We start from the raw sequence: 57,671 nt of genomic DNA on the forward strand, positions 1-57,671 counted from the left end.
CTGTGATGATGCATATCCTGAGTTTGGTAGCGAAGATGATTATTATCGTCATGAGTATTATGCTGATTTTGAAGGGTATTATGACGATGATAATGACAGCGAATATGAAAGTGATGCTGCGTAAATGACACGCGCGGGCGCGGCGGGGGCGCCCTCCTTTAAACATCTCATTTAAAAATTTAAATCTCTATAAAGGAATTGTGCTCATGCAAAAGAAGTTTGCACTCACAAATGAAACGCGTGTAATTAATAATCATACCCTTTATCGCATTAAAGCATTAAAAGACTTTGCTGATGTTAAAGCAGGTACTTTAGGGGGCTTTATTGAAAAGGAAGATAACCTTTCTCATGATGGCAATTGCTGGGTTTATGATAATGCTTGTGTTGTAAAATCTGGTCGTGTTTATGAAAATGCAAGGATATATGGCAATGCTGCCATTGGTGGTTTTGTTTATGGCAATGCGCATGTATATGATAAAACCCGCGTGTATTTTGGAGCTCATGTTTATGATAATGCGCATCTTTCTGATAAGGTGTGGGTTTATCAATATGCAAGGGTTTATGGGAATGCAAAATTAACAGGAAGTGCACGCATTTATAGCAAGGCTGAGGTTTATGATCATGCTGTTGTAAGTAGCTCTTCAAAAATTTATGGCAAGGTTTATGGCAATGCTAGCGTGGGTGGGTATGTTAAGGTCTATGGTTCTGTTTATGGGAATGCAAAAGTGACTGGTTATCACACCATTAGAGGTTTGGTACATGGCAATGCAAGGTTAAAAAGAGATGGTTATTCATATGTCAAACAAAACTTTTATTATGCATATGGAATTCCTGAAGATTGTGAATTTATGAAAACGATACCGTTGTAAAGATTATTGAAAATAACGCTGCGTAAAGACGCGCGGGCGCGGCGGGGGCGCCCTTCTTTAAACATCTCATTTCAAATTTTATCAAATGTTTATCACATTAAATTGTGAGGGTATCTCTATGTGCAAAAAATACGAATTAACCAGTGAAATCAAAAAAATCAAACATGCTCTTACTCGAAATATTATAAGCCTTTATCGCATTAAAGCTTTAAAAGATTTTGATGATGTAAAGGCGGGGTCTTTAGGCGGCTTTATTGAAAAGGAAGTTAACCTATCCCATGATGGTAATTGCTGGGTGTATGATGAGGCTTGTGTCTATGGTCATGCAAGAGTGTATGAAAATGCAAAAATACGCCATTTTTCTCAAGTCTGTGGTCAAGTTTATGGCAATGCTGAGGTCTATGGAAAAGCTTTTATCTCTCAATATGCAAAAATTTATGACCATGCTTTTGTCTATAGCAATGCTCATGTTTATGGCAATGTTTATGGGTATGCTCATGTGAATGGTAGTGCCCGCATTCTTGCTGATGCTCATATTTATGACCATGCGCATGTTTCTTATGATGCTACGGTTTTTAGTTATGCACGCGTCTATGGTCATGCCAAGGTTTCTGGCTCTGCTTGCATTTATAGCCATGCAAAAGTTTATAATTATGCTGTTATTAATGGTCGTGCTAAAATTTATGGCAAGGTTTATGGAAATGCTTGTGTGAGTGGCTCTTGTGAGATTTATGGCTCTGTTTATGGCAATGCTAAAATCTCATATTGTGCAACGATCTGGGGGCGTGCTTATGGCAATGCAAAAATCAATAAAAAAAGCAAAGTAAGGTTGGTTCCAAAAAATTGTGAGGTTTGTGAAAGGGATAAGCTTGTCAAGATAACTGATAAAACAGAATAAAAACAGGTATGGGGGGCGTGCATTCTTTATGGTTATAAACGCATATAAAATGCATTGCTATAAACATATCATAAAAGAGAGAGTAAAATAAAAAAAAGCCGTGCCAAATGATATGACGCGGCTTTCAAATAGCGTTTTTTATTGATTAAAATGAATCATCCACAATGGAGTAATGAATGCATATATACAAAATGTATCATATTGCAAGCGCTCTATGAGAGATATGAAAACTTATCAAAAGGAATGTAAATGATGCGTATGATCTTTAATCACTCATTTGAATGAGAGAGCCTATAAAACGCTTGTTATGGCTATCAAACGTATCAAACAAATCAAAACGCTCGGTAGCTTTAACAATCCAATCAAAAGCAAATTCATATTAAGTGAATGTCTTGTAAAAACGTTCTTTTTACATTTACGAGCGTTAGGTTTCAAAAGCAGCTTTTCATAAGATAAATAAACAAACGCTTTTATAAAGTGTAAGGTTTTTAAGATTTTGCTCTGCTGTGAAATCTAGATCTTCATTTTTCATAAATGAAACGTTCTTAAGAGCAAATGATAACTAAGTTATAACTGTTATAAAAAAAAGTTTTAACGTTTCTTATAAAGATCTCATTTTATGTTTCAAACGTTTAAACGTGCATTTAAAGAGGTTCTCATAAGCGTATTTGTACTTTTCATTAAAACCTAATTTCTTTAAATATTAGCCGGTCCATTTTTGGGGGCGTTATCTTAGAATAGAGCATTCTTTAAACATTACAGCTTTTGACTCAAAATTAAGTAAAAACCGATACCTTATGATGTTACAACGATTTTAAATTTTACTTGCTTATCTTGTCTAAATAGCTGCCCCAAATTTGGGGTGACTAAATTCACTCAGCCCATATTTGGGCTCTGTGCTTTAAATGTAACTTTTAAACGTTTTTTTGATAGCTTGCTTTTATTCATTAAAAAGGCTTTTGATTTCATAAGATATAACTTTTTGAATTTCATATCTGTTGTGATGATAGGATCTGTATAATGCCTGCCTATCGTTTTCTAAATTTTTAGAAAGCGTTTTAAATATGATTTTGTCTTTAAATCTTTTTATGCAATTTTATAAATTAAACTTATAAGCTTATAATAGTTTCGCTAAAAATTTAGCGAAATTAAAAAAGTCTATATTACTAACTTCAATGCGATTTTTAAGTGATAAAAACGTATCATAAAATTTATAAACTGTTATGAATGATAACAGCTTTTCATTTCATTTGAATACACACATGCGTTATAATCTTTACATCATGATTTGCTTTTTATGCTCTATTCATACATGGCAATCTTATATCAAAAATGGTCAAATGAATCATGCATAAAAGAATGGATTCTTAAGTGGATTCATATAAAATAATTGCAAACAACATATTGACTTTATTGCGTTTTTTGATATGATATCTTTTAAAGCCTCTAAACGCAAACCTTCCCATTGTTTGATAAGCTCTAATCCTTCTTTCGATATCTTTCTCATCTAACGCTCCATAAAAAAAGCCCCACAAAAGTGAGGCGGCATAAAAATGTTTTCTTATGATCTCTATTGGCTATGCTCTTTGATCTGCTGCTCGACTTCTTCAACACGAAAGCCAAGTTGAAAGAGCGGCGCATATTCGCTTTCCTGTAATTCATACTGACAACGCTTTTCTACAAAATCACCATTTGAATCAAACGGCATGCTTGTTGTTAGACAAACCTTATGCGTGTCATCTTCAATCTCCTCTTCTCCCTCTCCAAGCTCTTTAACAAAAACCCAATAAAAACGTGTTGCTAAAAGATTCCCTAGCCTCCTTACGGTTTCAGCCTTATCAAAGGAAAGCATATTCATATAATCTTCTTTGCTATTTAAATGCTCTGGATAATCTATCATCTACCCCTCCTAAACAAAATGCCGTGGATAACTACAGCCACGGGCGCCAGCCGATTCATAAATGGCATTCCGTATAATAACTGCACGCAGATGTGGATTGATATTCGTAGTATCACACCAGTCTCCACCAGCTAACAATGCATACATATCTTTTTTAAACTGTACATTTGGTGAGGTTCCAGTTACCGTTTGCATGAAACAAACATCTCTCACAAATTGCCAAATATAACCGCAACCATCTTCACAACCGATATGCGAAATCATCCGTATATTGTTTGTATCAACATGTCCTCCAGACGTCTTAAGAGAAGGCGCTTGATTGCCGACAATACTGATAGCTTGATTACTTCCATACATGCTTAGCGAGAACTCATCACTCGTCAAAAATCTCTTATTAACAGACAAAAAATCAAAAGAATGATCTGCATAACTACGATTGGTCGTAATCGGAACACCATATGCCGACTTTGCATTTATACCTGCCCCTGATTGAAGATAAATATCAACTCAAACATGATGCTACGGATTGTAAACCATCCCTTCTGGACTACTACGCGGTCGGTGATTGAGACACCAAACAGAATTGGGCAAGATATCCCCCGCTTGATAACCCGATAAGAGATGGCCTTCAATCTCACCAACATCCGCACAAAGCGTATGAAATCCGCCAATCTTTTCAGAATTATCCTCTGTATAGCCATTAGGAGCTGTCGGATTTTGCGAAATTTCAAAGGATATCTCATTCGTCTGATCTTTTAGAGTGATATATATATAATAATCCTTTCCTGCTTCAAGATCTTCGTCAAAAGTCATCCTTCCACGCCTTGGAATGCGGTAAAAGATGGACCTATCCCCATTCTCACCACCACGATAAAAGCGAAAACACGCCCCTTCATTGATCACAAGACCTTTTCTATTGTGTGAATCCGCTTCCAAAATTCTGTCAGGTTGATTAAAACGCACATCCTCTAAAAAATTAGTGGAAAGAGCACTTACCTTACTTTGAAGCTCAGAAAAACTGTCACTGTTCCTCTGTGCCTTCTCTTGAACTTCTGTCAATGCACTCTTCGCTTCTTCCGCTAACACTTTTGCCTCAGAGGCGGCTGTATTCGCAGAATTTGTCGTTGCTGTCACCGTGTCTAATGGACTCTTGACCTCTCCAAGCCCTTGCTTCGTCGTATCAGCTTCTTCCTTTGCTTGCTCCGCAACACTCTTCGCTTCTTCCGCTGTTGTCTTCGCAGTCTCAGCTACTTCCTTGGCTTCTACAACCAAAGGTTCTACCTTACTGCCTTAGCCTGTGCTGCTTCACAAATGATCAGATCAAATTCTGGTAAACGGTATTTCTTTTGCGCATTTTCAATCACTTGGATTGATTGGTAAGGAGCAAACACCTCAGTCATTGCATTTGCTAAGACTTTATTTTTTTTCAAAGCTTTTAAGCATCAGTTGGTAGCTGATAGAGCCAAGATCTGAGACATCGAGTTCGACAACAGCATCTTTGTTTTACGACGCTTGCCAACTTATGTATCAGAACACACCGCAAAGAAACGCAATGACACTTCTGTATAGAGTGTCCATTCTCTTATCGTTTGTGACATCAAAGCCAGAGAAGGCACGAAAAACAAAACACGCTTGCCAGTTCCGGCTATTTGTTCTGCTATCTTAAAGCTGGTAAAAATCTTCCCCACTCCACATACCACAATAAGTTTGCCGCGATCTGCTTCTTTTAAACCCTCACAGACTTTCTCATACTTTTGGATTTGTTAAAAAGTTATCCCTAATTGGTGCTCTAATTGCTTTTGCAACATTCCCAGCATTGTTTTTTGAAAGCGAATTTATTGCCTATAGAAATGTCGTTAAAATGTAGCTTTTTGGTTTTCACTTTTAAGCTCCCCCCGCGGAGTACGGTGCGAACACCCTCGCATTAATATTCCGAAAGTCTGAAAGTACTTAGTTTGAATCCGCTTTTTTGCTTTTAGTGCTCATCGCACCTAGACATAGAAAAAAATTCCATAATTCCGAGACACCAACAGAGTAGGCTCATTTTTATGATCAAACTTTAGGGCTTTCAGACCCTACTGATCGCTGCATAGACGACCAAAACTACCCCTTAAATAATAAAGTAATTTCAGGAAACTGGCAATTAAAATTAAAGTAATCTCAAAGACTATAAGATTGGATACTCTTCAAAAGAGAGCCAATGCGAAGAACTGTCATCATGGTTAGTCATCACCCCACACAATGCTTCTTTTTCAGAAACCGCACAACGAGATATAAGAAAAAATGTTGTTTGCAAAGTTCTCTCTTGCCTATACAAAGAGAAAATGAAAAATTTGGAGGGCGCCCTATGATAAATGACATTTACTGTGTTGGACGCAATTATGTTGAACATATTCATGAACTAGGCAATGTTGTTGAAGATGAACCTGTTATCTTTAGCAAGCCAAAAAGTTCACTCGTTTTAGGCAATGAAATTTATCTCCCTGATTTTTCAAAAGAAATACATTTTGAAACTGAAATTGTGCTCAAAATCTCAAAGGACGCTTTCATGATCATGGAGGAAGAAGCAGAAGAATGCTATGATGCCGTAGCAATAGGTCTTGATCTCACCGCGCGGGATTTGCAAACAAAACTGAAAGAAAAAAAGCTTCCTTGGCTTTTATCGAAAGGATTTAAAGGCGCTGCATACGTCTCTGACTTCATAAACAAAGAAAAAATAAACACACCAATCACCTTTGCAATGAAGTTGAATGGCGAAACAAGGCAAGTTGGCAATACGAAAAATATGATCTTTAGCTTTGAGAAGATAATCTCATTTTTAAGTCACTACATTCAGCTAAGACGTGGTGATCTCATATACACAGGCACTCCACAGGGTGTCGGAAAACTTTCTCAGTTTGACAGAATAGAATTGTATCTCGAAAATCAATTAATTTCAGAGCTAAAAGTAAAATGAATCATCAAATACTGACCTTTTTCATTGTTTCATTTTTTTTAGTCATCTCACTGGGACCGAATATGGCCCTTATCATAGATAATGCAACGCGACTTGAAAAAAAACGCATTTACGAATGTTTTAGGATTGTATACCGCAACATATGTGCATGGGACATTTTCCATATTGGGTGTATCAACGCTCATTCTCAATAACAAAACGCTGTTTTTTTAGTAAAACTCATGGGAAGCTGCTATTTATTATATATGGGCTTTAAATCGATTAAATCTGGAATACACAGCTTAAATTTAAAAGAAAGAAGTTCAACGAATGAAAAGCATGCTACGAGTGAAACAAAGCTTTTAACCAGCTATATGGACGTTTTTTTGACACAAATACTAAACCCCAAAGTATCTATATTTTACATAGCAGCTTTTCCAAAATTCTTAGCTTCTGGAGGTAGCATTAAAAAAGGTTTTGAACTTGTCACAATACATTCTTTCAACATCTTTGCATGGTTTACTTTAATGACCATTTTTATATCATTTGCCAGTACCACCTTAAAAAAGCAGCGGGTAAAAGGCTCGATTAACATTGCGACAGGAACAGTTTTATCTCTGTTTTCTTTTTTCATTTTCTTTGGATAGTTTTATCTTTTGATAACAAATTCTAAAGTTAATAGAGCAATCTTTTCCTGATTCTGTCTCTCACTATGAATAGCTCAATCTCTAACAGAACTTATAGAACTACCAGTTCTTTCCCATTTTCTCCGAAGAATTGAATTACGCTGCATTTCAGTATTATAGCATAAAGACGTTTTGTATAAAGAATTCGAATTTCTCTCAACATTTTATCAAGTGTTATCAATATCTAAAGGGACATCTTATTCACCACTTTAAAAGAAAGAACTATGGTAGCTCTCTTTTCCTCTGTAAAACAAAAATAATCCCTTCTCACTTATGATAGCACCATACAAACAAAAAAATGATTTTAAAAATCATTTTAATTTTCCATTAAAAATTATTTCTTAAACTAAGATGAGAACTCTCGAGTGCTATTTGAGCAAAAAGTAAAACTCTCACCATTATGAATAATAATAAATAATGCACTGATTACAAATAATAAGTTTCAAAAAATTATAAAAACTCCTGACAACTTTCTGAAATAATTTTAAAAGCCCCACGTCTTTTAATGAACAATCTATTTGTTATTAATAACAATAAAAAGCTCCCTATTCAAATATCTGTTACGTTATTTAAGAGGACAACATTCTCTTTTTTCAAAAGCATATTCTTTTCTTTATCCACACAAAATCATAAAAAACGTTTTTTTCCTTTACACCTCATTTATATCATGCTTCGATACGAAATAATGCTTTTTTAGTGTAATTTAATCTCAAAATAATTAAAGGGAACCCCCAAAAAATGAGCTACAAACAAAATTTAAAAGATAATTCTCAGAATAAGTTGCAGCGTGGACTACACAACCGACATGTACAACTTATAGCCATTGGTGGTGCTATTGGAACAGGTCTCTTCATGGGGGCAGGAAAAACAATTAGTGTAGCAGGTCCTTCCATCATACTCGTTTATGCTATTATCGGTTTTGCTCTATACTTTGTCATGCGTGCTATGGGAGAATTGTTGCTTTCTAATTCACAATACCGATCTCTTATTGATTTTTCAACCGATATGCTAGGACCGGGAATCGCTTTCTTTGTTGGCTGGAGCTATTGGTTGAGCTGGGTTGTAACTGGAGCTGCTGACATTATTGCCATCATCACTTATATGAACTTTTGGTGGCCAACACTCAATCCATGGTTTACCGTTTTTACCTGCATTAGTGTCTTTTTAATCTTTAACCTCTTTGCCGTGAAACTATTCGGTGAACTTGAATTCTGGTTTGGTCTTATCAAAGTCGTCGCAATTTTAGCATTAATTGTTGTGGGATTTTATATGATCGTTACGGGCTTTACCTCTCCCAATGGTACAGTTGCTTCTCTCAATCACGTATGGAACGATGGCAATATCTTTCCGCGAGGAATGACAGGTTTTTTTGCTGGATTTCAAATTGCCATTTTTTCTTTTGTTGGTATAGAAATTGCTGGAACAACCGCTGCTGAAGTAAAAGAACCTAAAAAAGTTCTCCCCAAAGCAATTAATGCAATACCGGTCCGTATTGTACTCTTTTACATTTTTTCTCTCGCTGTAATTATGTCTGTCACACCTTGGGATCAAATTGTTCCAGATAAAAGCCCCTTTGTCTCGATGTTTTGGCTTGCAGGCATTCCGATAGCTGCTGGCTTGGTGAACTTTGTCGTTATCACCTCAGCTGCCTCTTCAGCAAATAGTGGTATTTTTTCTACCAGCCGTATGATATATGGACTTGCAACACAAAAAGGTGCTCCTCCAATTTTAGGTAAACTTTCCAAATACCATGTTCCAGCCAATGCTTTATTCTTTTCCTGCTTATGTATTTTAATAGGGTATACAATTGCCTCACTCTCTCCAAGCCTCATAAGTGCTTTTACAATTGTGACAAGCATTTCAGCTATTGCATTTTTATTCGTATGGTCTGTAATTTTGATTAGCTATATTGTGTATCGTCGCAATCGCCCTCATCTACACACTGAATCCATTTATAAAATGCCAGGAGGTGTTATCATGTGTGGGATAATTTTAGTTTTCTTTGTTTTCATGCTCTATTTGTTGACATTAGAAGCTGATACTCTACTAGCCTTAAAATATAGTATATTCTGGTTTGTTTTCTTAGGTATAATGTATTTTATGTTTGTAAAGAAAAAAATAACTCAAGGTAACAAATAAAGTCTATACATAAAAACATCTCCAAAAAGGGTAATTTTAGTTACCCTTTTTCTACTTAACCTCCTCCCCAAACATCAAAAAACGACGATTCCTACCGGCACCGGTTTGTAAACAATCCGGCTTATTAAGGGGGAATGCTGCTGATCATTTATATGGTTCACCTACATAAGGCTCTATGGGCTAGCCCTGCCCTGAACACTCACCACCCATTCTAAAAATACTTAATGCATAAAATGTTATATGCTTTATATCACTACTCTACACAACAGTATTTTACTGTATAATAGGATGAGAATAAGCTATTCTGTAAAGAATTCTCTATAAAATTCACTGACATTGTTTACTAATAAAACATGAGATTTATCTAAAACTTTTCCCCCTCCAAAAGTTTATATTCAATTTTTTATCAAAATTAAAAATATAGCTTTAAACAGAATATATCTTAATAGCTATCTGCAATAAAAAAAGATTCTATGAAAATATTTTTCTATTTGTAAATAAATTTTAAAGATAACTATTTAAAGATAAACTTTAAATATATTTTTAATATTTTTAATAAAATTTCAGCTATTAAAAAAAATATTTTCTTTATATAAAAAATTTATATATAATAAATTTATAATTTTATTTATATTTTTCTATAATTAGAAATAATATATTAATAAATAATTTAAAATATAAAGATTTTTATATAATATTTTAGTATATAAAAATATATATTAATATAAATTATTATATATAATATATAATAATACTATATATTATAAATTGTATTATATATTATATATAATTTATGTATAAATCATAAAAAATTAAAAAAATATATTATAATTTGCATTATGTTTTATATATATAAAATAATTACTCCATCATTTAATAATGTTTTTGCTTTATTCACATAAAGTCATAGAAAAAAATTCCTTTACTCCTTAACCATAGCGTGTTCCGATAGAAGGAATTACCTTTTTTAGGGTAATTTTTATTTAAAAATAACTAAGGAGAACTCCCCAAAAATGAACAAACAAAATTTAGAAAAAAAACCTAAGAAGAAATTGCAACGTGGACTACATAACCGACACATACAACTTATAGCCCTTGGTGGAGCGATTGGAACAGGTCTCTTCATGGGATCAGGAAAAACAATCAGTGTAGCAGGACCTTCGATTCTACTCGTTTATGCAATTATTGGTTGTGCTCTATACTTTGTCATGCGTGCTATGGGAGAGTTATTGCTTTCTAATACACAATATCGATCTTTTATTGACTTCTCAACCGATCTTCTAGGACCGTGTGCTGGATTCTTTATCGGCTGGACATATTGGTTGTGTTGGATTGTCACTGGAACTGCTGAAATTATTGCGATTGTCACTTATACACACTTTTGGTGGCCTGAACTCAATCCATGGATTCCTGTTATAATTGGTCTTATGTCCTTTTTAATTCTTAACCTCGTTGCCGTAAAACTATTTGGCGAACTTGAGTTTTGGTTTGGTTTTATAAAAATCGTAGCAATTCTAGTCTTAATTGTTGTAGGATTTTATATGATCTTTACCGGTTTTGTCTCTCCAAACGGTACAGTTGCTTCTCTTAGCCATATATGGAACGGTGGGAATATTTTTCCGCGAGGAATTACAGGCTTTTTTGCTGGATTTCAAATTGTTATTTTTGCTTTTGTTGGCATTGAACTCGCTGGAACAGCTGCTGCTGAAGTAAAAGAGCCTCAAAAAGCTTTACCACAGGCTGTTAATTCAATACCAATCCGCATTGTATTCTTTTATATATTCTCTCTTCTTGTGATTATGTCTGTGACGCCGTGGGATCAAATCAGTCCAGAAAAAAGCCCATTTGTAACAATGTATGCACTTATTGGTATTCCAACTGCTGCAGGTTTGATGAACTTTGTTGTCCTCACAGCTGCCGCATCTTCAGCAAATAGTGGAATTTTTTCTACCAGCCGTATGATATATGGGCTAGCAACACAAAAAGGTGCTCCTAAATTTTTAGGAAAACTTTCTCGTAACCACGTTCCAGCCAACGCATTATTCTTTTCATGTTTATGCATCTTATTTGGTTATGCCGTTGTATCGTTATCTCAAACACTCATAGCTGCTTTTACAATTGTTACGACAATTGCCGCAACTTTGTTTATATTTGTATGGTCTATCATTTTGATCAGCTATATCGTCTATCGCCGCAATCGTCCTCTCCAGCATACTGTCTCTCCTTATAAAATGCCAGGAGGTGTTGTTATGTGTTGGGCGCTTCTTGTTTTCTTTGCATTCATTATCTATTTATTATCATTAGAAGCTGATACTGCCATAGCTTTAAAATACACTCCAGCATGGTTCATATTTTTAGGAATTGTATACTTTCTTTTTGGGAAAAAGAATTATGCAAAAAATTAAAAAATAAAGCTTATGTTTCCAAAAACATATAAAAAAGGGTAACTAAAGTTACCCTTTTTTTGATATTTATCTATAAAATTATAAAAGCTATTGACAAAATATCTCTGTAGAAGCTTCAATTACGCTCTTTATCAACCAAAGCATTCGATTTTATCCAAGGCATCATAGAACGAAGTTTTTTACCAACTTCTTCAATAGGATGATTATCATTTAAACGCCGCATACTTTTAAAATGAGCAGCACCAGCTTTATATTCTTGAATCCAATTCGATGTAAATTTACCCGTTTGAATATCTTTCAATATACGTTTCATTTCTGCTCTAGTTTTATCCGTAATCACACGTGGACCAGACATATATTCACCCCATTCAGCTGTATTAGAAATCGAATAATTCATATTTGCAATGCCCCCTTCATACATGAGATCAACAATCAGTTTCACTTCATGTAAACACTCAAAATAAGCCATTTCTGGTGCATAACCTGCTTCCGTTAGCGTTTCATAACCGGCTCGAATCAATTCAACAAGACCACCACAAAGAACCGCTTGTTCACCAAAAAGATCAGTTTCGCACTCTTCTTTAAATGTTGTTTCAATCACCCCAGCACGTCCACCACCAAGTCCACATGCATAAGATAATGCTACATTATGTGCATGCCCTGAAGCATCTTGCGCCACCGCTATTAAGCAAGGAACACCACACCCCCGTTGGTATTCATGACGAACTGTATGCCCTGGACCTTTAGGAGCAATCATCACAATATCAACGTTTTTTTTAGGTTCAATCAAGCCAAAATGAATGCTCAAACCATGGGCAAAAGCAATTGCTGCCCCATCACGTAAATGGTCATGAATATGCTCTTTATAAATATCAGCTTGCAATTCATCTGGTGTTGCCATCATAATGAGATCTGCCCATTTTGCTGCTTCAGCAACACTCACCACTTCAAAACCATCGGCTGTAGCCTTTTTAACTGTTTCCGACCCTGAACGCAAAGCTATTTGTACATTTTTAACACCGGAATCTTTCAAATTTAAAGCATGCGCACGCCCTTGAGAACCATAACCAACAATGGCTACTTTTTTCCCTTTAATGAGATTAACATCCGCATCACGATCATAATAAACACGCATAAAAACACTTCCTTCTTTCTCTATTTAAACTGGATTTCAGATTACTTATTTATTCAATAAGAAACATTATCTTCAGTGCATCACACACTATAAAGACAAAAAACGCTGCTTATAAGAACAGAGCAATTGAATAAGCTTTTAAAGTTTACATATTGTATAGAAAAAACTGTGGTCCCCAAACATTCCAAAAACATATACGGATCCCCAAATACACTTCAACTGCTTCTCTAAAAGAACGATATATTACATAAAACAAGATTTCTAAAGAAAATATACCTGCTAATACTCTACTCTTCTATTGCGTATATTGCGCAACAAAACATTATATCCTAAAAATTAAAATACAACATACAATTCTTAACATGAACCAAATCAATACGGATAGCAAGAAAAATTACAAAATAACAAGTATTGTTTTAATACAACCTTCAAAAGCATATACAACAAGATCTTTAGAATAATAGAGAGGATGCTTTTACTTTTTACATTCTTTTAATATCCACGCCTCTCACACGAAGAATCCCCCCATACGGCTATTATGTTATCCATTTATGGCGCCTTATAAAAAAATTTTAATATGCTCAAGCCCTTTTCAAGAATTCCCTATAATAGTGTAAGTTTTATTGCACATCACTCTCTTTACTTCATAAAGCTACAAGTCGATATTATCATTCTATTTAACAGCTCCTATTGCATTAAGCTTATTCATAAGGAGATTTTACGTTATACTATTTACAGATAACCCAAAAATGAGCTCAAATATCAAGAAAATTTATGTATTGATCCATTAAAATCCTACGCACTCCTTTATAATGGAAATACTTTCAAAACCCTATTTCTTCTCCATTCAAAGAAATTATAATAAGAAGATTTTAAAACTTCCTCATAATGGATAGTACAAATAAAAACATCGCATACACTCAAAAACAAAAGATAGAAAGCAACCAATAAATAGAGGAACAATAGAATATTTATAATGCACGATAATAGTGCTATTTATCTCAAACATATATTATGTTCTAAGATAAATTGGCAAACCTCTATAAAAATTTCTTTTCCAATTTTTATAGAGAGAAAAAGATTACGATAATAACCGAATAAAACGCTGAACAGTCTCATGTATTCCATACTCTAATGCATCAGCAATGAGCCCATGGCCAATAGAAACTTCATAAAGCCAAGGAATATTTTTGACAAGAGCAGGAAGATTCATAAGTGTCAGATCATGCCCCGCGTTTATACCTAACTGCAATTCTTTTGCTCTTCTTGCTGCTAAAACAAGTTTATTGAGCTCTTGATCTTGTTTTGTTTTATCCTGAAATGCACCACCGTAAGGTCCCGTGTAAAATTCCACACGATCAGCGCCCATTGTTTTAGCAATATCCAGACCATCGACAGTAGGATTAGCAAAAAGGGATACACGAATCTTTCTGTTTTTTAAATTCTGAATAATAGGTGCTAAAAATTCTGCATCATGAGCAAAATTCCAACCATGATCAGACGTTGACTGATCTGGATCATCAGGAACAAGGGTAATCTGATCCGCATAGTTTTTAGCGATATCCAAAAATTGATCACTGGGATAACCTTCAATATTAAACTCAGCAGTAGGAAAAGTGTTCTTTATTAAACAGTATATATCTGGCAAATCCGCAAAACGAATATGCCTTTCATCAGGGCGTGGATGAACCGTCAAACCTGCTGCTCCAGCAGCAAGCGCTATATGCCCAATATTCGTTATACTTGGCCACGGAAGATTACGTCGATTACGCAAAACAGCAACAGCATTAAGATTAACCGAAAGTTTTACCGCCATACCCATTTCCATTTTTTATAGTGTGTAACAAGATAGAAAAAAGGCATTTTCCATCTGAAACTTAGATGATATACACATTTTTTTCTATCGAACAATCGTTAAACGCTCTGCTGCGCGGGTAATTCCCGTATAAAGCCAGCGCGCATACATATCACGAAATGCAAAACTTTCATCAAACAAAACGACATTATTCCATTGCGAACCTTGCGCCTTATGAACCGTCAATGCATACCCATAATCAAAATCATCATATCGCTTTTTTAATTGCCATGAAATTTCTTGATCAGGGTTTTCAAACGCTGCTTTTAAAAGTTTAATCTTTGCTACCCCACGCTCACTTTCTTCTGGTTTCACAAGAAGATTAATACTTGGTTTAACGGTCTCCTTCTGTGAAGTCATCACCTTCCATAAAGAGCCATTCAACAAACCTTTAATAGGATCATTTCGCAAACACACCAGTTTATCTCCCGCTTGCGGATAATCTGCTGTAAATCCCTTTAACACACGCAAACGCTGATTATAAAGGTGGCGTGTACGATTAATCCCTACCAAGACCTGATCAGCATCCAAAACCAATTGTTGATTGACCTCTTTACGTGTCACAACGCGCGCTTCTCCATAGTCACCATAAGCAATATCGCGTCCTTCACGTACATCCATAGCAAGACGTATAATCGGATTATCGCGCGCTTGCCGATGAATTTCTGAAAGAAGAAAATCTGGTTCCCCATTAGAAAAAAAGCCCCCACCTGATATAGGAGGCAATTGACCTGGATCACCAAGAACAAGAATTGGCGTTCGAAAACTCATTAAATCACGGGCCAATTGTTCATCAACCATTGAGCACTCATCAACAATAATGAGTTTAGCTTGTGTAGCAGCACTTCTTCGATTTAACGTAAATGTTGGAGCAATAGACTTTTTTCCTGTTATTTCATCGGAAACTTCCTCTTCTCCACGTGGACAATAAATTAGCGAATGAATAGTACAAGCATTGCTTGCACCTTTAGAACGCAAAACCTGCGCCGCCTTCCCTGTAAAAGCAGCAAATTGAACAGAACCATCAACTGTCTCTGCAAAATAGCGCGCAAGCGTCGTCTTACCCGTCCCCGCATAGCCAAAAAGGCGAAAAAGAGGAGAACGCCCTTCCCTCAACCACGCGGCAACAGCCTTCAATGCATTATCCTGTTCCCGTGAAAACTGCATAGCTTACCAACATAAGATTTGCATAAAAAAAGCAGTATTTTGAAAAAAACCGACTATCAAGAAAAAATTTTTTATTAAGAATTGCTGACACACGCCCATCTAACAACTTTCGTAGCACAATTATCAATTATTTACCCATTGTTTTTCCAAGATATTGTAACAATCTAAATTTTATCTATACATCGATCTTCTGGGTAACACCTTATACTTATCAAATAAAATATCATTTTTTACAACAGTAACACCAACAATGGAATATGCATATCTTAAATTTAAAATAACACCTCTATACGCTTTTTCTAACCAAAATTTAGAATGAGAAAAAGAGTATTGCAATTGCAAAAACCGCGCTAGAAAAAATGTCCTTAACAGGATAAGAATAATGTCATTTTATGAATACTATTCTACACAATCAATCAGCTTTCTTGCTCATAAAAATTAAAGTACATCCACTATTACGAAATAATCATTAAATATATCAAAAACCTTTTGGTAAAAATAGAAATAGCTCTCAACAAAACGACTTAATCCTACAATGATACACCTATAAGGTTCTTATTTCCCTCTTATCATGATTTTAATAAATTTACTCTTCATGCTACAAATATGTTATATCTCAACGAATAAAGAGAGACATCACGCTTATATGCAGCACGCTTTATCTCGCACAAATATGGAGCTTTGTCTATTTCGACAATAAAATCTGGTTCGTAAGTATGGCCTTTTTAGTAGTCTATTATAAGAAAACTGGAACATGGTTTCAGTCCAGCGTAACACTTCAGGTTCATCCTCTAAAATATGAGAAAAGCACAATTCTCCATCGACTGAGTCAAACTTTTTCTTTTTATCACAATGTTTTAAAGTTTATAAAAACTAATTAATTAATGCTATTCTTATTGCTAGAAATAACAATGAAATCAAGGGGGATAATTTGTTAATAGGCTTGGCGTTATGTCAAAATATCAGTGGTGATATTGCTTTTTGGTTGTTTTAGAAATGAAATAATGAACTCAAATATTGATGAATAAAACAGGAGGTTTAAATTGAAAATATTAATTCCAGATGACTATCAAAAAGCTACCCTAACATTACAGTCTATTACAAAATTAATGAAATCGCATGAAGTGCTGGTTATAAATAATTTAGCTCAAGAATGTGATTTAGAAGATAGGCTCAAAGAGATAGATATTCTGATCTTAATCAGAGAGCGGACTATAGTTGATAGAAATCTTCTCCTGAAACTGCCAAATTTAAAATTAATCTGCCAAACAGGCCCTATAGGTTCACATATTGATATAGAAGCTTGTAGAGACTTAGGAATTGAAATATTAGACGGTGGTGGAGATCCAACTTCTGCTGCTGAATTTGCATGGCTCTTAATTATGTCTGCGCGTAGAAAACTCTGTAAATCTGTATCTGATATGAAAAAAGGACGATGGCAAACAACATTTGGCAACCAAATGAAAGGGGCTACTCTTGGAATATTCGGGTTTGGGCGTATTGGTAAAATGGTTGCTCAATATGCTCAAGCTTTTGGCATGTCCATTTTGGTTTATGGGAGTGAGCGTTCAACGCAAGAAGCAAAAAATTTAGGTTATCATTTTACACATTCAAAAGATGAATTTTTTACACGTCCTGACGTTATATCCGTCCATTTACGTTTAAGCGATAAAACCAGAGAAATCATAAAATTAGATGATCTATTGAACATGAAACCACATGCTATTTTTGTCAACACTGCACGTTCAGCTTTGGTTGAAAAAGGGGCGATAGAAAAAATACTAAGTTTGGAAAACTCAACTTACTTTGCACTGGATGTTTATGAAAGCGAGCCAGTATATGAGAGCAAATTATTGCAATCAGATAGAGTTCTTTGCACACCGCATCTGGGCTATGTGACTGAAGAAAGCTTTGAGAATTATTTTGAAAAAGCTTGCCAAAATATAGCTTCTTTTATAAAGAGCGCTTAATGTCGGCTGAGCCAATGTTTGTAAAATTTATCTTATATCGCTAGCCTATCAAATTTGCATTACACATAACAGCTTATTTCCTTAAATTAAGCATATTTCTTAGCTTTCATATTCATACCAATCGTATTGACAGATTTTTATGTAATCAGCATAAAATACCTCATTTATTGTTGCAATCATTATTAAAAAAAGGCTACTTCATTGGAATACACTTTAATTGGAGGGGGGCTGAGTGAGCAATAATAAATTTATAGAAAAAAATTATTATAGATGGATTGTATTGCTTGTTGCCACGATCGCTCAAGCTTCAGCCTGCTTCTTTGTTCAAGGGATTGGTCCTTTAGCTGAATTTTTTAAGAAGGATTTCTCGCTTAGTGACTCTCAGATAGGTTTACTATCTTCAGCAGCGCAATTCCTACCTATTATTGGGTTACTCATAGCTGGTGAATTACTAGACAAGTTTAACGAGCGCTATATTGTTGGAGTTGGAGCGGTCGGCGTTTCTGTCGCTCTTTTGTTGGGAGCAATCACAGATAACTATATTTCCCTTTTGGTTTGTTTGCTCATTGTAGGGGGATTTTATAGTTCTGCTCAACCTGGTGGCGCTAAATCTGTTTCTGCATGGTTTCCACAATCGCAACGCGGATTTGCAATGGGAATAAGGCAAGCGGGGCTACCATTAGGTGGGGCATTAGCTGGGATGGTTCTTCCTGCGAGTGCGCTTGTCTATGGCATAAAAGATGCGTTTTTGGTCGGTGCCATCGTTTCTTTTTTAGGGGGATGTATCTTTATTATTTTTTATCACGCACCAGCAAAAGTTGTCGCTATCGTTCCAAAAAGCAAGGCAAAAGTTTCGTTCTATGCAAATGTAAAGTCTCGTCTTGCGATGTTAACTGCACCGCATATGAAGAATATTATTTTTTCAGGCGTTTCACTTGTGATCGTTCAATATGTTTTAACCATTTTTATAACGATTTATTTTTATAGAATCCATCAGCTGTCCTTAAATAAAAGTGCTTATTTGTTTTTTGTTTCACAGGCTTCTGATGCCTTAGGAAGAATTATTTTAGCAACGTGAAGTGATCATTGTAGAAAAGGACGATTTTTTCCTGACTTGTTTTGCATGATTGCAGTCGTTTTTGGATTTTTAATATTAATTTGGGGCATGAGTGGATCCATAATTTATTTAACTATTTTATCTGCAATGTATTATCTAAAAAATGCAACGAAATAGCCATTAATGTGAACATATGAATTAAAAAACAAACATCGCGTACAAACAAATTCAAACATAATTGGACACACAACTTATAAAATTTTTTAGATGAACAAATAATAATACACCCTATGTCTTTAAACAAAGAATGAAAATCATAAAATGATCTCTAAGGATAATAGGAACTCTCCACAAAGAAGAGACAGAGATGAGGACTCCAAAGACTTCATCATCACTATCCTTCACCATTTTGTTAACATATTAATTTTATACAAGAATCTTTCCCTCGGAAGAAATAGCATTTGCAATAGCTTCTTCGTTTGCCTCATCGGGTAATAACATCTCATTATGAGCACATCCCGATGGGATCATAGGAAAACAGTTTTCTAAATGATAAACACGACAATCAAAAAGAACAGGCTTATCACTGTCAATCATTTGCTGAATTTTATCATCAAGTTCATCGGGTTTTGAACAATGAATTCCTACGGCTCCATAAGCTTGAGCCAATTTCACAAAGTCAGGCATAGATTCCGTATAAGAATGAGAAAGACGATTACCATGCAGCAATTGCTGCCACTGGCGAACCATCCCCATATACTGATTATTTAAAATAAAAATTTTCACCGGTGTGTCATGCTGAATAGCTGTTGCAAGCTCTTGAATATTCATCTGAATGGAGGCATCACCAGAAATACACACAACAAGCGCATCAGGATGTGCTATTTGAACACCTATAGCAGCAGGTAAACCATACCCCATCGTTCCAAGACCACCAGAAGTCATCCAATGTTTTGGTTCATCAAAATGATAATACTGTGCTGCCCACATCTGATGCTGTCCGACATCCGTTGTAATATAAGCATTCGCATCTTTGGTAAGAGCATAAAGTCGTTCAAGAGCATATTGCGGCATAATGACATCTTTTTTCTCCGCATATGCCAATGAATTACGAGCTTTCCAACGGTTAATTTGCGTCCACCACGCCTCACGGACTTCACTGTTAAACGCTGATTGCTGTATTTTTAAGAGTTGCGTCATATCTCCTAAAACACAAGCCACATCACCAATAATTGGAACTTCTGCTTTTACAATTTTATTGATGGAAGAAGGATCAATATCAATATGAATAATACGCGCATGAGGTGCAAATGCATCAAGGCGCCCCGTGATACGATCATCAAATCGTGCTCCAACAGCTAACATAACATCACAATCATGCATGGCCATATTAGCCTCATAGGTTCCATGCATTCCAAGCATTCCAAGCCAATTTTTACCGGAAGCAGGATAAGAACCAAGTCCCATGAGTGTTGATGTAATCGGAAAATCTCCCAATTGAACCAAATTACGTAAAAGCTGTATAGCTTTCATCCCCGATGAAATAACACCACCACCAGAATAAATAATAGGGCGTTTTGCCTCAACTAAAAGAGAAACGGCAGATTCAATAGCCTTAGTATTCTCTTTCAACGATAGAGAAGAATGCAAAGGATCCTGAACTTGAGGGGCTCTATAAAATCCTGAAGCAAATTGAACATCCTTAGGAATATCAATCAAAACCGGCCCAGGACGACCTGATTGAGCAAGAAAAAAAGCTTCATGAATAATTTCTGCAAGATCATTGACGTTTTTAACCAGCCAGTTACGCTTCGTACAGGGCTTTGTAATACCAACCGTATCAGCTTCTTGAAAGCCATTTGTTCCAATGATCGTTGTCGCTACCTGACCAGAAAAACAAACAAGAGGTATAGAATCCATAAGAGCATCTTGCAAAGGTGTCACAGCATTCGTTGCCCCTGGACCAGAAGTCACAAGCATAACCCCTACCTTTCCAGTACTGCGTGCATAGCCTTCAGCCGCATGCCCTGCAGCTTGTTCATGGCGCACCAAAATATGCTGGAGTGTATCTTGGTGATAAAGAACATCAAAAATAGGCAAAACAGCCCCACCAGGATAACCAAAAATATGTTCAACGCCTTGATCTATAAGAGCCTGAATCACTATTTCAGCACCCGACATTATTTTTCCATCTGCACTCTCTTGCTTTCTTGGATCATTTCTCATTTTTCCCACTCACCTACTTTATAGGACAATAAAAAAGCCCCTAACGGAGCCCATAAAAAAAGCCCCCAAAGGAGCCCATTACACAACACATACTGTATGATTACCCCCCATTATTCCAACGTATAAAATATATAAAAAATTCCTTGTAGACAGATTTTTAATTCCATTGATACCATTCGTCAATAAAAAATTATATTTTCTAAAAAATTTCTTTTTTACGAATTATCTTTTATCTTTCGAAAGTTTCTTTGCAAGGCTCCAGCTCTTTTATCAAAAAGTAAGCATCCATTCTTCATCAAATTGATTACGAAACCATGTCATTTGTCTTTTTGCATATCTCCTCGTTTGTATTTTCACCGCTTCAAGAGCACTCTCAAAGCTTCTATATCCATCCAAATAAGCCATAAACTCAGGTATACCAATAGCCTTCATTGCTGGTAATGAAGGGGAAAGTTTAAGTTTTTTCATAGCCATCACTTCTTCTAAAGCTCCTCTTTCAATCATAGAATCCAAGCGTTTATGAATACGTTCATAAAGCAGAGGACGTGGTGGCATGAGAAGAATTTTTTCGGTCAAATTCGGCGCAATGAGAGGTGTTGTTTTTTGTTTCTGCCACCAACTGAGCGTCTTACCGGTTGCATCATAAACTTCCAAAGCACGGACAATACGCTGTCTATCATGCGAAGAAATTTTTTCAGCAACAACAGCATCAATCTGCAACAACTGGCGATAAAGACTTTCAGGTCCCTCTTTATCAAGCAGCAAACGCCACTTCTGCCGCACAACATCTGGAACATGAGGGATTTCCGAAATCCCCTCTAAAAGAGCACGAAAATAAAGTCCTGTTCCACCAACAAAAATAACTGATCTTAAAGAAAAAGTAGCCAATAGCTTCTCGACATCACATAACCATTGCCCTACTGAATAATTCAAAGTAGGGCTCACATGACCATAAAGATAATGTGGAACAATCGCGGTATCAGCCTCCCTCGGCCGTGCCGTTAAAATATTTAAAACATCATAAACCTGCATTGAATCAGTATTAATAATGAGAGCATTCTTTTCTTGAGCCATTTGCAAGGCAAGTTCTGACTTCCCACTTGCCGTTGGCCCTGCTATCAATGTAATTGTTCTTTGTGCCATGAATAGCAATTTCTCCCAATCAATAACTTATTGCAACATACAGACACCCCCAAAGCCACTGTATTTTCTCTCCATTATCATAGAGTAAATACTTCAAACAAAAATACGAACACAAGTTCTCTTTAATACAAAGAAAATCCTATGAAACTTATAAAAAAGAACAAATGGACTTAATAACTACACCAAAAGAATTTCCAAGCATTTTTGCTATCATAGTTCAATAATAAACTACAGCCATAATCATTCTGTCCATTAGGCCATAAAAAACAAACTCTTTGTCATCCTTCATAAATATAATACTGAGCTTAACCTATATAATCGCTTTATTTTGTCCTATAAAAACAGCCTGCTACGCTGGTTTATAATAAGCGCCTCAAAAACTGTCTTCTTGACGCTCTCTTTTTTATAATTATTTTTTTATCTATCACTAAGAAAGGTACAAATATATATATAATTGATTGAATATAATATAATTTTTCTCCAAGATAACTTTTTCAAATTGAAGTGAAAAAACGTTAACTATAGCACACAAAGTATAATCACAAAGCGCTGAAAGTCCCATTGAATAAAACACTATTTATAACAGCATTTTGCAATTTGAATGAGCATCCCCAATATCATATGATTTCCTCATTTTTTCTCTTCTCATAAAACATCATAGCAATACCATTTACTTGCGCATCACAAGCAAAGATAAAAATAGACTTAAGAAAGGCGTAGCAATATCTCTTATGCAGCATTTTCAAAGTCTAGGTTGTTATAATATTGAGAACTGGAAAATACTATGAAGGCACCAATTTGTACTTTTATTTAACGCAAAAATAGAGCTGCCCAATGGATTTTATATTGCACACCCCATACTCTCTATCGTGAAATGAATTTGAGAAATATTGGACATCACATGCCTAGCTTGCAAAATATCCCATATACTAAAGCTGATAAAAACAAAAAATGAATTTTTCAAATATCAATCCATTAGGATCGTTACGAACCGTAACTCTCCATCTGGACGCGCTACAATAAATAGAGCATTTTTGCGTCCAGCTTCACGTAATTTATGAATACGTTTTTTAGCCTCATCAATTGTTGTGACAGAACTCTGATTGATATCAACAATCACTTCACCAACGCGAATACGCTTTTTATCCGCTGCGCTATTTTGTGCAACAGATGTCACCACTAGTCCTCGAAGTTTATCTGAAATTGAATAACGATGACGCAAATCCTCTGTCAATTCAGATAATGTCATTCCCATAAATTGCATTGTCACGTTTTTCGACAGATCTTGATTTTTTTTATCATCAACTTCTTCTTCTGTATCTTCATTTGGATCTGTTTCAATCAAACGTCCAAGCTTAACTTTTACTGTTTCTTCTTGCCCATTCCGTAAAACAGTAACATCCACCACCTTTCCTTCTGAACTTTCTGCAACTAAACGCGGCAAATCACGTGCATGCTTAATTTTGGAATTACCAAAAGAAAGAATGACATCTCCAGTTTGTAACTGGCTATTATCTACATTATTTTCTTCCGTCTGTTCTATTTTACCAGCCACCAATGCCCCTACAGCATTGTCCAATTTTAAACTTTTTGCAATATCCTCTGTTACGGGCTGAATACGAATCGCCAACCAACCGCGTCTTATTTCTCCAAAATCACGCAATTGATTAATAACAGAAAGAGCCATATCCGATGGAATAGCAAATCCAATACCGATAGATCCTCCCGAAGGTGAAACAATTGCTGTATTAATGCCAATGACTTCACCATTTCTATCAAATAACGGACCACCAGAATTGCCCCGATTAATTGCTGCATCTGTTTGAATAAAATTATCATAGGGACCAGCATTAAGATCACGGTTACGGGCAGAAATAATACCAACCGTCACACTTCCACCAAAACCATAAGGATTACCAATAGCCATAACCCAATCACCAATACGTGCTTTTTCTGAGTCACCAAAACGCACAGCTTTTAATTTTTTACTTCCTGCATCGACTTGAAGCAACGCCAAATCAGTTTTGCTATCCTTTCCAAGAAGCTTTGCCTTTAGTTTTGTACCATCCGTAAAATTAACTTCAATATCATCAGCATCAACAATAACATGATAATTTGTAACAATAATCCCCTTTTGCGCATCAATCACAAAACCAGACCCTAAAGAACGCACCTTTTGAAATTGACTATCTTTTTGAGCATCCTTGGGTGTAAAAAAATCACTAAAATATTCCTCCAGCAATGAATCTTTTGGGATAACGGGTACCGAGGTATTTTCATCCTGTTCTGTTCCTTCAACAGTCTGTGCCGTGGAAATATTCACAACTGTTTCCAAAAGCTCAGAAGCTAAATCAGGAATAGAAAGCAATGCCTTGCTTGTCTCTGCTCCCCAAGACAAACCTGCCCCTGATAGAAACAAAGTCACACAAAAAACAACTCTTGTGATACAAGACTTCAAAAACGTATTTTTACTCACGACACTTCTATCCATGACATGCCTTTAATCAAAGATGCAAAGAGCCCCACTAAATTTATCTACATAAAACCAGCACGGCTCGATACTCTCTACCACTTTTACCATAAAAGAAAATGGTCACAGATCATTCTTTTCATGCAAAATCTCGTATCTGCAATCCATTATTTTATCTATTCTCTTCCGATTTTGGATCAGTTTTACTAATGCCAGTATTCATTGTCGGTAAGAATGCTTTATTTGCCTGCGGCGGATTACGAAAATAGAAAAAGAAATCCTCATTTGGTGAAATCACCATCGGTGTTTTCTCTAAATTCTTGTATTGTTCCATCGCCAACCAAAAATCATAAAAGGACGGATTAGCCTCCCTCGCATTCAATAAAAGACGAATACTTTCAGCTTGACCTTCACCACGGGTAATTTCAGCATCACGCTTTGCCGCTGCTACAATTTCCTCATATTCACGATTAGCTTCTGCTACAATACGATCTCGCTCTTGTTGACCACGAGCACGGATATTTTCCGCAGCAGCTTCACGTTCAGCTGCCATTTGCCGATAGACATCTTCTGAAACAGCATCAGTCAAATCGGTTTTACGAATACGCACATCAACAATGGTAATACCCAACGAACCTGCATCTACAGAAAATTGCTTCTGTACTTCAGCCATCATCGCGCCTCGTTCATCCGATAAGGCTGCTTTAAATTCTCGCTTACCATAAACAGCACGCAAAGCATCAATAAACCGTGGTGCAAGGTTTTCACGTGCCGCAATTTGTGGACGCCCAGAAGCAATGCGCTGTAAGAACAACTTAGGATCTGTAATACGGTAAATAAAGAACGCATCCACTTCATAATACGCACCACCACGAACCTGTACAGATTGTGTAGGAACATCGTAACGCAATAACCGATTATCAACAATGATCATCTTATCGATAAAGGGCGCCTTGAAATAGATTCCAGGATTAGATTCTACCTGAACAATTTGTCCAAAACGCTTAATTGCTACTTGTTGACGAGGATAGACGATAAATACGGACATCCACAAAATCATCAAAACAAACACTATAGCACTAAAAACAAACAAAAAGCGAGATTGCTGCATAATTAATCTCCTCCAGAAATACGAGAATCTAAGAGTAACGCAGGACGCGCTGATGTTGCCTTTACTTTTTCCGACGACTTGCTACGCAACAATTCGTTCAAAGGTAAATAAGGCACGGCTGGAGAATTTGCCTGATCAAGAACCAGCTTATTGGGTGAAGAAAGAATCCGCCCCATCGTCTCCATATAGAGACGGTAGCGCGCAGCTTCTGGTGAAATCGCAGCCTCACGAGCTATGGCCTGAAACCGTTCAGCACGCCCTGTTGCCTCTTCAACCATTTGTGCCTTTTCACCTTTTGCGATTTCCCGTGTGCGTGAAGCTTCACCATTTGCTAAACCAATTTTCGTAAAACGTACACGATTCCCCTCTTCAATCATTCTTCCACGTTCCTGCTCCGCCTGCTGAACAGAATTAAACGCAGCAGCAACCTTTGTCGGAGGAGCAGCTTCACTGATAGACACACGGCTTATTTCAACACCAAGTTGATATTTATCTACAGTCAACTGGATAATCTTTCTAACGTCATTAGCAACTTCTTCTTTCTTGTCACGTAAAACATCATCAACCGGCCGCGAACCAATGACCTCACGCATTGCACTCTCAGCAACTTGGCGAACTGTTCCTTCTTGATCATTCACATTGAATAAAAATTGACTAGGATATGAAATCCGATAGTAAACGGAAAAATTAACATTCACGATATTCTGATCACTCGAAAGCATTAAACCATCACTTTGTTGCACCTGACCAGGCTTCCCACCAATCGCGATTGTTTTTTCCGTTAAAGGTACTTTCATATAGGTCTCAATTGGCCAAAAATGAAAATGCAATCCATCACCAATGATGCCTTCTTTAGGGATGCCAAAACGCAATTCCACTGCTTGCTCATTTTGTTGGACAATATAAAGTGACTGATAGAGCAAAAAACACACAGCAAACAGAAGGAACAAAACAAAAGTTCCTCCTCTACTAAATTGTTTAAACTGATCCTGTCCTTTGCGCAAAATATCATTAAGATTGGGACCATTTTCGCCACCATTACCGCCACCAGAACCAAAAAGATTCTTAGCGGGTGTTTTTTTATCACCACTGTTTTTGGTTTTATCGCCACTCCATGGGCCACCACCATTTTGATTTGTCCAGGGCATTATCACCTCTTTAACTGATTACCACTACTCGAATACCAACCATTTGCTTGATCTTATAGGGTGCCTCTTACCTCATTACAATACAACTGATAACCCCTTCCGCTTTATATTACAAAAAATTATTTCCGCTCATAAACAACAAAACGTGTCGGATGACTATCTTTATCCCCTTTTGGAATATCTTGTGTTTGCACAATAGTCCACTTTTCTTTATCAAAAACAGGAAAAAAACTATCACCTTCTATAGAAGCTAAAACTTCTGTAAGGAATATTTTATCAGCCATATGCAACCCTTGTTGAAAAATTTCACCACCACCAATAATAAAAATTTCCTCTATATTATTTTGAGAAGCAACATTTGTTGCAAAAAAACAAGCTTGCGATAAAGAGTGAGCAACAACAGCCCCTTCAGCACAAAAGGTACAATCACGCGTAATGACGATATTTGTACGCCCTGGTAAAGGCCTTCCGATAGAATCCCAAGTTTTTCGCCCCATAATAATGGGCTTACCCAATGTCAAAGCTTTAAAGCGTTGCAAATCCGTTGATAAATGCCACGGCATTGCACCTTCACGACCGATAACACCATTTTCTGCAACAGCAGCAATGAAACAAATGGAAATCGTCATATTGCTACCGGCGCTTTAATATGGGGATGTGCTTTATAATTAAGCAATTCAAAATCCTCAAATTTAAAAGAAAAAAGATCTGTTACCGCTGGATTTATGCGCATAGATGGCAAAGTATTTGGTATACGAGACAATTGATATTGTGCCTGTTCAAAATGATTAGAATAAAGATGAACATCCCCCAAAGTATGAATAAAATCCCCTACTTTAAGACCGCTTACTTGCGCAATCATCATTGTTAACAATGCGTAAGACGCAATATTGAACGGAACACCTAAGAAAATATCCGCCGAACGCTGATAAAGTTGACAGGATAATTTCCCCTCAGCAATGTAAAATTGAAAAAGACAATGACACGGAGGCAACGCCATTTCCTCTATTAATGCAGGATTCCAAGCTGATACAATCAAGCGACGAGAATCTGGCGTTTCCTTAATCATCGTTAAAAGATTGTTAATTTGATCAATATGGCGTCCATCAGGAGCAGGCCAAGAACGCCACTGATAACCATAAACAGGACCAAGATTTCCCTTTTCATCAGCCCACTCGTCCCAAATTGACACGCCATGCTCTTTCAACCAAGCAATATTTGTATCGCCTTTAAGAAACCACAAAAGTTCATAAATAATTGAACGTAAGTGTAGCTTCTTTGTTGTCAACAACGGAAATCCTGCTTGTAAATCAAAGCGCATCTGATACCCAAAGATAGATCGCGTGCCAACACCCGTTCGATCTGTCCGATCAATACCCTGATTTAAAACATGAGATAAAAGAGCAAGATATGATTTCATGAGGGTATTATGTCCGATTCTTCTTATTATAGAAAATAAAAACTGTAAAATCCGTACAAACGTAATTCAAATCTTTTTCCAAAAACATCTTACACAAGAAATTATCATGATCTAACTAAATTTTTGATGCAAAAGATAAAATACTATAGACAGCTTCTAAGAAAATAACATAAATGAACAAAGATGGATGAACATCAAATAAAGGGATCGACTATGGAAAAACAAGAAGCTTTAAAACCACATGATACAAGAAAACGTATCTGGGCTATCGTGTCCAGTGCATCAGGTAATCTAGTAGAATGGTATGACTTTTATGTTTATTCCTTTACATCTATTTATTTTGCATCACAATTCTTTCCCTCAGATGGCAATGACGTTACGCAACTTTTAAAAGCGGCGGGTGTTTTTGCTATTGGTTTTCTTATGCGCCCAATCGGCGGATGGCTTTTTGGCTTCATTGCCGATCGTTACGGACGCAAACGCTCAATGCTTATCTCTGTTTTTATGATGTGTGGTGGTTCGTTCTTAATCGCCCTACTTCCTACCTATGAAACCATTGGAATGGCAGCAGGAATTCTTTTACTTTTACTCAGAATGCTTCAGGGGCTTTCTGTCGGTGGTGAATATGGTACAACAGCAACTTATATGAGCGAAATCGCCCTCAAAAATCGCCGCGGATTTTTTAGCTCTTTCCAATATACCACACTGATTGGAGGTCAACTTCTAGCCAGTCTCGTTATATTCATTTTAGCGCTTTATCTCACCGAAGATCAGCTAAAAGCGTGGGGCTGGCGTATTCCATTTGCCATTGGTGGATGCGGCGCAATTGTTGCGATTTATCTACGCCGCACACTCCATGAGACAACAACCAAAGAAAGTCGTTCTAGTGCACAAGCTGGTAGTATTCGGGGACTTCTGAGCAACCACCGAAAAGCTTTCTTTCTGGTTATTGGCTTTACAGCTGGAGGATCGCTCACATTCTACACCTATACGACTTACATGCAGAAATATCTGATCACAACCACTGGCTTTGATAAACATACAGCCACAACAATCATGACAGCTGCACTCTTTGTTTTCATGTTACTCCAACCCCTCTTTGGTTCTCTCGCAGATAAAATTGGAACAAGAACTTCTCTCCTTATTTGGAGTGTCTTATCTATTATCTTTACTATTCCTGGACTTAATATGATTGGTAATACTGATAGTACATGGATTGCTTTATCAGTCATTACTGGAATGCTCTGCATTATGAGCTTTTATACATCTATCTCTGGCATTGTAAAATCAGAAATGTTTCCCGCTTCAGTACGAGCAATAGGAGTTGGGCTCTCTTATGCTATTGCCAACGCACTGTTTGGCGGTTCTGCTGAATATGTCGCGCTTGGATTAAAAGATCTTGGATATGAATCTGTCTTCTATTTTTATATAACCGGCATGATGATTATTGCATTCATTTCTGTTCTCTTAATGCCAGATGCTCGCAAAAAAGGGTATTTACAAGGAGACGATATTCATTAACCTTTAATGTTAACAAACAAGGATTTTAACAAAAAAGCCCAGTATTCTGGGCTTTTTTATATTCTTTCCGATAGAAGTTTAAAGCTCACAATTTTTTATCCCTTCAAACACTCTAAAGAAGCAATGTTCCCTCCTGCACACGCCGCTTATAAAAATAAATGGCTTCATATTATGATGTAATAAATACTTCTTTTTCTGAATTTAGTTCACTAAAGATAAAAAACGTTTGATTTATTTTAATATTCCCATTTCCACTCAAAGTCGAAGAAAAGTGATTATCTTTCAAGAGATTTTATCAATAATAAAGACTACACTCATGATTTTGTTTAATACGTTCTTAATGGTACCCCTCATGCAACACAAATCCTTTCATGAAAAATAGAAAATACAATTATATTATGAATTCGCACACTTTTTTGAGAAACATTTCTCAATGTACCCAACTCCATTTCACAACGGCACCCGTGAATGACATAACGTAAAAGCCCCGTAAAATATAAACATAGGCATTACTCTCTTTACACTTAATAAAAGTGCAAGCCGCTATTATTATACTATTGGCGAACTCTTAATATTGTACTCCTCCTTAACACTTAAGATCATTCCTAAAAAGTATTTTAAATGATACACCAACCTCGCATGCAATAGTCAATAACATCATTTTACGAAACAACATCAAGCATATAAACTAAAGAGTATCATATCTTCATAAATACTCTGCATATGCAAATAATTCACAATCAAACAAAAAATAATATTTCCTTAAGGATAGTAAAAAGCGTATGATTTACGCAATATAACAACACCATGAGCCCACAACATCACTGATAGCTCTAGAAAAAATCTTTATGTTTCCCTAAAAAATTATCATGCTACAATAGCGTTTTTATAATGCACATCGTAAACAACTTTAAAAAGAAGAAAAGTTATAAATCTAAAAGGGGAATACTTCATGAATAATCAAACAACGTTAGATCCACATGATACAAGGAAACGTATTTTTGCTATTATATCCAGCGCATCAGGAAATCTGGTAGAATGGTACGACTTTTATGCTTACTCCTTTGCATCGGTTTATTTTGCATCACAATTTTTTCCTGAAGATGAAGATATTGTTACACAACTGTTAAAAACGGCAGGAATCTTTTTTATTGGCTTTCTTATGCGTCCAATTGGAGCATGGCTCTTTGGATTCATTGCGGATCGTTATGGACGTAAACGCTCAATGCTTATTTCTGTTTTTATGATGTGTGGTGGCTCTTTTCTCATTGCCATACTTCCCACTTATAAAACCTTGGGAATAACAGCAGCATTCCTTCTCCTTTTTGTCCGTATGTTTCAAGGACTTTCCGTTGGAGGTGAATATGGTACAGCAGCAACTTATATGAGCGAAGTTGCACCCAAAAATCGTCGCGGGCTCTTTGCTTCTTTTCAATATGCAACAACGATCTCAGGTCAACTTCTCGCAAGCTTTATAATATTTATTTTAGCCCTTTACCTTACTGAAGATCAGTTAAAAGCGTGGGGATGGCGTATTCCTTTTGTGATTGGTGGCTTTGGAGCAATCGTTGCAATTTATCTGCGTAGTTTGCTCCATGAAACAACAACCCACAAAAGCCGCTCTGAAAAACATGCTGGTAGTCTTCGAGAACTTTTTCGCAATCATAAAAAAGCTTTCTTTTTGGTTGTTGGCTTTACAGCTGGTGGATCACTCACATTTTATACATACACCACTTATATGCAAAAATATCTGATCACAACCACCGGCTTTGATAAACAAACCGCAACAACGATAATGACTGCCGCCCTCTTTATTTTTGTGCTACTCCAACCCCTTTTTGGTTCCCTAGCCGATAAAATTGGAGCAAGAGCTTCACTCATTAGTTGGGGGGCATTATCCATTATCTGCACCATTCCTGTACTTAAAATGATCGGTAATGCCCATAATCCATGGACAGCACTCTTAATTATTATTGGAATACTCTGTGTTATGAGTTTTTATACGTCCATTGCTGGTATCATAAAAGCAGAATTGTTCCCTGCTTCAATCCGAGCAATTGGTGTTGGATTTGCTTTTGCCATTGGCAACGCACTCTTTGGCGGTTCTGCTGAATATGTAGCGCTTGGATTAAAAAATATGGGATACGAATCTGTTTTCTTTTTTTACATCGTTGGTATGATGGTCATTGCACTCATCTCTATTCTTCTTATGCCCGATATAGATAAAGGAGGATATCTCGATAAGGACGATAGACTTCATTAAACTTATTTTCTGGATAAAAAAGCCCAAGAAATTGGGCTTTTTTTGATCTCCTATCCATCCTAATAAAGAACAAAAATGCTGCCCCGCATTCGTCTTACAAACAACTCAGTTTCTCTTAAGCTGTCTATAGTTACTGCCCTCTTTATATAATTTACTTGATAAGATTCTATAGGCAAGCCCTACCCTAAATATTATCACGATATCTAAAAAACACCTCATACGGAAAACCTTATCTGAGGCTTACCTCCCCCTCCTAAATAATGATGTGTGGTGATACAACAAGATAAGCAAGGACACAAAAATCCCCTCATTATTTAAGCTTTATGAAATGTTTTCAATTTTGGGGCTTTCCATCATAAAGACCATCTCTTCTATGATCTTCCGGTATTATTCCAATAAATGCATTCTTCTCATCAAGTTTAAAGGTATCTTGATCTACTTTTCAATGTTCTCTCCCTTTAAATGCAACGTGATAACTTTTTATTCTATAACACAAGTAAAAATCTTAAAACGAATGACAACATAACTCTAATAAATCATCTTAAAGAGTTTCCCTAAGAAATTATTATAATACAATTGAATTTTTCTGGAAATCATAAACAATTATGTTTAGAAAATATAAAATATAAATCCAAAAGGGGAACAATTCATGAAAAATGAAACAACTTCAGCATCACAGGATGCAAGAAAACGTGTTTTTGCTATTATAGCAAGCGCATCAGGAAATCTCGTAGAATGGTATGATTTTTACGTTTACTCATTTGCATCAATTTATTTTGCATCACAATTCTTTCCCTCCGATGGTGATACGATTACACCACTGTTAAAAACCGCGGGTGTGTTTTTTATTGGCTTTCTTATGCGCCCTATTGGAGCTTGGTTTTTAGGATTTGTCGCCGATCGTTATGGACGTAAACGCTCGATGCTTATATCCATTTTTATGATGTGTGGTGGCTCTTTTTTCATCGCCATACTTCCCACCTATGAAACCTTAGGAATAACATCAGCAATCCTTTTACTTTTAGCTCGGATGATGCAAGGACTTTCAGCGGGTGGTGAATATGGTACAGCAGCCACTTATATGAGCGAAGTTGCTCTCAAAAAACATCGTGGGCTTTTTGCTTCTTTCCAATCAGCCACCCTTATTACAGGTCAACTTCTTGCCAGCTTCATTATATTTATTCTAGCATCTTATCTCTCTGAAGATCAGTTAAAAGCATGGGGATGGCGCATTCCTTTTGTGATTGGTGGTTTCGGGGCAGTGATTGCGATTTATCTGCGTCGTTCTCTCCACGAAACAACCACGAAAGAAAGCCGCTCTCACAAACACTCTGGCAGTCTTAAGGAACTTCTCACCAAGCATACAAGAGCCGTTGTCGTAATTGCATGCTTTGCATCAGGAGGATCACTCACGTTTTACACCTTTACGACTTATATGCAAAAATATCTGATCACAACCACCGGCTTTGATAAACATACCGCAACAACGATTATGACAGCTGTACTATTCATTTTCATCCTATTCCAACCCATAGCTGGTATCATAGCCGATAAAATTGGAACAAAAACTTTACTTATCATTTGGAGTATACTCTCTGTCATCTTTACATTTCCTGGACTCTGGATAATCGGTAATACGCATAGTATATGGATTGCCTTTTCCGTCATTATTGGCTTGCTCTTCATTATGAGCATGTATACATCCATCTCTGGTGTCGTAAAATCAGCAATGTTTCCCTCTTCAATACGCGCATTAGGCGTTAGCATCTCTCATGCCATTGGTAACGCCTTATTTGGTGGTTCTGCTGAATACGTTGCGCTTGGATTAAAAAAGTACGGTCATGAATCACTCTTTTATTTTTATATAACCGTCGTGATGATCATGGCATTCATTGCTCTTCTCTTTGTCCCGAGTATGCGTAAAGGAGGCTACCTCCAAGAAGATGAAAAACATTAACCCTTTTTATCAACGAAAAAGCCCAAGAGATTGGGCTTTTTTATCATTATCGCAAATTTAATATTGTTTAAATTTTATGAAGTGCATTAAGGTGCTTAGCAACTAGATAATAAAAAGTCAGTCGACTTTTTCTACGCTCTCCAGACATCATCTCAGCCACTTTTGAAACAGCCATTTTAGCACTCTTCTCATCGGCTTCTAAAACATCTTGAACCCATTTTTCAACACGTTCTAACTCTTTTGGATCCGATGTAGCAACAAGCGCTGCATCCTGCTTTTTCATCACTAAAGCTAAACGACGGCTAAGTCGTTCTATTGCTGCTTCATCGGGATTTGAATCATATAGTTTAATATCTGCTAAATTATTTGTCATTTTGCATCATCTCCTCTCCAAAAATGAGCGGTCTATACTTTATAGCCGCCTCGTATAGCTCCATAAATAATTAGAGGATTAAAAATATTAACAACCCCCCCTTTTCCTAAGACTGTTCTTCATCTATATTTAGAGGGCTGGTTTACCAGCTATGGTAATAAATGGACGGTGAAATAAACCTATTGGACCCGGGGGCGGTACCCGGCGCCTCCACCAAAATATAAAAAACCAAAGTTATATTTTGGTGGGGGCGAAATAGGATCGACAAGGGTGTAAAGATCGCTCTTTTACTCGGCATTGTACCACCGTTATCGGGCTAAATGAGTAGTTGCAAATGACAACTATGCGGAAGCACGTCTCGCCGCTTAAGGTGGTGTGAATGTTTCAAATTGAGTCTTAAACCGTCGCAGGTTTAAGCGGGGTTCGAAGGCACCTGGCAACAGAAGCCTTCACTTTTTTAAATGTTATTGATTGATCTTTCAGACATTATCAGACATTATTTACCATAGATTTTCGTGTTTTTTCGATTCATTGAGGTACATAGTAGACAAAATATTGCTAGTTTTAAAATACATTCTATTACACAATATCAATACAATCCATTCTGCTACGTGAAATAAAAGGAATAAACTTCGATGGTTAAAGATCAAATCCGTTACGATATTCTCGTTCAGGATGCGCTTCGTGGAGTTATCCGTAAAGTTTTATCGGAAGTTGCCAAAGCAGGTCTTCCGGGAAATCATCATTTTTTTATAACTTTTTTGACAAATGCCCCAGGCGTTAAAATTTCTCCTCGGCTAAAAAATCGCTATCCTGAACAAATGACAATCGTCTTGCAACATCAGTTTAGAGATCTCAGTGTTTCAGAAACAGCCTTCGAAGTAACCCTCTCTTTCAGGGAAATAACGGAAAAACTGGTAATTCCTTTTACTTCCGTTCAGGTCTTTTATGATCCTGTAGCAGCATTTGAAGCAGCATTTGATCTACCCTCAAGTCTGACCTCTGGAGAAAGTGAAAATTCAGAAAACACCTTATCTGCACCCATTACTCTCTCAAACAAACAAAAAAAAGAAAATACGCTCACAAAAGAACAAAATCTCAGTACCAATAAAGAACCTTCAAATAATGATACAAAACAAAGTGCTGATGTTGTCTCTTTAGATTCTTTTCGGAAAAAATAAACTTTCTCATGCCTGAATTAATTAACCTTCGCCAATTTCGAAAACAAAAAAAGCGTACAGAAAAAGCTCTTTGCGCTGAGCAAAATCGTTATCGTTTTGGTCGAACAAAAACTGAAAAACTTTTTGAGCAACAAAAATCTTTAAAAACGCAAAAATTTCTTGATCAAAATCGTTTACGAAATGACGAATAAAGGTAGAAAAATGCACGAAAATAATTCTATCGATTGGTCAAAAGTTATTCCACGAAAAATATCCGTTCGCGTTGATGGGCACGCAACAAGCGTCTCTTTAGAACCACCATTTTTAGATATTCTAAAAGATATAGCCCGCCAAAAAGGACAATCTTTAGCTTTTATTATCACTGATATTGATAGCAAAAGACCACAACAAGTAAATCTCTCGGCCTCGTTACGCGTTTATGCCCTTCAAAGTGTTCTCACCCAACGCCTTTAATGTTTGTGCTTATTTTTTTACGTTCTCTTTCTGTCTGTTCAACTGAAACTGTTGTGACTTTTTAAGAGAAGTTTTTTTAATCTAGAACTTCAATGAAAAAAAGACTACAAAAGAGAGATAATGAGTAATTTTTCTGATCACAACATACCTTTCTTTGAAGAAGATTCCCCTCCAGACCATGATAAAAAGAGCGCTGGTTTTTTCTCCCATACTCTAAAAGAACAAAAGTCATATAACACAGACTATTTAGAACAACTCAATCCAGAACAGCAACAAGCTGTTATGAATACTGAGGGACCTCTTTTAGTTCTTGCAGGTGCTGGTACAGGAAAAACGCGCGTTTTAACAACCCGTATTTCTCACATTTTACGCTCTGGACTTGCCTCTCCTCAGCAAATACTTGCTGTCACTTTCACCAACAAAGCAGCCCGTGAAATGAAAATACGGATTGGTGAACTTATTGGAGAAGTTGTTGAAGGTATGCCTTGGCTTGGAACCTTTCATTCCACTGGAGCTAAAATTTTACGCCGTCACGCAGAGCTTGTTGATTTAAAAAGAAACTTTACAATTCTTGATAGCGACGATGTTCTTCGACTTTTAAAACAGCTTATTCAAGCTGAAGGATTAGACGATAAGCGTTGGCCCGCACGAAACCTTGCCATGATGATTGATTCCTGGAAAAATCAAGGACTTTCACCAAAACATATCTCAAAAAGTGATGCTCATTCCTTTGGTAACGGCATGGGGCGCGAACTTTATCACAGTTATCAAAATCGATTAAAAGATCTTAATGCTTGTGATTTTGGTGACCTTCTACTTCATTCTATCTCTATTTTCCAACATAATCCAGATATTCTTCGCGAATATCATTCTCAATTTCGTTATATTCTTGTCGATGAATATCAAGATACAAATACAGCACAATATCTTTGGCTTCGCCTTTTAGCCCAACATCCTCAAGGTCAACATGTTAATCTTTGTTGTGTTGGCGATGATGATCAATCTATTTATGGATGGCGTGGTGCAAAAGTCGAAAACATATTACGTTTTGAAAAAGATTTTCCTTCTGCTAAAATTATTCGTCTAGAACGCAATTACCGCTCAACATCCCATATTCTCAAAACCGCCTCCCATCTCATTGCGCATAATGAAGAAAGACTGGGAAAAGTCCTTTTTTCTGCTCAAATAAAGAGTGAGGAAGAAAAGGTAAAAATTCATTCAGCATGGGATTCGGCAGAAGAAGCACGAGCAATCGGAGAAGAAATCGAACGCGCACAACAAACCGGTCATGCATTAAATCATATGGCTATATTGGTACGCGCATCATTTCAAATGCGTGAATTTGAAGATCGCTTTGTAACACTTGGCCTTAATTATCGCGTCATTGGTGGTCCTCGTTTTTATGAGCGGATGGAAATACGTGATGCCATGGCTTATTTACGCGTTGTTGTCCAACCCACTGATGATTTAGCTTTTGAGCGTGTTATTAATACACCGAAACGCGGCATAGGAGATGCAACCCTGCGCATTCTTTATGAGAGTGCACGTGCACGTGCTGTTCCTCTCTTTTCTGCTGCCGCTGACATCATTGAAACAGATGAATTAAAGCCTAAGGCGCGCAGTGCGTTACGAAGCCTCATTGAAAACTTCCGCCGCTGGCAAAATATGCTTCAAGACACTCCTCATAGAGAACTTGCCGAGATCGTCCTTGATGATTCTGGTTATACAACCATGTGGTTAGAAGATCGTTCACCAGAGGCTCCTACAAGACTAGAAAATCTTAAAGAAATGATTCGTTCCATGGAACAATTTGAAAATCTTCAAAGTTTTTTGGAACATGTTGCACTCGTTATGGAAACGGAAAATAATGAAAATATGGATGCAGTCAACATCATGACACTTCATTCAGCCAAAGGACTTGAATTTGAAACAGTTTTTCTTCCAGGTTGGGAAGAAGGACTCTTTCCCCACCAGCGCTCATTAGATGAAGGTGGACGTTCAGGATTAGAAGAAGAACGGCGTCTTGCTTACGTAGGTCTAACAAGAGCAAAAAAATATTTGCATATATGGTTTGTATCGAATCGAAGAATTCATGGACTTTGGCAACCTGCTCTTCCCTCCCGTTTTCTAGATGAATTACCAGCAGAACATATAGAAGTTGTAGAAATGGAAACATCTTATGGTGGTTATGGAAAATCTTCCTTTCAATATCACGATTCCTTTTATACTGACTATGCAACACCAAGACAAAAGCGTGCACAAAAAAACAAGAATATTGAAGGGAAAGTTATCTCTCAATCAATCTCTCATGCACCATCAGATTTTTCTGTCAATGATCGGATTTTTCACATAAAATTTGGCTATGGTTATATTACAGCAATAGACGATCATAAATTGACAATAATGTTCGAAAAAGCCGGAGAAAAGCGTGTACTAGACAATTTTGTAAACAAAGCTTAATTACAAGTAAACCACGATCAGTTTTTTCAAGAAACCACTTTGTTTTATTCTGACTATCATTTCCATTTACGAACAAAGGCTTCAATGGGCAAATTTTGCATATCAGGCAATGCGTCATGAATTTTATCAAGTGGCCAATCCCACCAAGCCATATCTAAAAGGCATTCTATCACATGATTGGGAAACCGCATCCGCAATCGCTTAGCAGGCACCCCAACGACAATCGTATAAGGCATAACATCTTTCGTTATAACAGCGTTCGCGCCAATGATAGCGCCATGACCAATTGTCACTCCAGGCATAATAACCGCACCATGTCCAATCCACACATCATGCCCAATAATAACACGTTTTGCACAACGCCTTTCACGAAAACCACTGTCTAATGCCATATAACGAAAATATTCGTTTGGACGATAGGTTATTTTATGCGTTGAAACACGCTCCATGGGATGCTCCAACGCATTCACACGGACATGAGATGCAATAGAACAAAAACGACCAATATCGCTGTAAATAGCCTCACTGTTACGTTCTAAATAAGAAAAATCTCCAACTATTACATCACGCAAAACTACCCGCTCATTAATTTCCACATAGCGCCCTAATTTACAACCATGCAGCCGTGCTGTCGTATGGATACGAGGTTTACTTTCATGAAATCGAAGATCGTTTTCAATATTCATTATTGCCTTCCATCAATTGTTTCATCAATAGATATGGAAAGACATACCAACCAAACCAATAAAATCAACCGTGAAACAAACATTGCAAAACAAACCAGCCAATGCTAGAATTTTTTGACACTTTTAAAAGAGACAAACTATGAAAAATGTACTCCGCATTTTAGGGCTAACAGTTATATTTCTTACGGGGATTTTTATTTATGATGCATTTATAAATAAGCCTTTAGGTGATAACTTTACGCTCACTGATTCAAATGGAAAAACGATTACCGAAGCTGATATTCGAAATAAGCCTTCAATAATTTTCTTCGGTTTTACAATGTGTCCTGAAAGCTGCCCTACCACACTGATGAATCTTGATCGATGGCTTACAGCCCTTGGACCACAAGCGGATAAGTTAGGAATATGGTTTGTGACTGTTGACCCCGAACGTGATACACCAGAAATACTCCATAATTATCTCAGTAATTTTAACAATAAAATCATTGGCATTAGCGGAGCTCCTGATAAAGTTCATAAAATGGTCAATTCTTTCAACATTGTTGCTGAAAAAGTCCCTGGGGAAGATGGAAACTATACTTATAACCATACGGCAGCAATTTTTTTACTCAAAAAAGGCGGAAAGTTAGCAGGTGTTATCCGTTATGATACGAAAGAAAGCGATAGCGAATTAAAAGATGAAATCGCCATTGAACGGTTAAAAAAACTCATCTTAAACTAAAAAAACCGATCAAAAGAAAGAACAGCATGTCGCAACAAATTCGCCTCTATTGTACTGCTTCTAAAAATGAAGCAGAACAATTTTATACCCTCATAGAAACAGCTTTTGACGAAGAAGGATATCCTCTTGCTCTTGTAGAGATAGACGAAAAAAATGCTATATATGAACTTTCTCTATATGTTGATCAAGACAATCAGGAGCACGCATTGAAACGTTTTGCAAGCGTTCTCTCTATAGATTTTGATAAAATTAATATAGAAGTTTTACCCAATATTGATTGGGTACAAAAAAGCCTAGAGGGACTAAAACCTATACATGCAGGTCCTTTTTTCCTTCATGGAAGTCACCACCGAAACACCATTCCAGCAAATGTTCTCCCTATTGAAATTGAAGCGAATCAAGCCTTTGGAACTGGGCATCATGGAACAACAGCCGGTTGTTTGGAAATGATTGCCAAAGTAATGAAACACGAAAATCCACAAAATGCCCTTGATCTTGGAACTGGCAGTGGAGTCTTAGCCATTGGCATAGCAATGCTCAAGCCCATTACTATTCTCGCCTCCGATATTGATCCTATTGCTATTCAAGTTGCACAACATAATATCGAGCTTAATGGCGTAAAAGAGTATATTACAGCGGTTACTGCAACAGGTTTTATGCATGAACACATTGCAACACGAGCCCCTTTTGATCTCATTGTTGCCAATATTCTTGCCAATCCTCTCATTGAACTTGCGCAAGAAATGGTAAAAGCCCTTAAAAAAGGAGGATCACTTATACTCTCTGGAATTCTTGAAGAGCAACACGCCCATGTTTTAGATATTTATATAAAACAAGGACTGAAGCATATCGAAACATACCACCGGCAAGGATGGGTAACGATACATCTAAAATAAATGAAAAGGACGTTGTTATGTATCAATCTTTTGAGGCGACAACAAATCCCACGCATGCTGCAAAACGCATTGCCTCCCTTCGTAAAGAACTTGATCGCCTTGGGATCGATGGTTTTCTTGTTCCACGGTGCGATGAACATCAAGGAGAATATGTCCCCCCTCATGCTCAACGTCTTAGCTGGCTAACCGGCTTTACTGGTTCAGCTGGGATTGCCCTCATTTTAAAAAACAAAGCCATTATATTCACAGATGGACGCTATAAACTTCAAGTCCGCCAACAAACTGATCCTCATATTTTTGATTATGAAGATCTAATAATCTTCCCTCCTTCACAATGGCTTGAAACAAATGGAAAAAAACTTTCTATTGGCTTTGACCCATGGCTTCACACCATTACTGCTATCGATATATTGAAAAACGCATTAGAAAATAAAGCCGGCGGGACACTTGTAGAAGTTCAACATAATCCCATTGATTTGCTCTGGCATGATCAACCAAAATTACCGCAATCTGCCCTATCAGTTCATCCTCTCAAATATGCAGGATGCAGTTCAGATGAAAAGTTGGCATTGATTTGCAGATATATACAAAAAGCCAATGCAGATGCCTTTATTTTTACAGACCCCTCTTCCATTGCATGGACATTTAATATACGGGGCAATGATGTTTCCAATACACCTTTTTCCCTTTGTTTTGCTCTCATTCCACTTAATGAAACACCAGTCTTATTCATTAACAGCAAAAAACTTGGTGTAGAACAGAAACAATATCTGGAACGTTATGCAAAATTATATGAACCAGAACAGCTTGTTCCCAAGATCAAAGAGTATATTCAAAAAGGGACAGTGTTTGCCTTAGATCCACAACTAACATGCGAAAAATTACGCACTATCATTAAAGAAGAAAACAGCTCTTTCATCACGCTTACCGACCCTGCTGCTCTACCACGTGCTATTAAGAATGACACAGAACTCAATGGCGCACGCAAAGCGCATCTACGCGATGGTGTTGCCCTAACCCGTTTTTTTTCTTGGTTAGATAAACAAATACCAGAGTCAATAAATGAAGTTTCTGCTGCTCAAAAATTAGAAGAATTTCGCATAAATACAGCAAAAGAAATGGGAGAAAAACTTAAAGATCTTTCTTTTGATACAATCTCAGCAACAGGAGCAAATGGTGCCATTATTCATTATCGTGTAACAACGCAAACAAATAAACAACTCAAAGCCGGTGAACTTTATCTTGTTGATTCAGGTGGACAATATCGTGATGGCACGACTGATGTCACACGCACCGTAGCAATCGGCAATATTGGAGAAGAAGAAAAACGCTGTTTTACGCTTGTCCTCAAAGGCATGATTGCGCTTTCAACTATCAGATTTCCAAAAGGCACACGTGGACAAGACATTGATGCTCTTGCACGCATTGCATTATGGAAAGCTGGTTTTGATTATGCCCATGGCACGGGTCATGGTGTTGGATCTTATCTTTCTGTCCATGAAGGACCGCAAAATATTTCCCGCAAAGGGTGCCAAGAACTCATCCCCGGTATGATTCTTTCAAACGAACCAGGCTATTACCGCGAAGGCGCTTTTGGTATCCGTCTTGAAAATTTGATGATTGTGCAGGCAGCACAAAAAATTGATGGTGGAGATATAGAAATGCTCTCGTTCGAAACACTCACACATTGCCCCATTGATCGACGGTTAATCCTTCCAGAGCTTTTGACACAAGAAGAACGACAATGGCTTAATGATTACCATGCACATGTTTATCAGGTTAATGCACCTTACTTGAACGAAGAAGATAAAAAATGGGCAAAAGAGGCAACAATGCCCCTTTAAATCAAGCAACCTATAACTTTTACCCTTTCTACAAAAACAGCACCGTCTTTTTTTAGAGAAAAATATGTACTTGCGTCAGGAAATACAAAAAATATTTCTACAAGATACTTCACGTTTTTTCTGATATGGCAAACACTGACCTAGGTGAAGCAAAGTGAGATACGCCTGCACGTGGTAATGCTTATTTTGGGTATTACCATCTAGACACTACCATATCCCTAGTTTCTTTATATGGAAACTCTCGTTATATTTTGTAATCCTTCGCATCGTATTTCTAAAACACCTATTATAACCAGCTTATTACGCTGTTTGGATTCAAAAATTCTGCATATTTATTTACAATTTTTACCTTGCTTCACAATGATAATTTATAAATTTTACTAATAATAACCTTGTATATTCTTCATCATAATAGTTTAAGTTTAATATTTAAGTTCAACGTTAATTATTTTAAATAACGTAATAAATATCAAAGTATATGGCGTTCTATGTTTGCAAAAAATAGCCCCTTTATCTCCTTTTTGATTCCATCTCCCCCAAATGTAAGAAAGATAACCACACAAACAGCATATGCATCTTCTAGAAAACATCCTCTAAACATTATGCCCCTCAATCAGCTGTAGCCAAGCCTCTTCATCGATAACCTCAACACCTAATTCTTCAGCTTTAGCTAATTTTGAGCCCGCTCCAAGTCCTGCAACAAGAAGATCTGTTTTTTTAGAAAGTGAACCAGATGTTTTAGCCCCTAATCGCTCTGCCAATGCTTTTGCTTCATCGCGTGACATATGCGCCAAAGTTCCTGTAAAAACAATGATCTTCTCCGCTATTGGTGAAGAATCTGTCATGATAGTTGCCTCATCAAGAGGTGTTACTTCTTCAAGCAAAACAGACAAAACCTCGCGGTTATGTGCTTCTTGATAAAAATCAACAATTGCACTCCCTACCTGTGGTCCAATTCCTTCAATATTGGTAAGCTCCATCCAAGCCTCATTTCCTTCTTTATTTTCCTGCTCACACGGCATAAGTGCTTCCATAGCCGCAGTTTCAAAAGCTGTATAATTTTGATAAGCACGGGCAAGACGACGTGCATTGACCTCTCCCACATGGCGAATTCCTAATGCAAATAAAAAACGGCTCAAAGGAATTTCTCGGCGCGCATTAATGGCATCATACAGTTTCCGAACTGAAACAATACCAAAACCTTCCATATTTTCTAAACGTATCAAAGACCTTTCTTGGCGCCGTTGTAACGTAAAAATATCGGCTGGTGTATGAATACAAAGCGCCTCATCTTGAACATGGAAAAAGAATTCCACTTGTTTTTTCCCAAGTCCTTCAATATCAAAGGCATTGCGTGAAACAAAATGACGAATACGTTCAATCGCTTGTGCAGGACAAATAAGCCCACCGGTGCATCGACGCACGGCTTCTCCTTCTTCGCGAACAGCATGACTCCCACACACGGGACACAGATGAGGAAACACAAAAGTAGAAGCATTTTTTGGACGCTTTGCAGCAACAATATCAACAATTTGAGGAATCACATCACCAGCGCGTTGTACAATCACGGTATCGCCTACACGGATATCACGCCCTTCACGAATGGGCTCTCCTTTATGACCAATTCCCTTAATATAATCCTCATTATGCAAACTGGCATTGGTCACCACCACCCCACCAACAGTAACAGGTGTAAGGCGTGCAACAGGCGTCAAAGCTCCCGTACGACCGACCTGAATGTCAATATCTTCCAAAAGCGCCATTGCTTTTTCTGCTGGAAATTTATGCGCTATTGCCCAACGCGGCGAACGAGCAACAAACCCCAAACGCTTTTGGAGCATCAAATCATTAACCTTATAAACAATACCATCAATATCATAGCTTAAAGAATGACGGCATTCTTCGATATCGTGATAATAGCAAATAATGTCTTCTACAGTCTTAAAGACTTTTGTTAATGGATTGATAACAAAGCCATACTCTTTTAGCTTTTTCATCATCTCCATTTGACTTTCTGCCAATATTTCACTCACCTCACCACAAGCATAAGCAAAAAATTGAAGCTTTCTGCTAGCGGTTATCCGTGAATCAAGCTGACGGAGAGAACCAGCCGCCGCATTTCGAGGGTTGGCGAAGGTTAACTTTCCCTTCTCTTGTTGGCTTATATTAAGAGCTTGGAAATCTTCCCGCCCCATATAAACCTCACCGCGAACCTCAATGATATCAGGAAAATCACCTTGCAAAACTTGTGGAATATCAGCAATTGTTCGGGCATTTGCCGTCACATTTTCACCGACAGTTCCATCCCCACGCGTTGCCGCACGCACAAGCCGCCCCTTTTCGTAGCGCAAAGACAAAGATAAACCATCAATTTTGGGCTCCGCTGTTATTTCCAACATTTGTGTTTCTGGAAATCGTAAAAAACGACGAATACGCTCAACAAATTCACTAACATCTTCAGAGCTAAACGCATTATCAAGTGAAAGCATAGGCTGTGCATGAACAGATTTTTCAAACTTTTCAGAAATTGGTGCCCCAATTTTATGTGAAGGAGAATCAATACGTATAAGCTCTGGAAAAAGAGCTTCAATTTCTGCATTACGACGACGTAAAGCATCGTATTCTGCATCAGAAATTTCAGGCTGATCATCACGATTATAAAGCACATCATGACGTGCAATTTCTTTTGCCAACCACTCTAATTCACTTTCTGCTTCAACAGCTGTGAGATTTTTAACTGCATCTTTGTTCATAAAATCTATTCCAAATTACGAGTTACTGCCATAAGGACTTCCACACGCATCCTCATCAAATGAATCTCAATAAACACAAGCTTTCCAGTATTTTTATCGCTGGCTAATTACCTTTATGCGAGAAGCTTTTGAGCCGCTGCACGTGCTTCTTCAGTAATCTGTTCTCCTGCCAACATACGAGCAATTTCTTCTGCACGTTCATGCTCTTCCATTTTATGAATCGCAGTAACAAAGCGTCCTTTATCATGACTCTCAATTTTTGAAATAAGAAAATGACCATGCGCTTTCGATGCAACCTGTGGAGCATGCGTAATAGCAAAAACTTGGACATGTTCTGATAAGCGTTGCAACCGTTGCCCAATAGCCGCTGCAACAGCCCCCCCAACGCCTGTATCAATTTCATCAAAAATCAGCGTCGGTGCTGATCCTCGATCAGATAAAACAACTTTTAATGCCAGCAAAAAACGGGATAATTCACCGCCAGAAGCCACACTAAGCATCGGCCCAGCACGTGTTCCAGGATTTGTCCGCACCCAATATTCAATACGATCACATCCCTCTGCACTCCGCTTTTCCATATCACTTTGCATTTCAACAATAAATTCAGCCCTCTCTAATTTCAATGCCGGCAACTCAGCCATCACACTTTCAGACAAGTGCTTTGCAACCTCTTGACGTTTTATTGACAACGCTTGTGCTAACATATCATAGTTTTTTTGTGCTTGTCTTGCCTCATCTTCAAAACGTGTCAATATGGTCTGAGCCTCTTCAAAATCAGCCAGTTCAGCATCCATTTTATCGCGTAACTGAACCAATTCATCCGCAGAAACTTGATATTTACGAGCAAACCCCCGAAGAGCAAAAAGACGTTCTTCTATCCGTTCCAATTCATCAGGTTCAAAGTCCAATGCTCGTATTGCCGTCTCAATACCTTCTTGTGCTGTTGCAAGTGCATGCAATGCCTCATCAATAGATTTCACCACTGGTGCAATAAGTTCTTGCGCCTCAGGAATTTTCCGCTCCAAACGCCTCACCAAATTAGAAAGCACTGGGATTGGTGATTTTTGACCCGTTAAAAGATCATCCGCTTCTTTTATATCCGTTGCTATTTTTTCTAATTTAAGCATATCAGCACGACGAAGAGAAAGAGCTTCCTCTTCACCAACTTTAAAATCAAGCTTTTCAAGCTCTTCTACACACGCACGAAGATAATCAACCTCCCGTACAGCACTCTCTACTTTAAGACGCTGCCGTTGCAAACGCTCCTCAAATTCACGCCATGTGTGATAACACTGACGCAAATTTTCCACTTCATCTTCAAGACCACCAAAGGCATCTAATAATTGGCGATGTGTAGCAACATCAACAAGCGCACGATCATCATGTTGTCCATGGATTTCAACCAGCAAACGGCCAACACTCCGCATCAATGCAACACTAGACACCTGATCATTGATAAAAACACGGCTACGTCCATCACTTGATTGCACACGTCGTAAAATAATATCACCCTCGTCATCAAGACCATTCTCACGAATAAGTTGACGTGCAGGATGTGAAACAGACACATCAAAAACAGCTGTGACCTGCCCGCGGTCAGCCCCATGACGCACAAGCGAAGCATCACCCCGCCCCCCTAGAGCAAGTGATAAAGCATCAAGGAGAATAGACTTCCCCGCACCCGTTTCTCCAGTTAAAACCGTCAACCCCGCTGTAAAATGAATATCGAGCGTTTCGATCAAAACAATATTATGAATCGAAAGCTGTACCAACATAGAGAATCAACGTACCCTCTTCTTGTCACCACCTAAAGCATTTGAGATCCAAGAAGATTTATGCTCACGTGGTGATATTTTATTCTTCTGCAAGAGATTATAAGAAAATTTATACCACTCACTTTTGGGATAATTACGTCCTAAAATAGCTGCTGCTGTTTGCGCTTCCGCCGTTAAGCCGAGAGCAAGATTAACTTCCGTTAAGCGGAAAAGTGCTTCTTCAATTTGATTTGTATCGGAATACTCTTCAACCACGGTACGAAACCGTCTACTTGCCGCAAGATAGCGCCGTCCCTCTTCATAATAACGGCCGATCTGCATTTCTTTACCAGCCAGCTGTTCGCGCCCAAAACGGATTTTATCCTTAGCATCCTTGACATATTCAGAATTTGGATAGCGCTCTATAAGAAGCTGCATAGCAGCAATAGCGCGTTTCGTATCACGTTGATCACGCGTAACATCGGGAATCCGACGGAAAGAAGAAAGACCAATAATATAGTACGCATAAGCCGAGTCAGTTGACCCTGGATAAAGCGTAATATAGCGTTGAGCCATACTAATTGAATCATCATACTTTCCGAGTCGATAATTAGTAAAAGCACCCATCACAAGAGACTTACGCCCCCAGTCTGTATAAGCGTACTGTTTTTCAATTTTCAAAAACTTCTTCGATGCATCCCCAAGCCGCCCACTTTCAAGGCTAGCAAGCGCCTGATTATAGAGAACATCTGGTGGATCTATTTTCAAAACATAAGCAGATGGATCAAGAGTATTTTTCTCTTTAAAGAGACATCCCGCTAACATACAGGTGCTTCCTAAAAGGACCACCCCCAATATCTTGCGTACAATGTTAGATTTTCTATATGTCATATTTCCAATGCACACATGAAATTTTTCCATAATTTTCCGGCCTCCAGAGAATATCACCTTGTAGCAAAAACAATTTATTAAAGTTTTTATAGCATATCACTTTAAAATCCACATAACCAATTTAGCAGTTTAGGTCAATCATCCCCTTAAAAATCAAATAAACGATAAAAAAATCTTGTCAATTTCCTTTTATTCTTTCTCTAAAAAGCTTTTTCATAATATGATTCGTTTGCCAAAACAGCCTTCACCAATTGCGCATTAATTCTATGTCCACTACAATAAGAACGAAATAATCCAATAAAAGGTGCCCCAAGCAAAGCAGTATCACCAATCGCATCAAGCATCTTGTGCCGAACACATTCATTCTCCCAATAAGGACCATCGGGATTTAAAATTTTATCATTAAGGTCGATAACAAGAGAATTTTCCAAAGAAGCACCTCTCGCCTTTCCAGAAAGCCTTAATTTTTCCACGTCTTTGATAAAACCAAAAGTGCGTGCCCGTGACAATTCATCTCGAAACCCTTGTGTGGTAAGATCAAAACTGAAATGTTGCTTACCAATAGCAAAAGAAGGAAAAGAGATCGTTATATCAAAACGACGTCCATCGAATGGCAAAAGCTCTGCAACACCATGAGCTCCTTCAACCCGCACCGGCTTTTTTATAATGAAATAAGAACGCAACGCATTTTGCTGTACAATACCAACATCTTCAAAAGCTTGGCAATATAGCCACGCTGAACCATCCAAAATAGGAATCTCATTATGTGACACTTCAATAATAAGATTATCCAAATTATAAGCAGCAATTGCTGCCATCAAATGTTCAATTGTTTCAACCCTTACATCTCCATCTCCAAGTACTGTTGATAATTCAGTTTTTCCTGTTTGCGATGCATGGGCTTGAAATATTTTCTCGGTTCCGTTTAATCCACAACGCTTAAAAACAATACCACATCCAACATCCGCTGGATAAACCTTTACCACTGACAAACAGCCACTGTGAACGCCAATCCCCTTAAATGTTACTGCTTTTTTAAGAGTAGACTGATATTTTGGTACCAAATTCATCATATCATTTTATTAAATTGCTTGTACATCTTTTAACAAAATTTATAAAATTATAAAAAATATTCATAGTAAATAATAAAAAAAACCGCTTATAATAAGCGGTTTTTTTAAAAACAAAGTATTTTATCCAAAAAACAGCAATATATTTACTGTATAATTTTTGACTGATCATTAAAGAAACAATAAAATTTCTTACTTTACCTCATTTTTCATCAATTAATTTGCTTGACGACGTAAAAATGCTGGTATCTCCAACTGATCTTCTTCACTTATAAAAGTACGCTGATCTTGTGGTACCTGCGGGTGCAGCTCACCAGAACGACGTGGAACATATACAGAAGCATCTTGAGAAAGCGCCTGAGAATTTTTATTGTAAACATGAGACTCTTTCTGCTGAGACGATCTAACAGCAGGCTCCAACCTCGCTTCTGGCTCAGCTTCTTCACGATGTGTCAAACTCTGTTTCAAACGCTGCCAAAGATTACGAGGACCTTGATCAGTCACAAATGTTCTTTGACTTTGTCCATGAGCAACAGGAGGAAAATCCTTTAACTCAGGCATACGCATTGGAGCGCGCGCTTGCATCTGTTGCATTTGTTTTGGTTGCACTGGCTTTTCTGTTTGCTTCACAACCCCTGTCATCTCATCAAGAACATGCGCTGTTGCCTCCATACTCACGGGAGCCGTCATCGCCTGTTGAGAACCGCGGCTTACTTGCATACGAGGCACATTTAATTTCTGTTCCTGAACAGCATTTGAACCATACGCAACAGCATTCGTCGCATTTCGTGTCGTCATTGCTTCTACAGGATGTGCAAAAATTTGACTTTTGGGACGGAACTGTTCTCCGGTTGTTTTACCCTTTTCTATTTCAAGTGATTCGATCACTTCTACCATTGACTCAGAACGCAGAGGCGATGACTGAACATGAAAAGAACTGTGTGACGTTCCAGGATCGCTCTTGCGTATTGAAGAAGCAGGCCTTTGAATCTGAGGATGAGAGGACTGAACCACATCACTAACTTCACGATCAATACCGGTCGCAACCACAGAAACACGAATAACACCTTCCAATGACTCGTCATCAATAGCGCCAAAAATCACATTCGCATCAGCGTCCACTTCTTCACGAATACGATTAGCAGCTTCATCAACCTCAAAGAGAGTCATATCACGACCACCTGTAATAGAAATCAGTAAACCACGTGCCCCACGCATAGAGGTATCATCCAGCAATGGGTTTGCGATAGCAGCTTCAGCAGCAGCCAAAGCACGCCCTTCACCAGATGCCTCACCCGTTCCCATCATGGCTCGCCCCATTTCGTGCATAACAGAACGAACATCAGCAAAATCAAGGTTAATCAAACCCTCTTTGATCATCAAATCCGTAATGGAAGCAACACCAGAATAAAGCACTTGGTCAGCCATAGCAAAAGCATCAGCAAATGTTGTCTTATCATTTGCAATACGGAAAAGATTTTGATTGGGAATAACAATCAATGTATCGACAGACTTTTGTAATTCTTCAATACCAGCCTCTGCCGTTTTCATGCGACGTGCGCCTTCAAACTGAAACGGCTTTGTCACAACACCAACAGTCAAAATACCTTTTTCACGCGCCGCGCGAGCAACAACGGGAGCAGCCCCTGTTCCAGTTCCCCCTCCCATACCAGCAGTAATAAAAACCATATGAGAGTCTGCAAGATGATCAATAATTTCATCAATACATTCCTCCGCCGCCGCTTGTCCAACTTCCGGTAAAGCACCAGCACCCAAACCTTCTGTCACTGCTGCCCCAAGTTGGATAACACGTTCAGCCTTTGACATAGCCAAAGCCTGTGCATCCGTATTTGCAACAACAAAGTCAACTCCCTGAAGACCAGCATTTATCATATTATTCACGGCATTCCCGCCACCACCTCCAACACCAAAAACGGTAATGCGTGGCTTCAATTCCGCGATATCTGGCCGATGCAGATTAATCGTCATTTTCTTTTCCTTCTCATAAGACACCGCAAGCCAAAGCGATGAAATTTATCCAACTAGACTTAACTAAAAACTCTCACGCAACCACTGACCAACACGCTGAAAATACCCACGCGTGCCCATCGATAAATGATTTCCTGCCGCCTGCATTGTTTTTTCTTCAAAACCCACCAATTGCGGATAAATTAACAATCCAACAGCAGATGTAAACGCCGCCCCTTTTGCAAGAGAAGGAAGCCTCGAAATACCTAAAGGCCGCCCGATACGAACATTTCTTCCTAATATAGTACGTGCCATTTCTGGCAATCCTGTTAACTGGCTTGCTCCCCCCGTCAAAATAACACGTTTACCAATGATGTGACCAAAACCAGAACGATTTAAACAATCACGAACCATCTCTAAAATTTCTTCAACACGCGCACGAATGATACGCCCAAGAACCGCGCGCGGATATTGAGTTTCACGCTGTTCACTCCCAATTTCTGCTACATTAATCATTTGCCGCTCATCAGCACTTGTTAAAAGTGCTGAACCATAAACAACTTTTAAACGTTCCGCCTCTGTTAAAGACATAGAAAATCCGCGCGCAACATCAAGAGTGACATGATGCCCCCCAACAGCAAGAGCATCCGCATGAATAAATTTTCCCTCAAAAAACACTGAAAATGTTGTTGTTCCACCACCAAAATCAATACATGCAGCCCCTAAATGCGCCTCATCATTCATCAAGACAGCAAGACCACTTGCAAAGGGAGTAGCAACCATTGCTTCAACACTCAAATGTGCACGATTAATACAAGTTTCTAAATTACGCAAAGATGCCGTTTCCGCTGTTACCACATGCACATCGACACCAAATGTTTCCCCTGCCATGCCAATAGGATCAGAAATTCCTTTATCTCCATCCAATACATAAGAAACTGGAACTGAATGCATAACATGACGTTCAGCATCAAAAGCTTTACGCGAAACATCTGAAAAGACCATACGCATATCACGCTTGGTGACTTCACGACCATTCAAATGGACCATTCCATTAATCAAAGCACTTTGTAATCGACTTGAGGAAAAATTCACAATGACTGAATCCACCACCAAACCAGCCATTTTTTCTGCCGCATCAACAGCCAAGCGTATTGATTGCTCTGCTGCAAACATATCCATCACAACACCAGATTTAATACCGCGTGAACGCTGCACTCCAAAACCTAGAATTTCCATAGAATGTGTACGACCATGTAAATAGTGCGCATGCTTCAAAGGACGCAAACAAGCAATAAGACAAACAATCTTACTTGAACCGACATCAAGAACCGTTAAAAAACGTGTTTTACGTCCCCTCAAATGATGTGATCTAAGCAGCATCATAGGCTTCCTGCCTTTCGCGCTTTTAAGATACGTTCTTCTTCTGCTACAGTAGCATGATAACGCTCCAACGTTTCATCTGATAAAGAAACAGTAATTCGATCAGCAAGACGTAAATCAACACTGAGAATATCGCGAGATAAAAGATCTTGCATTGTACCGGACAAAACAAGAGAGGAAAGCCTTTCAAGTGCACCACTTTCAGGCAACATAACGCGCACTCCGTTATCCAAAACAAGATCCCAACGCCGATCACCTACCCGCACGAAAGCACGAACACGATTATATATTTCCGGATAAACTGACAGCGCTTGAATAAACACTTTAGCAGCATTTTGTGCACCCTGCCCAACCACAAGCGGCAAATTCCGAACAATTTTCCCTTTAAAAGGTACAATGACACGACCTGTATTATCAACAATATCGACCATGCCCTCATGTTGCCAAATAGCATAAGGTTCACGTTCCACGATGGAAACGCGCATTCTATTAGGATAAATCTTCTGAACATTAGCTGATTGAATCCAAGGCTGTTTTTCCAAAAGGGCACGTGCTCTTTCAACATCAAAAGTGAATATAGAGGGGGCAACATCAAGTTCTAAAATTTTCAAAATATCTTGCTTTGCCAAGCGTTTATTACCACTTATATCGACATCCACGACCACAAAACCAATATCCGATATTATTGTTTTTACGATCACTTCCATCTGACCACTGGATGAAAATCCATAAAAAGCCGTAACAAAGAACAACCATACAACAGCAAAAGAACCAAAATGGCGTGGAATATGAATATTGACAAAAACAAACTCAAACATAAACCGAAGAAAACGACGATAAAGACGTGGCAAAGCCGGCACTGAAAGCACCTCCATCGGAATATTCGTTTTATTAATACTCAACGCATACATGATGCGTCCTCCACTATCCATTGAACAATATCGCCATAAGTACGACCGCTCACTTTTGCAATATCAGGCAGAAGAGATGTTGGTGTCATACCGGGTTGCGTATTAATTTCAAGCCAAACCAATTCTCCTGTTTTTTCATCAAAACGAAAATCAGAACGGCTAACACCTCGACACCCTATCGCCTGATGGGCTGCTAAAGACATTCTTTGCACACTTTGGTAAATATTTAGTGAAAGTTGTGCAGGACAAATATGAAGAGAACCACCCGTTTTATATTTTGAGTCATAATCGTAGAATGGAAAGTGTTTATCGGGAAGAATTTCACACACATCCAGCACTTCATTCCCCAAAACAGCACAAGTCAACTCACGACCAGGAATATATTTTTCAATCATCACTTCATCGGCATACCCCCACTCAGCTCCCCCAATATTATGCGGCGGCGCAGATTCATTTCCCTGTACAACGACAACACCAAAACTTGATCCTTCACACACAGGTTTAATCACATAAGGCGGCTCCATAGGATGTGCTTGCCCAATAGCAAAGCGGCTCATGATACGAGAAGGCGCAACACAAACACCAACACTTGCAACGATAATTTTTGCACGTCCCTTATCCATTGCCAAAGCAGATGCCATCACGCCAGAATGGGTATAAGGAATTTTTAAATATTCAAGAATCCCCTGAATCCGTCCATCTTCACCAAATGGACCATGCAATGCATTAAAGGCAATATCGGGCTGCAACTGTTCAAGAACAGAAGCAATATGAGTGTCAACATCTACGCGACTCACGCGATACCCCTGCGCCTCTAAAACATCAGCACAAGCCGCCCCTGAAGATAAACTTACAGACCGTTCAGAAGAAAAACCTCCCATTAACACAGCTATATGTTTATCTTTCATAATAAATCACCCTCTTTTGCATACTATATGTAGTCTATATAGAACACATCAGCACCACATACAGAAAAAAACAAAGTTTATTCTTGCGAATCAATAACCTAGCATTTTTCATAATGAATCAGACTCAAAAGCCTGATGCAAGAGATTCTTTGTTAATTTATTGATTCTTAATAGAAATTTTTTATTATCTCTTTGAAATGACTCAATTTTTTATTTTCACTTTTTAGTGAACAATAAATCAATGAAATGGATCAAAAGGAGAAACACTTCGACCACGTTCAAATTGACCAATACGCTCTATTTCCCATTGTAAAAGGTGGGCTGAATTTGCAAAAACACGCGCACGCACTGTTTCTCCCAATGCTTCAAGATCATATCCTGTTGCTTGCCCTGTATTAATCATAAAATTACAGTGCATTTCACTCATTTGAGCGCCACCAATCCGTAAACCACGACACCCTGCTTCATCAATCACGCGCCAAGCAGATCCATTCTCAGGGTTTCTAAAAGTTGATCCACCGGTCTTTTCACGAATAGGTTGCACTGTTTCCCTATGGAGGGCAACTTCATCCATAGCAGCACGAATATTATCTTTATTACCAGGCTCCCCTTCCAATAAAGCAGCAGTAAAAATAAAACCTTCAGGAATATCACACTGGCGATAGGAATAATGCATATCTTTCACACTCAAGATATGACGTTGCCCTTTACGATCCAACGCATAAACCTCAACAACACGTGCTGCGGTTTCAACACCATTTGCACCCGCGTTCATTTTGAGAGCTCCTCCAAGACCTCCAGGAATGCCATGATAAAAATGAAAACCTGCAATCTCAGCTTCTAAAGCGGCAGCAGCTAAATGTTTGTCCGCCGCACCAGCACCAACTAAAAAGCCTTTTGGAGAAACCTGCTTCACTTGCCCAAAACTTTTTGGCGAAAGACGAATTACAACACCAGGAACCCCCCCATCACGCACCAGAAGATTAGAACCGATACCGACAATTGTGACAGGAACAAATTCAGGCAAATTTTGAAGAAAGAGCGCCAAATCTTCTTCATCAACAGGCTGATAAAAAAGCTCTGCCAATCCGCCCGTGCGAAACCACGTTACCTTACGCATCTCAACATTAGGTGTAAGTTTTCCTCTCACACCACCCAACAATGGTTGCAATTGCGCCAATAGCGCCTCACCATCAATGTGCTGAAAATTTATCATGACCATCCAATACCGCTAACTGATGAGGCAACGCACAAGCCCATTGTGTGATATTGCCAGCACCAAGAAAAACAACATAATCCTCTGCCTGAGCAAATTTTGAGATAAGAGACACAACATCTTCCAAACCATGTATCAAGCGCACATCACGATGACCCGCCATTTTAATATGCTCTACCAATTCTTGAGAACCAAACCCTACAATAGACTCTTCACCAGCCGCATAAACGGGCGTAATCAACACTGTATCGGCATCATTAAAACAAGTAGCAAAATCATCAAATAAATGATACAATCGTGAATACCGATGGGGTTGTGCAATCGCAATAACACGCCCTTTTGCACTCTCACGGGCTGCACGCAAAACAGCTTTTATTTCGACAGGATGATGTCCATAATCATCAAATATTTCAATGCCACGCCAACTTCCTGTTCGCGTAAAACGCCGTTTTACTCCGCCAAATTCTGCTAAGCCTCTTTTTATAGCTTCATTTGAAATGCCAAGTTCATGCGCAATAGCAATCGCCGCCGTTGCATTGGCAACATTATGCTGCCCTGCCATGGGCAAAAGCAAATTTTTCAACTCAATCTTTCTTCCTGTTTTGCGTGAGCGAACAAGAACATCAAAATATGTTTTTTGACCATCCATCGAAAGATTAAGAAAACGAACATCCGCTTGTGGATTTGCACCATAAGTGATCACCCAACGATCATCAATACGGCTCGCCAAAGACTGAACCTCTGGATGATCAACGCACAAAACAGCAAAACCATAAAAGGGAACATTTTCTACAAATTGCCGAAAAGCCTCACGCACAGCATCAAAATTTCCATAATGATCCAAATGCTCAGCGTCAATATTGGTAACAACAGCAATATCAGCAGGCAGCTTTAAAAATGTACCATCACTTTCATCAGCTTCAACAATCATCCAATCGCCATCTCCTGTACGAGAATTCGTCCCATAAGCATTAATAATACCGCCATTAATCACCACTGGATCAAAATGACCAGCATCAAGAAGGGCTGCGACCATTGATGTGGTTGTTGTTTTACCATGTGTACCACCCACCGCAATTGCACGCCGAAATCGCATGAGCTCCGCCAGCATTTCTGCACGTCTGACAAGCGGCAAATGTCTTTCCTTTGCTGCAATATACTCAGGATTTGTTTTTTTAACGGCAGTAGAAAAAACGACAACCTCTGCATTCCCTAAGTTTTCAGCACAATGACCTATATGAACGTTAATTCCTTTTTTCCGCAAACGTTCAACATTTGCACTTTCAACTTGATCTGACCCTTGAACTTTATAGCCAAGATTATAAAAAACCTCCGCAATTCCACTCATACCGATTCCCCCGATTCCGATAAAATGGATAACGCCTATATCAAGTGGCATTTTCATTAAAAAGCTCCTCTTTTATATCTGACAACAATCGCCCTGCAATTAAGGATTCAGCCATATCAGCAAGGCAACGTGTTGCATGGGGTTGCCCAACTTTTTTTGCAGCAAGCGCTTGTTTTTCTAATAAATGGGGCGCACAACAAGCGTGCATTAAAAGAGAAGAAAGCTTTTGTGCATTTAAATCTTTTTCTGATATAATTTGCGCTCCCCCCACACGAGCAAGCAAAGCTGCATTGGCAGCCTGATCATGATCTAAAGCATGGGGATAGGGAACAAGCAGAGCAGGTCTACCAATCACCGCTATCTCACAAACGGACGAAGCCCCAGCGCGCGACAAAATAAAATGAGCATGTGCCATACGTTCAGCCATATCATCAAAGAAAGGAGCAACCTCTGCTTGTACGCCCATATCATGATAGATTTTGATCAATCCTCCAGCGTCACCCCGAACTTGCTGTACAATTCGCAAACGTTTACGGTTTTTATCATCGAGTAAAGCAATGGCTTCTGGAACAATATGTGA

General features: G+C 38.1%; 43 protein-coding genes, 1 other RNA gene and 3 pseudogenes (1 of these 47 running past the window's edge). 19 read left to right on the forward strand and 28 right to left on the reverse strand.

What is annotated here, in order from left to right; all coding sequences use genetic code 11:
• Positions 1-206: 206 nt before the first annotated feature.
• Positions 207-895: pseudogene (locus ACFIJL_RS05540) on the forward strand (hypothetical protein).
• Between the two features lie 92 nt (positions 896-987).
• Positions 988-1,767, forward strand: a complete 780-nt coding sequence (locus tag ACFIJL_RS05545; RefSeq protein ID WP_375623298.1) for a hypothetical protein — start codon at positions 988-990, stop codon at positions 1,765-1,767.
• A gap of 1,426 nt (positions 1,768-3,193) precedes the next feature.
• Here ACFIJL_RS05545 and ACFIJL_RS05550 read toward each other — a convergent pair.
• The 5 genes and pseudogenes from ACFIJL_RS05550 to ACFIJL_RS05570 form a co-directional block, all read right to left on the reverse strand.
• Positions 3,194-3,274: pseudogene (locus tag ACFIJL_RS05550) on the reverse strand (lysozyme); the annotation flags it as partial.
• Positions 3,275-3,337: 63 nt separating this feature from the next.
• Complete coding sequence (locus ACFIJL_RS05555) at positions 3,338-3,667, reverse strand: hypothetical protein (RefSeq protein WP_375623300.1); 330 nt, start codon at positions 3,665-3,667, stop codon at positions 3,338-3,340.
• Between the two features lie 9 nt (positions 3,668-3,676).
• On the reverse strand, positions 3,677-4,024 hold the full coding sequence (locus ACFIJL_RS05560) for a hypothetical protein (RefSeq protein WP_375623302.1): 348 nt from the start codon (positions 4,022-4,024) through the stop codon (positions 3,677-3,679).
• 162 nt (positions 4,025-4,186) lie between these two features.
• Positions 4,187-4,939: a hypothetical protein gene (locus tag ACFIJL_RS05565; RefSeq protein WP_375623304.1), complete on the reverse strand. Its 753-nt coding sequence runs from the start codon at positions 4,937-4,939 to the stop codon at positions 4,187-4,189.
• Positions 4,940-4,965: 26 nt separating this feature from the next.
• Positions 4,966-5,427 (reverse strand): annotated as a pseudogene (locus ACFIJL_RS05570) (DEAD/DEAH box helicase family protein); the annotation flags it as partial.
• Positions 5,428-6,014: 587 nt separating this feature from the next.
• On the opposite strand from ACFIJL_RS05570, the gene ACFIJL_RS05575 reads away from it, so the two are divergent.
• The 4 genes from ACFIJL_RS05575 (at position 6,015) to ACFIJL_RS05590 (ending at position 11,832) form a co-directional block, all read left to right on the forward strand.
• Positions 6,015-6,623: a fumarylacetoacetate hydrolase family protein gene (locus ACFIJL_RS05575; protein ID WP_375623306.1), complete on the forward strand. Its 609-nt coding sequence runs from the start codon at positions 6,015-6,017 to the stop codon at positions 6,621-6,623.
• Positions 6,624-6,868: 245 nt separating this feature from the next.
• Positions 6,869-7,249, forward strand: coding sequence for a LysE family translocator (locus ACFIJL_RS05580; protein ID WP_375623308.1), 381 nt, complete (start codon positions 6,869-6,871; stop codon positions 7,247-7,249).
• Positions 7,250-8,026: 777 nt separating this feature from the next.
• Entirely contained in the window at positions 8,027-9,427 is a 1,401-nt protein-coding gene (locus tag ACFIJL_RS05585) for an amino acid permease (protein WP_375623310.1), read from the forward strand.
• Positions 9,428-10,440: 1,013 nt separating this feature from the next.
• Positions 10,441-11,832 (forward strand): amino acid permease, encoded by a 1,392-nt coding sequence (locus tag ACFIJL_RS05590; RefSeq protein WP_375623312.1) that lies wholly within the window; start codon positions 10,441-10,443, stop codon positions 11,830-11,832.
• Positions 11,833-11,947: 115 nt separating this feature from the next.
• Here the strand turns inward: ACFIJL_RS05590 and ilvC are convergent, their stop codons facing one another.
• The 3 genes from ilvC to ACFIJL_RS05605 all read right to left on the reverse strand — a co-directional run bounded on the left by ilvC (position 11,948) and on the right by ACFIJL_RS05605 (position 15,989).
• Positions 11,948-12,967 (reverse strand): ketol-acid reductoisomerase, encoded by a 1,020-nt coding sequence (gene ilvC / locus ACFIJL_RS05595; protein ID WP_375623314.1) that lies wholly within the window; start codon positions 12,965-12,967, stop codon positions 11,948-11,950.
• Positions 12,968-14,048: 1,081 nt separating this feature from the next.
• On the reverse strand, positions 14,049-14,783 hold the full coding sequence (locus ACFIJL_RS05600; protein ID WP_375623316.1) for a pyridoxine 5'-phosphate synthase: 735 nt from the start codon (positions 14,781-14,783) through the stop codon (positions 14,049-14,051).
• Positions 14,784-14,867: 84 nt separating this feature from the next.
• Complete coding sequence (locus tag ACFIJL_RS05605) at positions 14,868-15,989, reverse strand: ATP-dependent RecD-like DNA helicase (RefSeq protein ID WP_375623318.1); 1,122 nt, start codon at positions 15,987-15,989, stop codon at positions 14,868-14,870.
• A 1,043-nt stretch (positions 15,990-17,032) separates the two neighbouring features.
• On the opposite strand from ACFIJL_RS05605, the gene ACFIJL_RS05610 reads away from it, so the two are divergent.
• Both ACFIJL_RS05610 and ACFIJL_RS05615 read left to right on the forward strand, forming a co-directional pair.
• On the forward strand, positions 17,033-17,959 hold the full coding sequence (locus ACFIJL_RS05610; protein ID WP_375623320.1) for a D-2-hydroxyacid dehydrogenase family protein: 927 nt from the start codon (positions 17,033-17,035) through the stop codon (positions 17,957-17,959).
• A gap of 232 nt (positions 17,960-18,191) precedes the next feature.
• Positions 18,192-19,037 carry an MFS transporter gene (locus tag ACFIJL_RS05615; protein ID WP_375623322.1) on the forward strand — a complete coding sequence of 282 codons (846 nt, stop codon included), beginning with the start codon at positions 18,192-18,194 and terminating at the stop codon, positions 19,035-19,037.
• Between the two features lie 405 nt (positions 19,038-19,442).
• Here the strand turns inward: ACFIJL_RS05615 and ACFIJL_RS05620 are convergent, their stop codons facing one another.
• The 7 genes from ACFIJL_RS05620 to ACFIJL_RS05650 all read right to left on the reverse strand — a co-directional run bounded on the left by ACFIJL_RS05620 (position 19,443) and on the right by ACFIJL_RS05650 (position 28,534).
• On the reverse strand, positions 19,443-21,242 hold the full coding sequence (locus tag ACFIJL_RS05620) for an acetolactate synthase 3 large subunit (RefSeq protein ID WP_375623324.1): 1,800 nt from the start codon (positions 21,240-21,242) through the stop codon (positions 19,443-19,445).
• Between the two features lie 270 nt (positions 21,243-21,512).
• Complete coding sequence (miaA, locus tag ACFIJL_RS05625; protein WP_375623326.1) at positions 21,513-22,385, reverse strand: tRNA (adenosine(37)-N6)-dimethylallyltransferase MiaA; 873 nt, start codon at positions 22,383-22,385, stop codon at positions 21,513-21,515.
• A gap of 967 nt (positions 22,386-23,352) precedes the next feature.
• Positions 23,353-24,876 (reverse strand): Do family serine endopeptidase, encoded by a 1,524-nt coding sequence (locus tag ACFIJL_RS05630; protein WP_375623328.1) that lies wholly within the window; start codon positions 24,874-24,876, stop codon positions 23,353-23,355.
• 151 nt (positions 24,877-25,027) lie between these two features.
• Positions 25,028-25,966 (reverse strand): protease modulator HflC, encoded by a 939-nt coding sequence (hflC, locus tag ACFIJL_RS05635; protein WP_375623330.1) that lies wholly within the window; start codon positions 25,964-25,966, stop codon positions 25,028-25,030.
• A 2-nt stretch (positions 25,967-25,968) separates the two neighbouring features.
• Positions 25,969-27,114: an FtsH protease activity modulator HflK gene (gene hflK, locus ACFIJL_RS05640; protein ID WP_375623332.1), complete on the reverse strand. Its 1,146-nt coding sequence runs from the start codon at positions 27,112-27,114 to the stop codon at positions 25,969-25,971.
• Between the two features lie 119 nt (positions 27,115-27,233).
• Positions 27,234-27,743, reverse strand: coding sequence for a dihydrofolate reductase (locus ACFIJL_RS05645; RefSeq protein ID WP_375623334.1), 510 nt, complete (start codon positions 27,741-27,743; stop codon positions 27,234-27,236).
• On the reverse strand, positions 27,740-28,534 hold the full coding sequence (locus ACFIJL_RS05650) for a thymidylate synthase (protein ID WP_375623336.1): 795 nt from the start codon (positions 28,532-28,534) through the stop codon (positions 27,740-27,742). The genes ACFIJL_RS05645 and ACFIJL_RS05650 overlap by 4 nt, the downstream gene beginning before the upstream one ends.
• A 213-nt stretch (positions 28,535-28,747) precedes the next feature.
• Here ACFIJL_RS05650 and ACFIJL_RS05655 point away from each other — a divergent pair, with 213 nt between their 5' ends.
• The 3 genes from ACFIJL_RS05655 to ACFIJL_RS05665 all read left to right on the forward strand — a co-directional run bounded on the left by ACFIJL_RS05655 (position 28,748) and on the right by ACFIJL_RS05665 (position 34,275).
• The gene (locus ACFIJL_RS05655; RefSeq protein WP_375623338.1) at positions 28,748-30,055 is read left to right on the forward strand and encodes an MFS family transporter; all 1,308 of its coding nucleotides are present in this window, start codon (positions 28,748-28,750) and stop codon (positions 30,053-30,055) included.
• Positions 30,056-31,007: 952 nt separating this feature from the next.
• Positions 31,008-32,318 carry an MFS family transporter gene (locus ACFIJL_RS05660; RefSeq protein WP_375623340.1) on the forward strand — a complete coding sequence of 437 codons (1,311 nt, stop codon included), beginning with the start codon at positions 31,008-31,010 and terminating at the stop codon, positions 32,316-32,318.
• Between the two features lie 649 nt (positions 32,319-32,967).
• A complete protein-coding gene (locus ACFIJL_RS05665) occupies positions 32,968-34,275 on the forward strand; it encodes an MFS transporter (protein ID WP_375623342.1) in 1,308 nt (435 codons plus the stop codon).
• Between the two features lie 67 nt (positions 34,276-34,342).
• On the opposite strand, the gene ACFIJL_RS05670 is transcribed toward ACFIJL_RS05665, so the two are convergent.
• Entirely contained in the window at positions 34,343-34,648 is a 306-nt protein-coding gene (locus tag ACFIJL_RS05670; RefSeq protein ID WP_375623344.1) for a DUF2853 family protein, read from the reverse strand.
• A gap of 97 nt (positions 34,649-34,745) precedes the next feature.
• Between ACFIJL_RS05670 and ssrA the strand changes: the two genes are divergently transcribed.
• The 5 genes from ssrA (at position 34,746) to ACFIJL_RS05695 (ending at position 38,742) form a co-directional block, all read left to right on the forward strand.
• Positions 34,746-35,102: a transfer-messenger RNA gene (gene ssrA / locus ACFIJL_RS05675) on the forward strand.
• A gap of 181 nt (positions 35,103-35,283) precedes the next feature.
• A complete protein-coding gene (locus ACFIJL_RS05680; RefSeq protein ID WP_375623346.1) occupies positions 35,284-35,829 on the forward strand; it encodes an SspB family protein in 546 nt (181 codons plus the stop codon).
• 8 nt (positions 35,830-35,837) lie between these two features.
• Entirely contained in the window at positions 35,838-36,020 is a 183-nt protein-coding gene (locus ACFIJL_RS05685; protein WP_375623348.1) for a DUF4169 family protein, read from the forward strand.
• Between the two features lie 10 nt (positions 36,021-36,030).
• Entirely contained in the window at positions 36,031-36,282 is a 252-nt protein-coding gene (locus tag ACFIJL_RS05690; RefSeq protein ID WP_273790764.1) for a ribbon-helix-helix domain-containing protein, read from the forward strand.
• A gap of 120 nt (positions 36,283-36,402) precedes the next feature.
• Entirely contained in the window at positions 36,403-38,742 is a 2,340-nt protein-coding gene (locus ACFIJL_RS05695) for an ATP-dependent helicase (RefSeq protein ID WP_375623351.1), read from the forward strand.
• Between the two features lie 56 nt (positions 38,743-38,798).
• Here ACFIJL_RS05695 and ACFIJL_RS05700 read toward each other — a convergent pair whose 3' ends face one another.
• Positions 38,799-39,428, reverse strand: a complete 630-nt coding sequence (locus tag ACFIJL_RS05700) for a DapH/DapD/GlmU-related protein (RefSeq protein WP_375623353.1) — start codon at positions 39,426-39,428, stop codon at positions 38,799-38,801.
• Positions 39,429-39,567: 139 nt separating this feature from the next.
• Here ACFIJL_RS05700 and ACFIJL_RS05705 point away from each other — a divergent pair, with 139 nt between their 5' ends.
• Genes ACFIJL_RS05705 through ACFIJL_RS05715 form a run of 3 tightly spaced genes read left to right on the forward strand, consistent with a single transcriptional unit; the run spans position 39,568 to position 42,889 of the window.
• Positions 39,568-40,149, forward strand: coding sequence for an SCO family protein (locus tag ACFIJL_RS05705; RefSeq protein WP_375623355.1), 582 nt, complete (start codon positions 39,568-39,570; stop codon positions 40,147-40,149).
• Between the two features lie 26 nt (positions 40,150-40,175).
• Positions 40,176-41,045 (forward strand): 50S ribosomal protein L11 methyltransferase, encoded by an 870-nt coding sequence (locus ACFIJL_RS05710; protein ID WP_375623357.1) that lies wholly within the window; start codon positions 40,176-40,178, stop codon positions 41,043-41,045.
• A 17-nt stretch (positions 41,046-41,062) separates the two neighbouring features.
• Entirely contained in the window at positions 41,063-42,889 is a 1,827-nt protein-coding gene (locus tag ACFIJL_RS05715) for an aminopeptidase P family protein (RefSeq protein ID WP_375623359.1), read from the forward strand.
• A 593-nt stretch (positions 42,890-43,482) separates the two neighbouring features.
• Here the strand turns inward: ACFIJL_RS05715 and ligA are convergent.
• From ligA to murG, 11 genes are all read right to left on the reverse strand, one after another.
• Positions 43,483-45,642: an NAD-dependent DNA ligase LigA gene (gene ligA, locus ACFIJL_RS05720; RefSeq protein WP_375623361.1), complete on the reverse strand. Its 2,160-nt coding sequence runs from the start codon at positions 45,640-45,642 to the stop codon at positions 43,483-43,485.
• Between the two features lie 113 nt (positions 45,643-45,755).
• Positions 45,756-47,417 carry a DNA repair protein RecN gene (gene recN / locus ACFIJL_RS05725; RefSeq protein ID WP_375623363.1) on the reverse strand — a complete coding sequence of 554 codons (1,662 nt, stop codon included), beginning with the start codon at positions 47,415-47,417 and terminating at the stop codon, positions 45,756-45,758.
• Between the two features lie 6 nt (positions 47,418-47,423).
• Complete coding sequence (locus tag ACFIJL_RS05730) at positions 47,424-48,317, reverse strand: outer membrane protein assembly factor BamD (protein WP_375623365.1); 894 nt, start codon at positions 48,315-48,317, stop codon at positions 47,424-47,426.
• Between the two features lie 170 nt (positions 48,318-48,487).
• Positions 48,488-49,360, reverse strand: a complete 873-nt coding sequence (gene lpxC / locus ACFIJL_RS05735) for a UDP-3-O-acyl-N-acetylglucosamine deacetylase (RefSeq protein ID WP_375623367.1) — start codon at positions 49,358-49,360, stop codon at positions 48,488-48,490.
• A 213-nt stretch (positions 49,361-49,573) separates the two neighbouring features.
• The gene (ftsZ, locus tag ACFIJL_RS05740; RefSeq protein ID WP_375623369.1) at positions 49,574-51,346 is read right to left on the reverse strand and encodes a cell division protein FtsZ; all 1,773 of its coding nucleotides are present in this window, start codon (positions 51,344-51,346) and stop codon (positions 49,574-49,576) included.
• Between the two features lie 63 nt (positions 51,347-51,409).
• On the reverse strand, positions 51,410-52,711 hold the full coding sequence (gene ftsA, locus ACFIJL_RS05745; RefSeq protein ID WP_375623371.1) for a cell division protein FtsA: 1,302 nt from the start codon (positions 52,709-52,711) through the stop codon (positions 51,410-51,412).
• Positions 52,708-53,619 (reverse strand): cell division protein FtsQ/DivIB, encoded by a 912-nt coding sequence (locus tag ACFIJL_RS05750; protein WP_375623458.1) that lies wholly within the window; start codon positions 53,617-53,619, stop codon positions 52,708-52,710. The genes ftsA and ACFIJL_RS05750 overlap by 4 nt, the downstream gene beginning before the upstream one ends.
• Complete coding sequence (locus ACFIJL_RS05755; protein WP_375623373.1) at positions 53,607-54,527, reverse strand: D-alanine--D-alanine ligase; 921 nt, start codon at positions 54,525-54,527, stop codon at positions 53,607-53,609. The genes ACFIJL_RS05750 and ACFIJL_RS05755 overlap by 13 nt, the downstream gene beginning before the upstream one ends.
• Positions 54,528-54,765: 238 nt before the next feature.
• A complete protein-coding gene (murB, locus tag ACFIJL_RS05760) occupies positions 54,766-55,743 on the reverse strand; it encodes a UDP-N-acetylmuramate dehydrogenase (RefSeq protein ID WP_375623375.1) in 978 nt (325 codons plus the stop codon).
• Entirely contained in the window at positions 55,721-57,148 is a 1,428-nt protein-coding gene (gene murC / locus ACFIJL_RS05765) for a UDP-N-acetylmuramate--L-alanine ligase (RefSeq protein WP_375623377.1), read from the reverse strand. Before murC ends, murB begins: the two co-directional genes overlap by 23 nt.
• Positions 57,132-57,671, reverse strand: partial view of an undecaprenyldiphospho-muramoylpentapeptide beta-N-acetylglucosaminyltransferase gene (gene murG, locus ACFIJL_RS05770; RefSeq protein WP_375623379.1) — the 3' portion only. The gene runs 597 nt beyond the window's last position; only the last 540 of its 1,137 coding nucleotides appear in the window; its start codon lies off the right edge, out of view — the gene reads right to left on this strand; the stop codon is at positions 57,132-57,134. Before murG ends, murC begins: the two co-directional genes overlap by 17 nt.

The organism is Bartonella sp. TT119HLJHH (genome assembly GCF_042193385.1).
GTDB lineage: Bacteria > Pseudomonadota > Alphaproteobacteria > Rhizobiales > Rhizobiaceae > Bartonella.

Bases quoted from the DNA above. Each gene is read 5' to 3' on its own strand.
- ACFIJL_RS05655 (WP_375623338.1), top strand. From the start codon at position 28,748: ATGGAAAAACAAGAAGCTTTAAAACCACATGATACAAGAAAACGTATC.
- ACFIJL_RS05665 (WP_375623342.1), top strand. From the start codon at position 32,968: ATGAAAAATGAAACAACTTCAGCATCACAGGATGCAAGAAAACGTGTT.
- recN (WP_375623363.1), bottom strand. From the start codon at position 47,417: ATGTTGGTACAGCTTTCGATTCATAATATTGTTTTGATCGAAACGCTC.
- lpxC (WP_375623367.1), bottom strand. From the start codon at position 49,360: ATGATGAATTTGGTACCAAAATATCAGTCTACTCTTAAAAAAGCAGTA.
- ftsZ (WP_375623369.1), bottom strand. From the start codon at position 51,346: ATGACGATTAATCTGCATCGGCCAGATATCGCGGAATTGAAGCCACGC.
- ACFIJL_RS05710 (WP_375623357.1), top strand. From the start codon at position 40,176: ATGTCGCAACAAATTCGCCTCTATTGTACTGCTTCTAAAAATGAAGCA.
- ACFIJL_RS05695 (WP_375623351.1), top strand. From the start codon at position 36,403: ATGAGTAATTTTTCTGATCACAACATACCTTTCTTTGAAGAAGATTCC.
- ACFIJL_RS05705 (WP_375623355.1), top strand. From the start codon at position 39,568: ATGAAAAATGTACTCCGCATTTTAGGGCTAACAGTTATATTTCTTACG.
- miaA (WP_375623326.1), bottom strand. From the start codon at position 22,385: ATGGCACAAAGAACAATTACATTGATAGCAGGGCCAACGGCAAGTGGG.
- ACFIJL_RS05700 (WP_375623353.1), bottom strand. From the start codon at position 39,428: ATGAATATTGAAAACGATCTTCGATTTCATGAAAGTAAACCTCGTATC.
- hflC (WP_375623330.1), bottom strand. From the start codon at position 25,966: ATGCAGCAATCTCGCTTTTTGTTTGTTTTTAGTGCTATAGTGTTTGTT.
- ACFIJL_RS05670 (WP_375623344.1), bottom strand. From the start codon at position 34,648: ATGACAAATAATTTAGCAGATATTAAACTATATGATTCAAATCCCGAT.
- ACFIJL_RS05685 (WP_375623348.1), top strand. From the start codon at position 35,838: ATGCCTGAATTAATTAACCTTCGCCAATTTCGAAAACAAAAAAAGCGT.
- ACFIJL_RS05585 (WP_375623310.1), top strand. From the start codon at position 8,027: ATGAGCTACAAACAAAATTTAAAAGATAATTCTCAGAATAAGTTGCAG.
- ligA (WP_375623361.1), bottom strand. From the start codon at position 45,642: ATGAACAAAGATGCAGTTAAAAATCTCACAGCTGTTGAAGCAGAAAGT.
- ACFIJL_RS05605 (WP_375623318.1), bottom strand. From the start codon at position 15,989: ATGCAGTTTTCACGGGAACAGGATAATGCATTGAAGGCTGTTGCCGCG.
- ACFIJL_RS05690 (WP_273790764.1), top strand. From the start codon at position 36,031: ATGCACGAAAATAATTCTATCGATTGGTCAAAAGTTATTCCACGAAAA.
- ftsA (WP_375623371.1), bottom strand. From the start codon at position 52,711: ATGATGCTGCTTAGATCACATCATTTGAGGGGACGTAAAACACGTTTT.
- ACFIJL_RS05650 (WP_375623336.1), bottom strand. From the start codon at position 28,534: ATGAAATCATATCTTGCTCTTTTATCTCATGTTTTAAATCAGGGTATT.
- ACFIJL_RS05730 (WP_375623365.1), bottom strand. From the start codon at position 48,317: ATGGAAAAATTTCATGTGTGCATTGGAAATATGACATATAGAAAATCT.
- ACFIJL_RS05600 (WP_375623316.1), bottom strand. From the start codon at position 14,783: ATGGCGGTAAAACTTTCGGTTAATCTTAATGCTGTTGCTGTTTTGCGT.
- ACFIJL_RS05575 (WP_375623306.1), top strand. From the start codon at position 6,015: ATGATAAATGACATTTACTGTGTTGGACGCAATTATGTTGAACATATT.
- ACFIJL_RS05660 (WP_375623340.1), top strand. From the start codon at position 31,008: ATGAATAATCAAACAACGTTAGATCCACATGATACAAGGAAACGTATT.
- ACFIJL_RS05580 (WP_375623308.1), top strand. From the start codon at position 6,869: ATGGGCTTTAAATCGATTAAATCTGGAATACACAGCTTAAATTTAAAA.
- ACFIJL_RS05715 (WP_375623359.1), top strand. From the start codon at position 41,063: ATGTATCAATCTTTTGAGGCGACAACAAATCCCACGCATGCTGCAAAA.
- ACFIJL_RS05680 (WP_375623346.1), top strand. From the start codon at position 35,284: ATGGTTAAAGATCAAATCCGTTACGATATTCTCGTTCAGGATGCGCTT.
- ilvC (WP_375623314.1), bottom strand. From the start codon at position 12,967: ATGCGTGTTTATTATGATCGTGATGCGGATGTTAATCTCATTAAAGGG.
- ACFIJL_RS05545 (WP_375623298.1), top strand. From the start codon at position 988: ATGTGCAAAAAATACGAATTAACCAGTGAAATCAAAAAAATCAAACAT.
- ACFIJL_RS05755 (WP_375623373.1), bottom strand. From the start codon at position 54,527: ATGAAAGATAAACATATAGCTGTGTTAATGGGAGGTTTTTCTTCTGAA.
- ACFIJL_RS05630 (WP_375623328.1), bottom strand. From the start codon at position 24,876: ATGGATAGAAGTGTCGTGAGTAAAAATACGTTTTTGAAGTCTTGTATC.
- murC (WP_375623377.1), bottom strand. From the start codon at position 57,148: ATGAAAATGCCACTTGATATAGGCGTTATCCATTTTATCGGAATCGGG.
- ACFIJL_RS05555 (WP_375623300.1), bottom strand. From the start codon at position 3,667: ATGATAGATTATCCAGAGCATTTAAATAGCAAAGAAGATTATATGAAT.
- ACFIJL_RS05750 (WP_375623458.1), bottom strand. From the start codon at position 53,619: ATGTATGCGTTGAGTATTAATAAAACGAATATTCCGATGGAGGTGCTT.
- hflK (WP_375623332.1), bottom strand. From the start codon at position 27,114: ATGCCCTGGACAAATCAAAATGGTGGTGGCCCATGGAGTGGCGATAAA.
- ACFIJL_RS05620 (WP_375623324.1), bottom strand. From the start codon at position 21,242: ATGAGAAATGATCCAAGAAAGCAAGAGAGTGCAGATGGAAAAATAATG.
- murB (WP_375623375.1), bottom strand. From the start codon at position 55,743: ATGATAAATTTTCAGCACATTGATGGTGAGGCGCTATTGGCGCAATTG.
- ACFIJL_RS05560 (WP_375623302.1), bottom strand. From the start codon at position 4,024: ATGTATGGAAGTAATCAAGCTATCAGTATTGTCGGCAATCAAGCGCCT.
- ACFIJL_RS05590 (WP_375623312.1), top strand. From the start codon at position 10,441: ATGAACAAACAAAATTTAGAAAAAAAACCTAAGAAGAAATTGCAACGT.
- ACFIJL_RS05645 (WP_375623334.1), bottom strand. From the start codon at position 27,743: ATGACGATTTCCATTTGTTTCATTGCTGCTGTTGCAGAAAATGGTGTT.